Genomic DNA, 57,671 nt, shown 5'->3' on the forward strand with positions numbered 1-57,671 from the left:
ACACGCGCTGACCGCGCACCCCGCGGTCGCCCAGGCGGCCGTCGTCGTGCGCGAGGACCAGAAGGGCGAACAGCGCCTGGTCGCCTACGTGGCACCCGATCCGGACGCCGCGGTGGCCGACGCCGACACCCTCGTGGACGAGTGGCGCCAGGTCTACGACGAGAGCTACGCCGACGCCGCCGAGAAGGCCTGGGGCGAGGACTTCCACGGCTGGAAGTCGGTCTACGACGGGGAGCCGATCCCCATCGAGCAGATGCACGAATGGCGTGAGGCGGCGGTGGCGCAGGTCCTGCGCTTCGCTCCCCGCCGGGTGCTGGAGGTCGGTGTCGGCTCCGGTCTGCTCCTGGCCGAGATCGTCGGCGAGGTCGACGAGTACTGGGGGACCGACATCTCGGCCACGGTCGTGGACCGGCTCCGGGCACAGGCCGAGCGGGCCGGCCACGCGGACCGGGTCCGGCTCGCCGCGCAGCCCGCCCACGACGTCTCCGGCCTGCCCCGCGGCGCGTTCGACACCGTCGTCCTCAACTCGGTGGTGCAGTACTTCCCGAGCGCCGCGTACCTGGACCGGGTGCTGGGCGAGCTGATGGAACTCCTCGCGCCGGGAGGCCGGCTGATCGTCGGTGACGTCCGCAACGCGGCCACGCTGCGGCTGCTGGCCACCGCGGAGAAGCGGGCCGCGCAGCCGCACGCCTCGCACGACGAGGTGCGGGCGCTGGTCGAGCAGGCGCTGCTGGCCGAGCGGGAACTGGTGGTGGCCCCGGAGTGGTTCACCGAATGGGCCGCGGACCGCTCGGCCGCGGTCGACATCCGGCTCAAGGAGGGGCGCGCCCACAACGAGCTGACCCGGCACCGCTACGAGGTCGTCCTGCACAAGCGGCCGGCCGCCGTCCTCGACCTGGCCGATGTGCCCGCCCTCGCCTGGGGCCGGGACGTGTCCGACCCGGCGGAGCTGGCCGGACGGGTGGGCGGCGGCCCGCTCCGGGTGACCGGGATACCCAACGCGCGGCTGGTCGAGGAGGCCGCCGCCGCCTCGGCGTCCGGTGTTCTGACCTCGAACGCCGCGCGGGGCGTCCCGGTGGATCCGCAGGCCCTCGTCGAGGGTGCTCGCCGGCAGGGCGGGGAGGCCGTCCTCACCTGGTCCGCCGAGGCCGCCCACTGCTTCGACGCGGTGCTGCTGCCGGAACCGAGGGCCGTCGGCGGAGGGTTCGTCCCGGGCCCTGCCACCGGGCGGACGCGGATCAACGCCCCCGCCCTGGCCAAGTCGATCGGTCCGCTCCTGGCCGAGCTGCCCGAGTACCTGCGTGGGCGCCTTCCCGGCTACATGGTCCCGGCCGCCGTGGTGCCGCTCGCGGAGATCCCGCTGAACCCCGCCGGCAAGCTCGACCGGCGCGCGCTGCCCGCGGAGCACACCACCGCCGGGGGCGGCGGCGCGCCGCGCAACTCCCACGAGGAGAAGCTGTGCGCCATGTTCGGCGAGCTGCTGGGCCTGGAGAGGGTCGGCATCGACGACGACTTCTTCGTGCTCGGCGGGCACTCGCTGCTGGCCACCCGGCTCAGCGCCCGCATCCGCAAGCAGTTCGGCCTCGACGTGCCGCTGCGGACGATCATCCAGTACCCGACCGTGGCCGAGCTGGCGGCGCTGATGCTCATCGGCGGCATCCCCGACGACCACACCGGCTCGTTCGACGTCGTGCTGCCACTCAACAGGGACCCCGGCACGGGCAAGCCGCCGGTGTGGTTCCTGCACGGCGGAGGCGGCCTCGGCTGGGCGTACTTCACCTTCGGCCCCCACATTCCGGACCGTCCGGCCTACGCGCTGCAGTCCCGTGGCTCCAACGGCACCGACCCGCTCGCCGGTTCCGTCCAGGAGATGATCGACGACTACCTCGCCGAGATGCTCCGCGTCCAGCCGGAGGGCCCCTTCCACCTCGTCGGCTGGTCCTACGGCGGCCCGCTCGCGCACGCCCTCGCGGTGGAACTGGACCGGCTCGGGCACCGGGTCGGCCTCGTCGCCGTTCTGGACTCCCAGCCCGCCACCACCCGTCCGGAGAGCGGGTTCAAGCAGGTCTCCGGCCGGACTCCGGACCTGTACCGGGCGGACGTCGAGGAGATCTTCGGCCAGTTCATGAACACCCGCGGCATGGACAGCTTCCTGGACACCATGTCGAAGGTGGGTGCCAACAACCTCAACAAGATGGGTGACTTCGAATCGCCGGTCTACCGCGGCGACCTGCTGTACTTCAACGCCAAGCTGGACAAGACCGAGGAGGTCTCCTCCTGGGGGCCGGACTGGCGGCCGCACGTCCTCGGCACCATCGAGGAGCACCCGGTGGACGCCACCCACCACGACCTGCACATGCCCGGCCCAGCGGGCCAGATCATGCGGGTCATCGCCGAGAAGCTGGCGCGGTGACCGGCCCGGCGAACCGCCCCGGGGGGCGAGGGGAGAAGACCGTGAGCACAGGACACGGGACGACCGCGGCCGAACGGGACCGGACCGTCCTGATGTGCGCACCGTTCGCCGGAGCGGGGCCGTCGTTCTTCCATCCGTGGCGGGCGCTGTCCGCCGGCCGGTGGCGCGTGGTCCCGGTCGAACTGCCCGGTCGTGAACGGCTGATCCTGCACACGCCGTACCGCAACGTCGTGGAGGCGGCCCGCAACGTGGTCGACGCCCTCGTCGCGGAGGCGGGCGAGGGCGCGCGGGTCGTGCTGTTCGGGCACAGCCTGGGCGCGGTGCTCGCCTACGAGCTGACGCATCTGCTGACCGCGCGCGGAGTCGCCGTCGAGCGGCTCGTCGTGAGCGGCTCGCCGGGGCCCTGGACCCAGCGGGCCAGACGCGCTACCGGGCTTCCGGACGACGAGTTCCTCGCCCGTGTCGAGGAGTTCGCGGGCTTCCGGCACGAGGCCCTCGACCACCCGGAGATGCGGGAACTGATCCTGCCCGTCCTCCAGGCCGACTGCGAGATGCACGAGAACTACGTGCCGAGCACCGACGAACCGGTCGCCGTGCCGATCTGCTCGGTCCGGGGCGCCGGCGACGGCCTGGTCAGCGCGGACCAGGCACACCAGTGGCAGAAGGCGACCACGGCCGGTTTCAGCTACGTGGAACTCCCCGGCGACCACATGTACCTGGTGGACCGGGGACGCGAGGTGCTGGACCTGATCGAGGCCGAGTCGGCCGCGGGCCGCTAGGTGTATCGGTCAGGAGCGTTGTCGACGGTCCTTCCTTGCGGCAGCGGCCCCGCCAGGGCCGCACCGGAACCCGGCGGACATGTCGTACGCGCGGGGCCGGGGACAGCGGGCCGGGCCCCGGCTCGTCCGGGGCCCCGTTTCCAGGCGCACCCGTGCCTGTCCCGTCAGCGGGACAAACGCTTCGTGCCCGGGGACCGGCATCCCGCGCGGACCACGCGCGAGACCGGTTTCCCCGGCACCGCGAAGAAGGAAGAACCCGGCATTCGTGCCGGCGCCTCGCCGAACGCCCCGGACGGGCCCGGGAACATTGACACCCTCCCGCACGGCGGACAGAGTGTTGAACGGCCGGGGAACCGGCGTAAAGGGCGCGGGGAACGCCGCTGCGACCGGCCGGCGAATGCCGGTCCGACGGACCGCCGCCCGACCCGAGAACCGCTCCCGCACGCCGTGAAAGCGCCACGGGAGCCGCGTCCGCCGTCAAGAGGGCCCTGTCGCCCGGCGGTCGCCCCGTCGACCACGCCCGAGCTGCCGGCGACGATTTCCGGCATCCCGGCCCCACCACCTTTTCCACGTCCGGAGCCGCGCTACCCCGAAGCCCGCGAGCGGGAACGCTCGACGGTTCCGAGCACGTGTCCCGCAAGTCAGGCAGGCAGGACCTCACACCCGAGAAGGAATCGACGCATGAACACACTGGGCGAGGGCGTTCTTGAGAAAGCCAGGGCGGAATACGCCGAACAGGGCTTCTCCATCATCCGCGGTGTCGTGCCGCGGGATCTGCTGGACGAGGTGCGTGCCCACGTCGACTGGCTCACCGGCAAGTACCCGGATCTGCGCCCCGAGCACCTGCACCACCCGTTGATCCGCAACGACGCCTTCTGGGCCCGGCTGGTCTCCGACTCCCGTCTGGTGGACATCGCGGAGTTCTTCCTCGGGCCGAACCTCGCGTGCTTCACCGCCCACTACATCTGCAAGCCCCCGTACGACGGCCAGCCCGTGCTGTGGCACCAGGACGGCGCGTACTGGACGCTGAGCCCGATGGAGGCGCTGACGGTGTGGCTGGCCGTCGACGAGAGCACCACGGAGAACGGCTGCCTGCGGATGATCCCCGGGAGCCACGAACTGCCGCTGCACAAGCCGCAGGTGCGCACCGACGAGCCCAACATGCTGTTCTCCAGCTCCGACGAGGCCCTGGTGCGGGAGTGGGTGGACAAGCGCGGTGTGGTGGACATCGAGCTCCAGCCGGGCGACGTGTCGATCCACCACCCCCACCTGCTGCACTACTCGGAGGCGAACACCTCCGCCAAGCGGCGCTGCGGTCTGGACATCGGCTACATCTCGACGACCACGCGGATCCACAGCGAGGGCATCTACCTCGACCCGCTGCTGGTGCGCGGGGCCGACGCCGCCGGCCTCAACCGGTACCGTCCGTTCCCCGCCTACCAGGAGGGCGAGACGGTCCCCTTCGCCGGGCAGGAGGAGTGGGACGAGAGGGCGGCCGCACTCAACGGGGCGCTGCCGTCGGGCTCCTGGGACCTGTCGCAGGAGAGCCCGATCGAGACGACCCGGCACATGATCGACCGGCTGCGCGAAGGCACCGTGAAGAGCTGATCGCACACCGGCCGATGGCCCACCGCACAGGCGCGGTGGGCCATCGGCCGGTCGGCGGCGGCTGCGGCGCCGCGTTGCTCACCAGTCGAACTTCTCCCCGTCGCCCCGCTTCTCGACGCAGTACGTGCGGAAGGCCCGGGCCTTCGCCACCATGTCCTCGTCACCGGTCAGGCGGGCGGCCTCCACGTACCAGTCGAACGCCGCCGTGGCGTGGGCGCGCCGCTCGAAGTGCAGCTCGGCGAACCTGCGGAAGGCCGGCCGCATGGTCGCCGGGGTGAAGTCCCGCCCCGACTCGATGAGGTCGCGCAGCTCCGCGTCCGTCGGCTCGGGCCGCTCGACGATGCGGATCGGCTCGGTCGCGGGGACCTGGTTGCGGATCTCGATCGGCTCCTCGGCGTCCGCGAAGTCCAGGCACAGGGAGAGCCGGGCGGTCCGGGAGGTGCTGCGGGCGGAGTGCGGATCGGTCGAATGGATCTTCCAGACCTCACCGCGGCGGATGTGGTAGACGGACTCGTTCTCGGAATGGAGGGATTCCTCGCTGGTGCGCAGCGGGACCTGGAGCCGGGTTCCCGGCTCGGAGAACTCGAGGAAGTCCACGTGCGGGGAGATCAGCCCGTCGCGGAGGCTGAAGACCCGCACCCACTGCAGCCGTTCCAGGGGGAAGTTGTCGGTCACCAGCGCCATGATGTTCGGCAGCCGCTTGCCCAGGTCCGTCAGGGTCAGCCGGCCGTCGTGCGGGCGGAAGGCGGTGTCGGAGTCGGCGCCCGTGCCGTTGGCCAGGACGTGCGACGACCACGAGCCGAAGGTGAAGGCGTCATAGTCGCCGCCGTACTCGTGCTGGTCCACGACGGACAACTCGGAATCCAGGTCGTACGCGTCGATCGGCAGCACCGCAAGCCGTTGCGACTTGAGCAAGGAAATCCCCTCCCGTAGCTGGTTGTGTGATGCACGCGGAGGCTCCTGGACGCCCTCCGGGGCGTCACAGTAATTCTTGGAAAATGTGATGGCAATGACGTGGCCGCCGACGCTGCCGGGCAGGACCGGGGTCGGCCGAAAGCGTCGATTTCCCTGGCCAGGACGCGTCACGGATGGCACGATGGGGGCGCCGTGAACTCCCCCTGGGAGCCGCTGTCCAGGGGGTCGGGAAGGGTGTGGCCGGGCGCACGCGCGGGTGTCCCGTCGACGGGACACCCGGCCGCCGCCCGAAGATTCACGGCACTCGCTCCGCGCCTTCCGTAATTCAATTCCGCGCTTTAGCCTCGTCCCGTGGCCGCCATTCAGTGAACAACCCCGCCGGCGCGGCACGTAAATGTCCCCCCCGAAAAGGGTCCTTGTGTCCCTCGGAGAAAGGAAAAGGTGGCGATGGAATCGCGACCGCGGGCTCACGGGCAAGGTGGAGAACCCGAGGCTCCCGAGGCGTGCGCGGCCCCCGGCGACGTGCCGGCGCCGCTCGTACGGGAGGTCTGCGCGCTGTGGGCGGAACACCTCGCCGGCCGCGAGGTCGGGGCGGACGACGACTTCTTCTCCCTCGGCGGCAACTCGCTCATCGGGATCGCGATCATCGACCGGGTGAAGCGCGACCACGGCGTAGAACTGTCGGTGCGCGACTTCTACCTGGCCCAGACCCCGGCCCGGGTCGCCGCGCTGATCGAGCGGGCGAGGGCGCTGACATGAGGCTGACGCCCGGCTCGGCGCGCGACGTCGACCTCGACCGCGTCGACCTGTTCGACCTGGACCTCTACACCACCGGCGACCCGCACCCCGTCTGGGACGTCATGCGCGCCGAGGCCCCGCTGCACCACCAGGTCCTGGCCGACGGCCGTGAGTTCTGGTCCGTGACGCGCTACGAGGACGTCTGCCGGGTGCTCGGCTCCCACCAGGAGTTCACCTCCGAACGCGGCACGGTCGTCACCCACCTCGGCGTCGACGACGTCGCGGCGGGCAAGCTGATGACCTCCACCGACCCGCCCCGGCACACCGAGGTCCGCAGGGCGATCGGCTCCCGGCTCACCGCGCGCGCCGTGGCGCCCTGGGAGGACCGGATCCGGCAGGCGGTCGTGCGGTTCCTCGAACCCGCGCTCGACGGCGCGGCCTTCGACCTGGCCGAGCAGGCACTGCGCCTGCCGGCCATCGTCACCGGACCACTGCTCGGCATCCCGGAGCGCGACTGGGACGACCTCGTGCGGCTGACCGCGATGGTGACGGCCCCCTCGGACCCGCACTTCCGGCTCGGCGGCGAAGCCGCGACCCTGGCCATCTCGCACCACGAGCTGGTCGCCTACGTCACCGCGTGGGTCAAGGGACGCCGGGCGGCCGGAGGCGAGGACGGCAGCCTGCTCGACCACCTGATGAGCGTCCACGCGGGCGACGCCCCGCTGACCGACGAGGAGATCGCCCTCAACGGCTACAGCATCCTGCTCGGCGCCAACGTGACGACCCCCCACACCGTCTCGGGCACGGTGCTCGCCCTCGTCGAGCGGCCCGAACAGTACGAGAAGGCGCAGGCCGACCCGTCCCTCGTGCCGAACCTGGTGGAGGAGGGGCTGCGCTGGACCTCGGCCGCCTGCAACTTCATGCGGTACGCGGTCGGCGACACCCGGATCGGCGGCGGCACCGTCCCGGCCGGCGCAGCCGTCGTCGCGTGGATCGGGTCGGCCAACCGGGACGCCGCCCGGTTCACCGACCCCCACACCTTCGACATCACCCGCACCGGCGCCAAGCGCCAGGTCGCGTTCGGCTTCGGTTCGCACTTCTGCATCGGCGCCCCGCTGGCACGGATGACCCTGCGCGTCTTCTTCGAGGAACTGCTCCGGCGATGCGGATCGATCGAACTCGCCGGCGAACCCGAGCACCTGCGGTCCTGCTTCATCGCCGGGATGACCCACCTCCCCGTCGTCGTCCGGAAACGAAGGGCACCATGACCTCCGGCTCCACCACCTCACCGTGGTTCGTCCGGCCGCCGTCCGCGACCGACCACCCCGCCCGGATCTTCTGCTTCCCCTTCTCCGGGGCCGGCGCCTCGGCCTTCAGCGCCTGGCCGCCCGCGATCGACGGCGCCGAGGTCTGCCCGGTGCAGTTCCCCGGCCGGGAGAGCCGGATGGCCGAACCCCACTACGGCACCTACGAGGAACTCGCCGCCGGGCTCGCCGAGGCGCTGGTGCCGCTGCTCGACCGGCCGTTCGCGTTCTTCGGGCACTGCGCCGGGGCGCTGCCCGCCTTCGAGACCGTGCTCCGCCTCGCCGACCGGGGCCTGCCCGTGCCGGAGCGCCTGTTCGTGTCGGGACAGCCGGCACCGCACCACGCCTCGCGCGACCGCATGCTCGCCATGACCGAGGCCGAACTCCGCACCGAGCTGGAGTCCTTCCTGCGCGGCCGGGGACTCCAGCCGCGGCCGGACATGGTCGACATGGGCCTGACCGTGCTGCTCGGCGACCACGCCGCCGCGGGCGCCTACCGGCGCACACGCCCGGTGAGGCTCCCGTGCCCGGTCGTCGTCCTGCACTGGCGGGACGACCCCGACGTGACCCGGGACGACCTTCAGGGCTGGCTGCCGTACGCGGAGTCGGTCGACGTCCGGGTCGTCGACGGCGGCCACTACGACTTCATGCACGCGCCCCCCGCACTTCTGACGTCGCTGACCGACTGGCGCTGAGGGCGGCCCCGTGCGCCCCGCGGGGCTGAGGAACCGGAAGGGAATCGTATGAGTGGCCGAGCCACCGGTATCGCCGTCGTCGGGATGTCGTGCCGCTTCCCCGGAGTGAGCGGCCCTGAGGAGTTCTGGCGCCTGCTGCTCGACGGGCGGTCGACCGTCGGAACGTTCCCCGAGCAGCGGCCGGCCGGCCCCGCGCGTCCGGACCACCCGGACGCCGCCACCCTGCGGACGGGGTCGTTCTTCGACGCCGTCGACGGGTTCGACGCGGAGTTCTTCGGCCTCGGCGCGGCGGAGGCGGCCGCCATGGACCCCGTGCAGCGGCTGGGGCTGGAACTCGCCTGGGAGGCCGTCGAGGACGCCCGCATCCCCGCGGGCGCGCTCGCGGGCCGTGAGATCGACGTCGTGGTCGGCAGCGCGCCCTCCGGATACGACCGGCTGCGCACCCTGGCCGGCAGCGACCGGGACGACCACCACGCCGCGCTCGGCTCCGCCGGCGCGCTGATCGCCAACCGGGTCTCCGCCCTGTTCGACCTCCGCGGCATGAGCTACTGCGCGGACTCCGGCCAGTCCTCCTCCCTCGTCGCCCTGGCGCTGAGCTGCGACCGGATCCTCGACGGCGCGGTCGACACGGCCCTGGTGGGCGGCGTCGAGCTGATCGCCGACCCGGAGACGGGACTGGGCCTGGCCAACCTGGGCGCGCTGTCGCCCGACGGCCGCTGCTTCGCCTTCGACTCCCGCGCCAGCGGCTTCGTGCGCGGGGAGGGCGGGGCGTTCGTCCTGCTGAAGCGGCTCGACCTGGCCGTCGCCGACGGCGACCACGTCTACGCGGTGGTGCGGGGCTGGAGCGTGGGCAGCGGGGGCGCCTCCACGCGGATGCCCGACCCCAGCCCCGGCGCGCAGGCGGCGACCGTGCTGTCCGCCCTGGCACGCGCGGGCGTCCCCTTCGACAGCGTCGACTACGTGGAGGCCCACGGCACCGGCACGCGCCTCGGCGACCCCGCCGAGGCGTCCGGCCTGCGCGAGGTGTTCCGCGCGACCGGCCGCGGCCGCCCCCTGACGATCGGCTCGGTGAAGACCAACGTCGGGCACCTGGAGCCCGCCGCGGGGCTCGCCGGCCTCGTGAAGACGGCCCTGTGCCTGGACCGCGGCCTGCTGGTGCCGAGCCTGAACTTCGCGTCGCCGAACCCCGCCATCCCCGACTTCCACCGCGACTTCGAGGTCCTGCGAGCGCCCCGGCCCTGGCCGGGCACGCCCGGGCGGCCGCGACGGGCGGGCGTGTCGGCGTTCGGCATGGGCGGGACCAACGCCCACGCCGTCCTCGAACAGGCCCCCCGGACACCGGCGACCCGTGCCGCGGACCCGGAGCCGGACCCGGGCGGCTCCGGGGTGCTGCCGTGGCCGCTGTCGGCCCGGTCGGAGGCGGCGCTGCGCGAACAGGCGCTGCGGCTGCGGGACTTCGTCGCCGCGGACCCGACCCTGACCGCAGCCGACGTGGGCCACTCACTGGTGGCGACCCGGACCCTCTTCGAGCACCGGGCCGTACTGCTCGCCGGCGACCGCGACGAGGCGCTGGCCGGTCTCGAACGGGTGGCGGCCGGCGCGGACACGGCGCGGGCGGTGCGCGGAACGGCCCCCGGTCCGGCCGGACCGGTCGTCTTCGTCTTCCCCGGGCAGGGCTCCCAGTGGCTCGGCATGGGCCGCCGGCTGTACACGGAGTCGCGGGAGTTCGCGCGCGGCATCGACGCCTGCGCGCGGGCGCTGGCGCCGTGGGTGGACTGGTCGCTGGTGGACGTGGTGACCGGCGCCGAGCCGGCCGCGACGCTGGACCGGGTCGACGTGGTCCAGCCCGCGCTGTTCGCGATGATGGTGTCGCTGGCCCGGGTGTGGCGCTCGCTCGGAGTGGTCCCCGACGCGGTGGTGGGGCACTCTCAGGGCGAGATCGCCGCCGCCTGCGTGGCGGGCGCGCTGTCCCTGGAGGACGCGGCGAGGCTCGTCGCCCTGCGCAGCCGCGAACTGACCGCGCTGGCCGGCACCGGCGGGATGAGCGCGGTCGCCGCGTCCCCGCAGTGGGTGCGCGAACGGCTGCGGCAGTGGCCCGGCCGGCTGTCCACGGCCGCGGTCAACGGACCGGCGTCGGTGGTGGTCTCCGGGGACGACGAGGCGCTGGACCGGTTCGCCGCCCGGGCCGCGGCGGAGGGCGTGCGGGTGCGGCGCGTCAAGGTGGACTACGCCTCGCACTCGCACCACGTCGAACGCATCCGGGAGCGGCTCCTGTCGGCCGCCTCGGGCCTCTCGCCGGCCCGGCCGGACGTGGAGTTCCGGTCCACGGTCACCGGGCGGCCGCTCGGCGACCGGCCGCTGGACGGCGCGTACTGGTACGACAACCTGCGCTCGACGGTGCGCTTCGGCGCGGTCGTCGAAGCCCTGATGCGCGAGGGCGCCGGGGCGTTCGTGGAGGTCAGCCCCCATCCGGTCCTGGAGGTGGCGATGGCGGAGACCGCCGACGCGCTCGCCGCCTCCCCGGCCGTGGTCGGCACCCTGCACAAGGACGACGGCGGCGAGGCCGGGCTGCTGGCCTCGCTGGGCGAACTCCACGTGCGCGGCGTACCGGTGGACCTCACGGCGCTGTTCGCCCCGCACCGGCCACGCCGGGTCGCCCTGCCGACCTACGCGTTCCAGCGGCGGTCGTACTGGCTGACGGCGTCCGACGACCCGGGCCCCGCCGGCCCGGACGGCGCCGCGGACACCCGGGCGGCGGTGCCGGACTCGGAACCGGCGGCCCTCGGCCTCGTGTGCGCCGAGGCGGCGGCCGCGTGGGGCGCCGGCGGCCCGCGCCCGACGCCCGGCGAGCTAGCGGCCCGCCCGGACAGCACCTTCAAGGACCTGGGATTCGAATCCTCGACGGCGGTGCGGCTGCGCAACCGGCTCACCGCGGCGACCGGAGTACGGCTGCCGGCCACCGTCGCCTTCAGCCACCCCACGCCGCGGCGGCTGGCCCGCCACCTCCTCTCACTCCTCGCGCCCCCGGAAGCCGCGCAACCGGCCCGGCGGGAGGAGACGAGCCAGCAGGACCGCAGCGACGACGAGCTGTACGCGCTCATCGAGCGCGGCTACGTGTAGCACCCGCCCGTTCACCCCGTCATCGGTGAAGGAGACCCAGTGGACGATGTCGACAAGCTCCGGTCCTACCTGCGGCGCGCCGTCGGCGACGCACAGGAGCTGCGCGAGCGGGTGCGCGCGTGGGAGGAGTCGGCTCGTGAGCCCGTCGCCGTCGTGGGCGCCGGATGCCGCTTCCCGGGCGGGGCGGTGTCCCCCGAGCACCTGTGGGACCTGGTGTCCGCCGGAGTGGACGCGACGGGGGAGTTCCCGCGGGACCGCGGCTGGGACGTGGAGGCGCTCTACGATCCCGACCCCGAGGCGGCCGGGAGGACGTACACGCGCCGGGGCGCGTTCCTCGACTCGCTCGCGGAGTTCGACGCGCCGTTCTTCGGCATCAGCCCGCGCGAGGCACTGGCGATGGACCCCCAGCAGCGCCTGATGCTGGAGATCACGTGGGAGGCGCTGGAGCGGGCCGGAATCGACCCCGCGGGGCTGCGGGGCTCGGCCACCGGCGTGTTCACCGGGATCTACGGGGTGGACTACGGGCCCCGGATCGGCGGCGGGACGGCCGCCGGGGTGGAGGGCTTCGGGATCGCCGGGACGTACACCAGCGTGGCCTCGGGCCGGGTGGCGTACGTACTGGGCCTGGAAGGACCGGCGGTGTCCGTCGACACGGCCTGCTCGTCGTCACTGGTCGCCGTCCACCAGGCCGTGCGCTCCCTGCGGTCCGGCGAGTGCGCACTGGCGCTGGCCGGCGGGGTGTCGGTGCTGCCGAGCCCGGGTCTGTTCGTGGAGGTCTCCCGGCAAAGGGGCCTGTCCGCCGACGGGCGGTGCAAGTCGTTCGCGGAAGCGGCCGACGGAACCGCCTGGGGCGAGGGCGCGGGCGTGCTGGTCCTGGAGCGGCTGTCGGACGCGCTGCGCAACGGGCGGCGGATCCGGGCGGTGATCAGGGGCTCGGCCGTCAACCAGGACGGCGCGTCCAACGGGCTGACCGCGCCGAACGGAAGCGCCCAGCAGCGGGTCGTGCGAGCGGCCCTGGCCGACGCGGGCCTCGCCCCCGGCGAGGTGGACGCGGTGGAGGCCCACGGCACCGGCACCCGCCTGGGCGACCCGATCGAGGCGGAGGCGCTGCTGGCCGCCTACGGGCAGGACCGGGAGCCCGGCCGGCCGCTCTGGCTGGGCTCGCTGAAGTCGAACGTCGGCCACACGCAGGCGGCGGCGGGCGTCGGCGGCATCATCAAGATGATCATGGCGATGCGGCACGGGACCCTGCCCCGGACCCTGCACGTGAACCGCCCCACCCCGCACGTCGACTGGGCGGCCGGCTCGGTCGAGCTGCTGACCGAGGCCAGGGACTGGCCCGTCACTCCGGGGCGGCCCCGGCGCGCGGGCGTGTCGTCCTTCGGCGTCAGCGGCACCAACGCCCACCTCGTACTCGAAGAGGCTCCCGAGGCCGCGAACGGCACGGCCCGCCCGCCCGCGGCCCCCGGCCCCGGCCGGGTGTCCACCGGGGCGGCGCCGGTGCCCTGGATACTCTCCGCGAGGTCCCCCGAGGCGCTGCGGGAACAGGCCCTGCGGCTGCGGGACCACGTCGCGGCGGATGCCGGGCGGTCCGCGGCGGCGGTGGGGCACGCCCTGGTGGCGACCCGCTCGCTGTTCGAGCACCGCCAGGTGGTCATCGGTGCGGACCGCGACGAGCTGCTCGCCGGCCTGACCGCCGTGGCCGCGGGAGACAGGCACCCCCGCCACGTGGTGTCCGGCGCCGCGCGACCCGTGGGCGGGACGGTCTTCGTCTTCCCCGGCCAGGGCTGCCAGTGGGCCGGCATGGGACGCGAGCTGTGGGAGACGAGCCCGGTCTTCGCCGAACAGCTGCGGGCCTGCGCACAGGCGCTGCGGCCGTGGATCTCCTGGTCGCTGGTCGACACCGTGTGCGGCGGCCCCGAGGCCGCCGACCTGGACCGGATCGACGTCGTACAGCCCGCGCTCTTCGCGACGATGGTGTCCCTGGCCCGGGTCTGGCGCGCGCTGGGCGTCGCCCCGGACGCCGTGATCGGCCACTCGCAGGGCGAGATCGCCGCCGCCTGCGTCGCGGGGGCCCTCTGTCTGCCGGACGCGGCCAGGATCGTCGCCGTGCGCTCCCGGCTCCTGGCCACCGCCGCCCAGGACGGCGGCATGGCCGGCATCGTCGCGACCGAGGACCGGGTACGGCGGCTGATGGAGCCGTGGGGCTCCCGCGTCGCGGTCGCCGCGGTCAACGGGCCCTATTCGACGACCGTGTCGGGCGAGGCCGACGCGGTCGGGGAACTGGTGGCGGCCTGCGAGGCGCAGGGCGTGCGCGCCCGCCCCATCCCGGCCGGTGTCCCCGGGCACTCGCCGCTGATGGACCGGTTCGAGCGGCCGCTGCTGGACGAGCTGGGAGCGATCCGGCCCGTGTCCTCGCCGGTGGCGTTCTACTCGACCGTGACCGGCGGCCCGGTCGACGGCGCGGACCTCGACGCGGCCTACTGGTTCCGCAACATGCGGGAACCGGTCCGCTTCGACGCCACCACGAAGAGCCTGCTCGAAGCCGGCCACGGCGCGTTCATCGAGGTCAGCCCGCATCCGCTGCTCATGGTCAACATCCAGCAGATGCTCGACGACCTGCCGGGAACCGCCCGGGTGGCGACCGGTACGCTGCGCCGCGGCCAGGGCGGCCTCGCGCGGCTGTACCGCTCGGCGGCCGAGGCCTTCGTGGCGGGCACGGCGGTGTCCTGGCGGACGGCGTTGCCCGAACCGGACGGCGCCTGGGCGGAGTTGCCCACCTACCCGTTCCAGCGGCAGCGCTACTGGCTGGACACCCCGCGCGAGACCACCACCGGGCCCCGGTCGGGCCATCCGCTCCTCGACACCGTGCTCGACCTGCCGGACGACGCGGGCGGCGGCGTGGCGGCCCGGGGCTTCCTGTCCGCCGAGCGCCATCCGTGGCTCGCCGGGCGCCTCGTCGACGGCGCCGCCCTGGTGCCGGGCACGGTGCTGCTGGAGATGGCGGTGTGGGCGGCGCACCGGACGGGCCGCGACGTCGTCGACGAACTCGTCCTGGACGCACCGCTGGTGCTGACCGGCGGCGCGGAACGTGAGGTCCGCGTGGTCGTGGACGGCAACGGCGTCATCGGTGTGCACTCGCGGGGCGACGGCGACGCCGGATGGACCCGCAACGCCTCGGGCTTCGCCGGGTCCGACACCGGCGGGAGCCCACGGGCGGACGGCCTCGCCGTCTGGCCCCCCGCGGACGCGGCCGGCGTGCCCGGCGAGGAGGCGTACGCCCGGCTGTCCGCCCTCGGCCTCACGCCGGGGCCCCCGCTCCGGGGCCTCAAGGAGGTGTGGCACCTGGACGGCACGCTCCTCGCGCGGGCGGAGCTGCCCGCGGGCGGCGGAGCGGAGCAGGACGGCGGGTTCCTGGTCCACCCGGCGCTGCTCGATGCCGCGTTGCAGGCCACCGGCCTGGGGCCGGTCGCCGGCGACTCCCCGCAGGGGCGGCTGCCCTACCGGTTCCGGGGCGTCCGCCTGCGGCCCGCCCGTCCGGGCGAACTGCGCGTCCGCCTCACGCCCGCCGGGCCCGACGCGGTGTCCGTGACCCTCGCGGACCGGACCGGAGCACCGGCCGGCGGGATCGAGTCGCTGACCCTGCGGCCCGTGGACACCGCGCGGCTGACCGAACTCGCCTCCGGCCACCACGACGCCCTGTTCCGGGTGGACTGGGTGCCCGCGCCGGTCCCGTCGCGCGACGCCGCCGCCCGGTACGCGGTGCTGGGCGAGCCGGACGCGCTCACCGCCTTCCTGGCAGAGGGCGGTCCGGTCTTCCCCGGCCCGGCCGAACTCGCCGCATCCGGCGCAAAGACCCCGCCCGTGGTCCTCGCCGTCCTGGACGGCGGGACGGCCGACGGCGACGCTCCGGCCGACGGCAGCGCTCCGGCCGAGGCGGCCGAGCGCAACCTCCACCGCGTGCTGCGGTGGGCGCGCGAGTGGCTCCTGGACGACCGGTTCGCCGCCTCCCGCCTGGTCGTCGTCACCCGCGGGGCGACGGGGGACCGCCAGGCGCCCCGCACCGACCCGGCGGCCGCCGCGGTCTGGGGCTTCCTGCGCAGCGCCCAGACGGAGCACCCGGGCCGGTTCACACTCCTCGACACCGACGACCGGACCGAGTCCTGGGCCCGCGTCCCGGCCGCGGCGGCAGCCGGGGAGGACCAGCTCAGGATCAGCGCGGGCACGCTGACCACACCCCGGCTCACCCGCCTCCCCACCCCCACCGGCGCTGCCCGGTCCCGCGCCGCCGAACAGGGCCGTCCCGCCCTCGGCTCCGGCACGGTGCTGATCACCGGTGGCGTCGGCGGCCTGGGAGCCATGCTGGCCCGTCACCTCGTGGAGCGGCACGGGGTGCGCCGTCTGCTGCTCACCAGCAGACGGGGACCGGCGGCCCCGGCGGCGGCCGGCCTGCGCGCCGCGCTGACCGGGGCGGGCGCCCACGTCGAGATCACCGGCTGCGACGTCACCGACCGGGCGTCGGTGACCGCGCTGGTCGACGCCGTCCCCGAGGAGCACCCGCTGACCGCGGTGATCCACTGCGCGGCCGTCCTGGACGACGGCGTCGTCGAGTCGCTCACCGGCGACCGCGTCGACGCGGTGCTCGCGCCGAAGACGCACGGGGCCTGGAACCTGCACGAGGCCACCCGCCACCTGGACCTGTCCGCGTTCGTCCTGTTCTCCTCCGTCGCCGGCGTGCTCGGGACGGCCGGACAGGCCGGTTACGCGGCTGCCAACGCCTTCCTCGACGCCCTCGCCGAGACCCGCAGGGCCCAGGGTCTGCCCGCCACCGCCCTGTGCTGGGGCTACTGGGCGGAGCGCAGCGAACTGGGCGCCGCTCTGAACGAGACGGACCTCGTGCGCCTGCGACGGCAGGGCGTGCTGCCGCTGCCCACCCACGAGGGCCTCGCGCTCTTCGACGCGGCGGTCGCACGGGACGAGCCGGTGCTGGTGCCCGCCCGGCTCCACCTGCCCCGAGACGGCGCGCCCACCGGCCGAGCGGCCTCGCCGCTCCTGCGCGAGCTGCTCGCACCCCCCGCCGGACCCGGCCGTCCGGGCCGGGAGGAGCCCGCCGGCGTCGAACTCGCCGACCTCGTGCTGTCGAAGCCGGCGGCCGAGGCGGAGGCCGTGGTCCGCGACCTCGTGCGGGCGCAGACCGCCCTGGTCCTCGGCCACGACGACGGCGAACGGATCGGCCCCGCCGTCGCGTTCCGGGACCTGGGCATCGACTCGCTCACCGCGCTGGAACTGCGCAACAAGCTGTCGGCCGTGACCGGCCTGAAGCTGCCCGCCACGCTCGCCTTCGACCACCCGAACCCCGACGCCCTCACCCGGTTCCTGATCGACACCGTCACGCCGGCCCCCGGCGGCCCGGGGCAGACACCGGCCGACCGGCTGGCCGAGGAGATCGAGCAGCTGGGCGCCCGGCTGGAGGAAGCGTTCCCCGCCCTCGCGGACGAGGACAAGGTCGCCCTGTCCGCCCTGGTCGGCCACGTGCGGGGCCGGGTCCGCTCGATGGCGGGCGAGAAACCGGCGGCCGTCATCACCGACCGGATCAGTACCGCCTCAGCCGGCGAGCTTCTCTCGCTGCTGGACCAAGAACTCGGCCAGGGAGAGCGATGAGTGACGACAACAACGCCGAGGTCCTCGACTACCTCAAGCGGACCTCGATCGAGCTGATCGAGACCCGCCGGCGGCTGGAGGAACTGACGGAGGCCGCCGCCGAGCCCATCGCGGTCGTCGGCGCCGCCTGCCGCTTCCCGGGCGGGGCGGCGTCCCCGGAGGAACTGTGGGACCTGGTGCGCTCGGGCCGCGACGCGGTGGCCGGCCTCCCCGAGGACCGCGGCTGGGACCTGGAGGCCCTGTACGACCCCGACCCGGACCGGCCCAACACGTCCTACGCGCGCTCCGGCGGGTTCCTGCCCGACGCGGGCGACTTCGACGCCGAGTTCTTCGGCATCAACCCCCGCGAGGCGCTGGCCGCCGACCCCCAGCAGCGGCTGCTCCTGGAGACCTCCTGGGAGTCCCTGGAACGCGCCGGCATCGACCCCGGGACCCTGCGCGGCAGCGCCACGGGAGTCTTCGCGGGACTCGCCTACTTCGGCTACGGCGACCACCACACCACACCCGAGGTCATCTCCGGCTACGGCCAGACCGGCTCCCTGCTGAGCGTGGCGTCCGGACGCGTCGCCTACGTCCTGGGCCTGGAGGGACCGGCCGTGTCGACCGACACCGCGTGCTCGTCGTCCCTGGTGGCGATCCACCAGGCGGTGCGGTCGCTGCGGCAGGGCGAGTGCGGGCTCGCCCTGGCCGGGGGAGTGACCGTCATGGCGACGACGCAGGTCCTGCGCGAGATGTCCCGGCAGCGGGGCCTGGCGGCCGACGGCCGGTGCAAGGCGTTCTCCGACACGGCCGACGGCGCCGGGTTCTCCGAGGGCGCCGGGGTCCTGGTCCTGGAGCGGCTGTCGGACGCGCGGCGCAACGGACACCGCGTCTGGGCGCTGATCCGCGGCTCGGCGATCAACCAGGACGGCGCGTCCAACGGACTGACCGCGCCGAACGGCCCGGCGCAGCAGCGGGTGATCCGGGCCGCGCTCGCCGACGCCCGGGTGCGGGCGTGCGACGTGGACGTGGTGGAGGCGCACGGCACCGGGACGAAGCTGGGCGACCCGATCGAGGCGCAGGCGCTGCTCGCCACCTACGGGCAGGACCGGGACGGCGACCGTCCGCTGTGGCTGGGATCGCTGAAGTCCAACATCGGTCACGCGCAGGCGGCCGCGGGCGTCGGCGGGGTCATCAAAATGATCATGGCGCTGCGGCACCGGACGATGCCCAAGACCCTGCACGTGGACCGCCCCACGACGCACGTCGACTGGTCGGCCGGGGCGGTGGAACTGCTGACCGGCACGATGCGGTGGCCCAGCGCCCCGGGCCGGCCCCGGCGGGCGGGTGTGTCGGCCTTCGGGGCCAGCGGCACCAACGCGCACCTGATCCTGGAGGAGGCCCCTGCCGAGGACCCGCCCGCCGCGGACCTCCCCGCGGCGGGCCGCCCGGCGGGCGGGGCCGCGCGGGTGATGCCGTGGATCGTCTCCGCCCGGTCCGCCCGCGCGCTGCGGGCGCAGGCGCGCAAGCTGCACGGCTTCACCGCCGCCGACCCGCGGGCCGACCTCGCGGCTGCCGGGCGGTCGCTGGCGTCGACCCGGACCCGGTTCGAGCACCGCGCGGTGGTGCTCGGCCGCGATCGGGACGAACTGCTGCGCGGCCTGGAGGCGCTGGGCGAGGGCGCCGAGTCCGCCGCAGTGGTGCACGGGATCGCCGCGGAGCCCGGCGGCACCGTCTTCCTGTTCCCCGGGCAGGGCTCCCGGTGGGCCGGCGCGGCGGCACCGCTGTACGACGCCTTCCCGGTCTTCGCACGGAGCCTGGACGAGGTCTGCGCCCGCTTCGACGCGCACCTGCCTTTCGCCCTCAAGCCCCTGCTGCTGTCCGGCCGGCCCGCGGACGACCTCGCCGACCGCACGGACATCGCCCAGCCGGCCCTGTTCGCCCTCCAGATCGCCCTCTACCGGCTGATCACCCGGTACTGTCCGCCGCCGGGCCGGCTGATCGGGCACTCGGTCGGCGAGATCGCCGCGGCCCACGTCTGCGGCACCCTCGCCCTGGACGACGCCACCCGCCTCGTGGCCGCCCGCGGCCGGATCATGCAGACCGTCGAGGAGCCCGGCGCCATGCTGGCCGTACGGGCCCCGGAGGACGAGGTGCGCGCCCTGCTCGCCGGGTACGGCCGCGTCGGCGTCGCCGCCGTCAACGGTCCCGCGTCGGTCGTCGTCTCCGGCGCACGCGACCAGGTCCACGCGCTCCGCGACCGCCTGGTCGCCGACGGGATCTCCGCGAAACCGCTCGCCGTCGGGCACGCGTTCCACTCCCCGCTCATGGCCCCCGTCCTGGACGAGTTCGCCGCGTCCCTCGGCGAACTCGGCGGCGGCGCCGCCCAGATCCCCGTCGTGTCGTCCCTGTTGGGCCGCGAGGCCACGGCCCGCGAGCTGACGTCCGTCGCGCACTGGGTGCGCCACCTGCGCGAACCCGTCCGCTTCCACGACGCCGTGCGGCGCGCCCGCGAGTCCGGCGCGGACGTCTTCCTCGACGTGGGCCCCGGCTCGACCCTCACGGGCCTCACCAAGGAGGCCTTCGCCCACGAGGGTGTCGACGACGCGCTGGTCGTCCCCGTGTCACGGCGGGACCGCGAGCCCGAGGAGGCGCTCGTCGGCGCGCTGGCCCGGCTGCACGTGCGCGGCGTGAGCGTGGACCTGGGCGCCCTGTTCCCGCCGGGGCCGCCGGTGGACCTCCCGACCTACGCGTTCCAGCGGCAGCGGTACTGGCTGGACTTCCGGGCGGCCACGGGACGGGCGGACGTGGCCCGCGCCGGGCTCACCACCGCGGACCATCCGCTGCTCGGCGCCGTGGTCGACCACCCCGGCACCGGCGAGGCCGTCCTCACCGGCCTGTGGTCGCTGCGCACCCACCCCTGGCTGGCCGATCACACCGTGTTCGGCACGGTCGTCGTACCGGCGACGGCCCACCTGGACCTCGCCCTGTCCGCGGGCCGCCACGTCGGAGCCACCGCCGTCGAGGAACTGTCCCTGGAAGTACCCCTGGTCCTTCCCGAGTCCGGGGAGGTGCGGGTGCGGGTCGTCGCCGGCGCCGCCGACGGGACGGGACGCCGCCGTCTGGAGGTGTTCTCGCACTCCGGCGAGGACGACCGGACGGACAGCGGCTGGACCCGGCATGTGACGGGCCGTCTGGCACCCGGCGCCCCGCTGACGCCCGTGCTCCCCGCGACCGCGCCGCCGCTCGCCGTGTGGCCGCCGACCGGGGCCCGGCAGCTCGACATCACGGATCTGTACGACTCCTTCGCGGACGGGGGCTTCGACTACGGCCCCGCCTTCCGCGGGCTGCGCGAGGTGTGGCGACGGGGCGCGGACCTCTTCGCGAGCGCCGTGCTGCCGGAGACCGCCGGCACGTCGGACGGCGGCGGTTTCACCCTGCACCCCGCGTTGCTCGACTCCGTGCTGCACGCGGTGGTGGCCGGCGGGGTCATCGAGGTGGACGGCGGCCGGGGCTGGATGCCCTTCTCGTGGTCCGGTGTCGACCCGGTCGGGCAGTGCGGTCCGGCCGTGCGGGTGCGGATCACCCCGGCCGGCGACGGGGTCGTGTCCGTGGAGGTCGCCGACGAGCAGGGGCGGCCGGTCGCCCGCATCGGGGCGCTGACGTTCCGGCCGGCCTCCCCCGAGCAGGTGCGCGCGACGCGCGGCGGGCACGAGCCTGCCCTGTTCGAGGTGGAGTGGCGGCCGGTCCCGCTCGGCGCGGGCACGGCCGCGGGCGGGACGCGGATCGTCGTCGGGGCGCGCGACGGCCTGGCCGCCAGGGCCGCCGGTGCGGGCGGCTCGTCCGCCGTCCACGTCACGTCCCTGGAGGAAGCCCTGACGGACGGCGTCCTGCGGGACGCGGACCCCGCGCAGATCGTCCTCTGCCTGGACGACGCCGACGCTGACGCCACCGCCACCGCCACCGCCACCGACGGCACCGGTACGCTCGCCGCGGTCCGCGGCGCCGGCCTGCGCGTCCTCGGCTGGGTCCAGCGCTTCCTCGCGGAGGAGCGTCGCACCGGGGCCACCCTGGTCCTGCTCACCCGCCTGGCGCAGGACACCGGCGGCGGGCAGACCCCCGAGAGCCTCCCGGGAGCGTCGGCATGGGGCCTGCTGCGCTCCGCCCAGACCGAGCACCCCGGCCGGCTGCGCCTGCTGGACATCGACGACGCGGAGGCCTCCTTCGAACGCCTCCCGCACGCGCTCGCCCTCGACGCCGACCAACTGGCCCTGCGCGACGGCGAATGCCTCACCCCCCGCCTGGCACCGGCGTCCCCCGCACACCGGCAGATCGAGCCGCCCCCCGCCGGACCGTACCGCCTCGGTATCCCCGACAAGGGAACGCTGGAGAACCTGACGTGGGTCCCCTGCCCCGAGGTCGAGGAGCCCCTCACCAGCGGACAGGTCCGGGTCGCCGTGCACACGGCGGGGCTCAACTTCCGCGACGTCACCATCGCCCTCGGCCTGGTGGAACGGACCGCGATCGACGCGGGGCTCGGCAGCGAGGGCTCCGGCACCGTCCTGGAGGTGGCGGACGACGTGACACGCCTGGCCCCGGGCGACCGGGTGACCGGCATCTTCACCGGTGCCTTCGGCCGCGTGGCCGTGGCCGACCACCGTCTGCTCACGCCCGTCCCCGACGGCTGGAGCCACGCGCAGGCGGCGTCCGTACCGGGCGCCTTCCTCACCGCCTACTACGCGCTCGTCCACCTGAGCCGGCTGGAGAAGGGACAGCGCATCCTCATCCACTCCGCGGCCGGCGGCGTCGGCATGGCCGCCGTCCAGCTGGCACGGCACATCGGCGCCGAGACGTACGCCACCGCGAGCCCCGCCAAATGGCCCGCCCTGCGCGCCATGGGACTGGACGACGAGCACCTCGCCTCCTCACGCGACCACGCGTTCGCGACCACGTTCCTGGACGCCACCGGCGGCCGCGGCGTGGACGTCGTGCTCAACTCCCTGGCGCACGGCTTCGTCGACAGCTCGCTGACCCTGCTCCCCGGCGGCGGCAGCTTCATCGAGATGGGCAAGACCGACATCCGCGATCCCCGCCGGGTGGCGGCCGATCACCCAGGCGTCGACTACCGGGCCTTCGACCTCTACGAGGCGGGACCGGACCTGCTGCACGACATGTTCCGGGCCGTCATGGACCTGTTCGCCGAGGACCGGCTCCGTCCGAACCCGGTCTCCGTCCGGCCCGTCCGCGAGGCGCGCGCCGCGTTCCGCGAGATGAGCCAGGGACGGCACACCGGCAAGCTCGTCCTCGACCTGGAGGACGACTTCGGCGGCGGGACCGTCCTGGTGACCGGCGGGACCGGGGGAGTGGGATCGCTGGTGGCACGGCACCTCGTCCGGGAGCACGGGGTGCGCGGCCTGGTGCTGGCGAGCCGGCGGGGCCCGTCCGCCGACGGAGCCGCCGAGCTGGTGTCGGAGCTGGCCGACGCGGGCGCGACGGTCACGGTCGTGGAGTGCGACGTCGCGGACCGCGCCGCCGTCGCGGACCTGCTCGCCGACCTCCCCGGACCGCACCCGCTGACGGCGGTCGTGCACGCGGCGGGAGAGCTCGCCGACGGCACCGTGGCCGCGCTCACCGCCGACGACCTCGACCGGGCCCTGCGTGCCAAGGCGGGCGGCGCGGTCCATCTCGACGAACTGACCCGCGGGCACACCCTGAGCGCGTTCGTCCTGTTCTCCGCCCTCGCCGGAACGCTCGGCACCGCGGGACAGGCCGCCTACGCCGCGGCCAACGGCTTCCTGGACGCCCTGGCGGTGCGCCGCCGGGCGTCCGGACTGCCCGGCACCTCACTGTGCTGGGGCTGGTGGGAGCAGCGCAGCGGCATGACCGGGCACCTGGACGGCGCCGACCTGGCGCGGGTACGGCGGATGGGAGTCGCCGCGATGCCGACCGCCGAGGCACTGGATCTGTTCGACACGGCGTGCGCGCTCGGCAGACCGGTCCTCGCCCCGGCCCGGCTGGACCTCACCGCGTTGCGCGCCACGCCGCGCGGGGAGCGGCCGCCGCTCCTGCGCGACCTGGCCGACGGCGACCGCGCCCGCCGCACGCGGACGGCCGCCCCCGAGCGGGCCGCCGCCTCCGGCCTGCCCGCCGGCCTGGCCGCGCTCCCGGCCCACGAGGCGGAAGCCGCCGTGCTCGACTTCGTCCGCGACCAGGTCGCCCTGGTGCTGGGACACCCGTCCGGCACGGCCGTCGACGCGGACCAGGCGTTCACGCCCATGGGCTTCGACTCGCTGACGTCGGTCGAGCTGTGCAACCGCCTGGGCTCCGCGACCGGACTGCGCCTGCCGTCCACCCTGGTCTTCAGCTACCCCACGCCCCGCGAACTGGGACGGCACCTGTCCGGCCTGGTGCGCCCGGCGGAACGGACGGAGCCGGACGACGACGCCGGGATCCGGGAGCTGCTGCGGACCGTGTCGATCGAGCGGCTGCGCGAGGCCGGGCTGTTGGATCCGGTGCTGGCCTGCGCCGCCTCCGCCCCGCCCGACACCGCCGTGCCGGACGCCGCCGTGCCGGACGCCGCCGTGCCGGACGCCGCCGGCGCGAAGGACGGCCCGGCCACGCCGGAACTGGCGGGCCTGGACCTCGACGCACTGGTCGACCTGGCCCTGGACGAGAGGGGGAAGTGACATGGAGGACTCCGCGGACCGCGCCGCGACCGCCGCGACCGGCGTGGCGGGACCGGACGGCGCCGACCGGGTGCAGCGCGCGCTGCGCTCGCTGCTGGAGGAACGCGACCGCCTCCGCCAGGAGAACGAGGCGCTGAAGGCCCGGCACGCCGAGCCGATCGCCGTGGTCGCGATGGCGTGCCGTTACCCGGGAGGCGTCTCCTCGCCCGAAGACCTGTGGGACCTGGTGCGGAACGGTGTCGACGCCGTGGACGAGTTCCCGGACGACCGGGGCTGGCGCGACGTCTACGACCCGGACCCCGCCGCCGTCGGCCGCTCCTGCACGCGCCAGGGGGGATTCCTCGACGACGTGGCGGACTTCGACGCGGGGTTCTTCGGCATCAGCCCGCGCGAGGCGCTGACCGTCGACCCGCACCACCGGCTGCTGCTGCAGACCTCCTGGGAGGCCTTCGAACGGGCCGGTATCGTCCCCGCCGACGTGCGCGGCACCGACGTCGGCGTCTTCACCGGCGTCAGCTCCTCCGAGTACGGATGGCGCTTCCTGGAGGCGCACCACGGCGAGCTGGAGGGCCACCTGCTGTACGGCAGCGCGCTGAGCGTCGCCTCCGGCCGGGTCGCGTACCAGCTGGGCCTGACCGGCCCGGCGGTGTCCCTCGACACGGCGTGCTCCTCGTCGCTGGTGGCCCTGCACATGGCCGCGCAGTCGCTGCGTTCGGGGGAGTGCTCGCTCGCGCTGGCGGGCGGGGCGTCCATGATGCCGACCCCGGCGCTGTTCGTGGAGTTCTCCCGACAGCGGGCGCTGTCCCCCACCGGGCGGTGCCGGGCCTTCGCGGACGGGGCCGACGGCACCGGCTGGGCGGAGGGGGCCGGCGTGCTGCTGCTGGAGCGGCTGTCCGACGCCCGGCGCAACGGCCGTACCGTGCTGGCCGTCCTGCGCGGCAGCGCGGTGAACCAGGACGGTGCCAGCAACGGGCTGACCGCCCCCAACGGCCGCGCCCAGGAGCAGGTGATCCGCACGGCCCTGGCGAACGCGCGGGTCTCCGCCGCGCAGGTCGACCTGGTCGAGGCGCACGGCACCGGGACCGTCCTGGGCGACCCCATCGAGGCGGGCGCCCTGCTGGCGACCTACGGGCAGGACCGGGAGGACGACCGGCCGCTGTGGCTCGGCTCCCTGAAGTCCAACATCGGGCACGCCCAGGCGGCCGCCGGGGTCGGCGGCGTCATCAAGGCCGTGCTGGCCATGCGGCACGGCTGGCTGCCCAAGACCCTGCACGTGGACACGCCCTCGCGGCACGTGGACTGGTCGTCCGGGGCGGTCCGGCTGTTGGAGGAGGGACGCGCGTGGCCCCGGCCGGACGGCCCGCGGCGGGCCGGCGTGTCGTCGTTCGGCGTCAGCGGCACCAACGCCCACGTCGTGCTGGAGGAGCCGCAGGAGCTCTCGCCGGAGCCGCCGCGGCGAGGCGGTCCGGTCCCGGTCGTGGCCGGCGGCCTCGTGCCGTGGATCGTCTCCGGCCGGGACGCGGCCGCCCTGGCACGGCAGGCGGGCCGGCTGCACGACTTCGCCGCCGCCCGTCCGGACCCGGACCTCGCCGACACCGCCTGGTCGCTGGCGACCGGCAGGTCGCGCTTCGGGCACCGCGCGGTCGTCCTCGGCCGCGACCGGGAGGAGCTGCTGAGCGGCCTGGCCTCGCTGCGCGACGGCACGGACCGCGCCGGCGTGGTGCGCGGTGTGGCCGCGGCGGACCTCGGCGGCATCGCCTTCATGTTCCCCGGCCAGGGCTCGCAGTGGGCCGGGATGGGCCGTCAGCTGTACGGCACCTTCCCGGCGTTCGCGCACGCCCTCGACGCGTGCGCCGGCGCCCTGGCCGAATGGACCGACTGGTCGCTGCTCGACGTGGTGCACGGCGCCGAAGGGGCGCCCACGCTGGACCGGGTGGACGTGGTGCAGCCGGCGCTGTTCTCGGTGATGGTGTCCCTGGCCGCCCTGTGGCGGTCCTGGGGCGTCGAACCGGCCGCGGTGGTCGGACACAGCCAGGGCGAGATCGCCGCCGCCCACGTCTGCGGTGCGCTGTCGCTGCGCGACGCCGCCCGGGTCGTGGCCCTGCGCAGCCGCGCCCTGACCGGTCTCGTGGGCCACGGCGGCATGGCGTCCGTCACGGAGTCCGCGGAGCTCGTCCAGGCACGCCTGGCCCCCTGGGGCGACCGGGTGAGCGTCGCCGTCGTCAACGGGCCCCGCTCGGTGGTGGTCTCCGGCGAACCGGACGCCCTCGACGAATTCGTCGAGAAGATGACCGCCGAAGGCGTCCAGGCCCGGCGCATAGCGGTGGACTACGCCTCCCACTCGCCCCAGGTGGCCCGGGTCCGCGACCAGGTGCTCGGCCGGCTCGCCGGCGTGCGCCCGAAGTCGTCGGCGCTGCCCTTCTACTCCACCCTGCACGGCCGGAGGACCGACACCGCGGAGCTGAACGCCGCCTACTGGTACGCCAACCTGCGCGAGCGCGTCCGCTTCGAGACGTCCGTGCGGCAGCTGGCCGAGGACGGGTTCCGGGTGTTCGTCGAGATGAGCCCGCACCCCGTGCTGACGTATCCGGTGCAGGAGATGGTCGAGGACCTGGACGGCGCGGTGGTCCTGTCCTCCTCCCGGCGGGACCGGTCGGAGACCGACGCGGTCCTGGACTCGCTGGCCCAACTGCACACCCGCGGCGGCTCCGTGGACTGGGAGGCCCTGCTCGGAACGCGGCAGCGTGTGGACCTCCCGACCTACGCCTTCGAGCGGCAGCGGTACTGGCTGAGCTCCTCGCACACGGCCGTGGCGGTGGAGCTGCCGACGGATCCCGCCCCCGACGACGGCAGTCCGGTCTCCCTGCCGGACCTGCTCGCCGGCCGGCCCGGGGCCGAAGCGGAGGCGATCGTCCTCGGGCACGTCCTCGACCGGGCCGCCGCCGTCCTCGGGCACGCCTCGGCCGACGCCCTGGACCCCGACGCGGAGTTCCGGCAGGTCGGGTTCGACTCGCTGCTCTCGGTCGAACTGAGCAAGCGCCTCGCCGCGACGACGGGGCTCAGACTGAGGGCGAACCTGCTGCTGCGGTACCCGTCCCCGAGACTCGTCGCCCGGCACATCGTGTCCGCGATGGCCGAAGGCGGCCCCGCGTGAATCCGGCCGGGCGGCGGGCGCGTCGCCCGCCCGCGGACCACCGCGAGCCCGGCCGCGTCCCCGTTCCATCCGTTCCAGGGCAGTAGCCGAGGGGTTGATCCGAGTGCGTTCGTTCGGTGCGTCTTCCGCGCACAAAGGCATGTGGCTGGCGCAGAAGATGTCGCCCGACATGCTCAATCACGCGCTGTCCATGTGGGAGGTGGACGGTGAACTCGACGCCGCGGTCATGGAAGCGGCGATGCTGCGCGTGCTGGACGAGGCGGAGGTCCTGCGCGTCACCTTCGTGGACGACGACGGCGGCGGCCTGCGCATGGTGCCCCGGGAGCTGGGCGACTGGCGCCCGTTCCACCTCGACCTGAGCGGCGAGCCCGACCCCGAGCAGGCCGCGCGCGAAGCACTGGCCCGGATGGTGAGCCGGCCCTACGACCTGGAGCGGGACCTGCTGCTCCGCCTGGGCGTGGTCGTCCTCGCCCCGGCCCGCTCCCTGGTGGTGATCTCCTACCACCACCTCGTCTCGGACGGCTACGGCGCCGGCGGCCTGCTGTCGCGCCGCATCGCCGAGGTGTACACCGCGCTGCTGGCCGGCGCGCCGGTGCCGCAGCCCCCGCAGCCGTGGGACGCCGCCTCCTACGCGGCCCTGGCCGAGGAGTACACCGCCTCCGGCAAGGCCGCCGAGGACGCCGAGTTCTGGCGCGACCACCTGGCGGACGCGCCCCCACCCGCACAGGTGCCCGGCGTGGCCCTGTCCGACGCGCGGCGCGCCCTGCTCTCCGAGCCGCTGAGCGGGGCCGACCGCTGGTCGGAGGTGGCCGGGGCCATCGGCATGGTGAGCCGGACCCTGACCGTCCCGCGGGCCGAGGCGGACACATGGACGCAGACCGCCAAGTCCCTGGGCGTATGGATGTCCTCGCTGCTGACCGCGGCCGCCGCGGTCTACCTCCGCCACCGCTGCGAGCGCCCCGAGTTCCTGCTGTCGCTGGCCGTGGGCAACCGGACCGGGGCGGCGGGCCGGACGCCCGGTCTGGCGGTCAACGTGGTGCCGTTGCGGATGAGCGTCCCGCTGGGCGCGCCGTTCGCCCGCGTCGCCGACGCGGTGGTCGACGAGACGTACGAGGTCTTCGGGCAGACCGGCTGCCACTACTCCGACATCCAGCGCGCGTGCGGCACCGTCCTGACCGGACGGGGCAGCTTCGGGGCGGTGCTGAACGTCGTCGACTTCGTGGAGCGGCTGCGCTTCGGCGGCCACCCGGCGCGGTACTTCTCCGCGACCACCGGGACCTTCGACGAACTGTCGATCGGCTTCTGCACCGACGGCACCCCCGACGGCGACCTGTTCCTGCGGCTCGACGCCCCGGCGGGCCTGTACTCCCGCGCCGAGCTGCGCGCCGTCGGCGAGGACCTGCTCGACCACGTCCGGGCCGTGCTGGCCGCCCCCGCGCAGACGCCGGTCGGCGCCCTGGACCTGTTGCGCGGCGCCGAACGGCACCGGGCGGCGGCGACGGAGGACACCGGCGCGCCGCTGCCGGGCCTGACGGTTCCCGAACTGTTCGCCCGCCGGGCCGCCGACGCCCCCGACGCCGTCGCGCTGGTGTCCGGGGAGACCGCGGTGTCGTACGGCGAACTCGCCGAACGGTCCGGCCGTCTGGCCCGGGCGCTGCGCCGCCGGCACGTCGGACCCGAGACGGTCGTGGCGGTGGCGGTCCCTCGGTCGGTGGAGCTGGTGGTCGCCCTGCTCGGCGTGGTGCGGGCCGGCGGCGCCTACCTGCCGACCGGCCCTGCGACCCCGCTCCGGGGGAGCACCGGGGCCGTGCCGGGCTTCCTGCTCACCGACGCCGCGACCGCCGCGGCCCTGCCCGCGGACCCGGACGTTCCGGTCCTGATCGTGGAGGAGCTGTGCGCCGAGGCGGACGACGCCGGGACGGACACTCCTTCGCCGCCGCCGCGTGCGGACCAGCTGCTGGCCGTGCTGCCCGGCCCGGGGCCCGACGGTGCGGTGACCGACGTCGCCGTGACGCACCGGAACATGGAGCGGTTCGTCATGGACCGCCACTGGCGCGAGGGCGCCGACGGGACCGTGCTGTGGCACGCCCCGCCCACCGCCGGCGCGCTCGCCCTCGACGTCTGGGTGCCGCTGCTGGGCGGAGGCCGGATCGTCCTGGCCCCGCCGGGGGACCTGGACGCCGACACCCTGCCCGCGCTGCGGGAGACCTTCGGGATCACCACCGTCCGTCTGAGTGCCGACGAGTTCTCGGCGGTCGCGGCCGACCGTCCCGAACGTCTCGCCGGGCTGCGCGAGGTGTGGACCGGAGGGGAGCGCGTCTTCCCCGCCGCGGTGCGGCGCGTGCGGGAGGCCTGCCCCGGGCTGACGGTCGTCGACGTGCACGGGCCGACGGAGGCGACCGCGTTCGCCGTGCGCCACCGCCCGGCCGGGGACGCCTCCGACGGCCCGGCGGGCCTCCTCGGCCGTCCGGTGGACCACACCGCACTGCACGTCCTCGGACCGGGGCTGGTGCCGGTTCCGCCCGGCGTCACGGGGGAGCTGTACCTGGCCGGACCCGGTGTGGCGCGCGGCCGTCCGGGACGGCCGGGGCTCACGGCCACGCAGTTCGTGCCCTGCCCGTTCGGCCCGCCCGGCACGCGCATGTACCGGACGGGGGCGCGGGTGCGCCGGGACGAGGAGGGGCGGGTGGGATACGTCGGACGGGCCGGCGCCCCGGCGGACGTGCGCGGTTTCCGGATCGAACCGGCCGAGGTCGAGGAGGCCCTGTCCGAGTACCCCGGGGTCGCCGCGGTCGTCGCGCAGGTCACGCGGGACGAGGCGGGGCAGCAAAGGCTGGTGGCGTACGTCGCCCCTGGCGGTTCGGCCGTACTGTCGGTCGGGGAGCTCCGGGCGTTCGCCACCGGGCGGCTGCCGGAGGCGATGGTGCCGTCGGTGTTCGTGGTGCTGGATCGCCTGCCGGTCACGGCGGACGGGCGACCGGACCGGGCGGCCCTGCCGGACCCGGTGCCCGACGACGACTCCTACCGGGCGCCGCGCAACGACACCGAGCGGATCCTGGCCGGCGCGTTCGCCGACGTGCTGGAGGTGGAACGGGTCGGGATCGACGACGACTTCTTCGACATCGGCGGCAACTCGCTGCGGGCGATCCGGCTGGTCGGCCTGATCCGTGCCGAGCTGAACCAGGAGGTGTCGATCCGCAAGCTGTTCGCGGCCCGCACCATCGCCGGCCTGTCGGACCTGTGGGGGGACGTGGCTCCGTCGAGCCGGCCCGCACTGCGCAGGCGGACCCGGGACGGCCGGGTCCTGTGAGTGCGCGGGTGGTTCGCCGGCGGCCCGGCCGCCCGCCGCGGCGGTGGGCGCACGGGTGCGGCGGGCCGCCGGCCATTCCCCATCCCCGTCCGGCCCGGGACAATGGGGGCGGACGACCTCGGTGTCCCGCCGACGGGACACACGCCGGCCGAGTCCGGCGCACGTGAAGGACCCCTCATGCCGTTTCGGGTCGGCGGCGCGACCGAGGGACACCACAGCCCGCCCCCGTGCCGGTCCTTCTGGGGCGGAAGATCACCCGTCGACGATGCGGACGGCGCATCGCGCAGCCATGCCAGCGGGAGAATCCTCTATGAGTCAGCGTGAACCGGATATCTACGACGTGGTCGGCATCGGGTTCGGCCCGTCCAACCTGTCGCTCGCCATCGCCCTGCGGGAACACTGGACGAGTGGTCGGGAGGGGGAGGTCAGCGCCCTGTTCCTGGAGCGGCAGTCCTCCTTCGGCTGGCACCGCAACATGCTGCTGCCGTCGGCGACCATGCAGATCTCCTTCCTGAAGGACCTGGTCACCTTCCGCAACCCGACGTCGAGTTACTCCTTCATCGCGTTCCTGCACGCGTCGGGGCGGCTTCCGCAGTTCGTCAACAACCAGGACTTCTTCCCCACCCGGGAGGAGTTCCACCAGTACCTGGAGTGGGCGCAGGCCCGGGTCGCCGACCGTGTCCTGTACGGCTCGGAGGTGACGTCGCTGCGGCTCGTCACGGGTGACGTCCCGGAGGGGGACCGCCTGCGGCTGGAGATCGCGGGCGGGGCTCACCGGGGCGGGCGCGTGGTCGAGGCACGGAACGTGGTGGTCTCCACCGGCCTGGTCCCGAGCATGCCCGAGGGCACCGAGCGCGACGAACGGGTATGGCACAGCTCCGAGTTCCTGGAGAAGTACCGCCGGATGGACCCGTCGGCGCTGCGGCGGGTGGCGGTTGTCGGGGCGGGGCAGAGCGCCGCCGAGATCACCCGGTTCCTCTACGACGAGCTGCCGCAGGCCGAGGTGTACTCGGTGATCCCCTCCTACGGGTACTCCGTCGCGGACGACACGCCCTTCGCCAACCAGATCTTCGACCCCGGCGCCGTCGACGACTACTACTTCGGCACCGACCAGACCCGCGAGGCGTTCTGGCGCTACCACCGCAACACCAACTACTCGGTCGTCGACGACGAGGTGATCCGGGACCTGTACCGCAGGGCCTACGACGACGAGGTCCGCGGCACCAGGCGGCTGCAGTTCATGAACCTGACGCGCGTCACCGGCGTCAAGCGGGTGGGTGCCGAGACCCGCGTCTCGCTCCAGGTGGGCCCCGACGCCGAGGTGCGCGAACTCGACTGCGACGCGCTGGTCTGCGCGACGGGCTACAACGGCATGGAACCCACCGGCCTGCTGGGCGAACTCGACCGGTACTGCCTGCGCGACGGCGCGGGCCGCTACCGCGTCGAGCGGGACTACCGTGTCGTGACCGGGCCGGAGCTGCGCTGCGGGATCTATCTCCAGGGCGGCACCGAGCACAGCCACGGTCTGACCTCCTCGCTGTTGTCGAACATCGCCGTCCGCAGCGGGGAGATCGCCGATTCGATCGTCGCCGGCAGGGCCGGGCGGATCACCGGAAGGCCGGTCGCCGTCCCCGCCGAGGTCGGTGGCGACCTCCACTGAACGCCCGTCCGACGAGGGGAACACGATGAGCGGCCTGGCCGAAGAGCGGTGGATACGCCGCTTCCACGACGACGACGGGTGTGCGACGAAGCTCGTCTGCTTCCCGCACGCCGGCGGGTGGGCGAGTGCGTACGGCGGCTGGCCCGCCCGGTTGCCGTCGGACGTCGGTGTGCTGGCCGTCCGGTACCCGGGCCGTGAGGACCGGCTCGGCGATCCCTTCCCGCCGGGGCTGGAAGCCCTCGCGGACGAGATCGCCGAGGCACTCGACGGCCTGTCGCGGCATCGGCTGGTGCTGTTCGGCCACAGCATGGGCGCCTCGGTGGCCCACGAGGTGGCGGTGCGCCTCGACAAGCGGGGGCGCCCGCCGGCCGCCCTGTGCGTGTCCGGCCGGCGCCCGCCGCACCTGCTGGACGGCAGACGCCGCTTGTCCGGCACGGACGAGGAGATCATCGAAGGGATCGTGCGCTTCGACGAGAGCCGGGCCGCGATCTTCGCGGAGCCGGAGCTGCGGGAGATCCTGCTCCCCGCGGTCCGCGCGGACTACCGGATGGTGGACGAGTACGCCGGCGGCCACCGCCCCGCGCTGGACTGCCCGGTGTACGCCTACACCGGCGACGCCGACTCCGAAGTGACCCCGCGGCAGATGCGCGGCTGGGCGGACGTCACCGACGGCGCGTTCCGGCTCCAGGTGCTGCCCGGCGGGCACTTCTATCTCCGGGCCCAGGAGCCCGCGCTGCTGGCGGGTCTGAGAGACGCGCTGCGGCCTGTCAGGAACGTCGTGGAGGACGCCTGAGACGCGGGCCCCGGAGACCGGGGGATTTTCTCCCCGGGGCCCGCGAGCGGGGCGCCACCGGCCGTGCGTACGACGATGGCGATGGCGTCATAGTGGCATCTGTTTGGCTCCACGGCAAGCCGCGCCGACGTGCACGAGGGCGCTCTGCCGGGTGTCGGCCTGTCGGAGGTGTCGAGGTCCCCCGTTCTTCCGGCGGTCGTAGCCGTGCTACCGGCACATCCTGCTGGCGTCTCGATACTGCCTGACGGGTGTCATGATGGCGCAATATGGCGCTGGAAACGGCGGCACATGACGTCATCATGGTGTTGGTCGCCGCCACCGCCTCTCCGTTCATCTCGTACGACGCCGGCGAGGACGGCACCACCGGCGGCTCGGTCGTCAAGACGAGGGGTGGCGCCGCACCCGGGACCGGCGCCCGGGGTGACCGGGCGACGGCCCAGGTGCCGCTACGGCAGCCGCAGCGCCGGGCCGCGGTGCTGCGGTGCGACGGCACCGTGCAGACTGCGGAAGGTGTAGGCGGCGGAGATCAGGGCCATGTGGTGGTACCAGCCGGGAAAGGAGCGCCCCGCGAAGTCCAGCAGCCCGAAGTCCTCTCGCAGCGCGTCGACCACGGCCGTCGTGCCACCGGTCAGCGCGGTCATGGCGGCGACCGCGCCCGGGGAGTCGTGCACGAGACTGGTGAGCCACAGCCGGCCCGGCGCACCGGCGGCGCCCCCGTCCGTGAAGAGCCGGTAGGGAGGGCCGGGCGAGTGTCCCGGGAAGCTGCCCGGCAGGTGGACCAGCGCGCAGTGCGGGACGGCCGAGCGCTGCTGCCCGTCGGCCTGTGCGGTGACGTCGCCCTCCGCCTGCTGCGCGTGGACCAGGCTCCGCGCACTGACCGGTGCCGGGGAGGCCTCCCCGACGGGGAGCACGGCCAGCTGCGGCGGCACCGCGACGACGACGTCCCGGCGCCGCATGGCCAGCCCGCGCACCAGGTACCCCACGTCGGGATCGTGGCTCATGTCGGCGAGGACGACGGAGGACGGGGAGCCCAGGCGGGCCGACAGCCGGTCGACCAGCCGGAGCGCGTGCGCCCACATCGGCAGGTACTGCTCGGAGTCCGGGATGCGCGCGTCCCTGCGCCGGGCGGAGTCCTGCGTCCAGGCCCTCGGCAGGTACAGGCACCAGTCGACGGGGACCTGCGCCGCGTCCACGTGGAGGAAGGAGCCGAGCCCCAGCTGGCAGTTGAGCGTACGGCTGGAATGCAGGTCGAAGCGGCGATGGACGCCCACCGACTTGTCACCCCGTTTGGGCAGCACCACCCGGCCGATGGACCACACGGTCCTGGGGCGCCGGTGCGCCACCCAGCGGGTGATCTCCTCCATCACGTCGTCGAAGCCCCATGGGCTGAGGCTGACGAACTGGCGCAGCGACTGCACCACGGACGGATCGCGGGAAATTCCGGCGGCAATCCTGCGTAACGTCTTCTTGCCCGGTGTGGCGAGTAATCCGCTCAGATACGCGTGGGCGCACTTGCGTTGATCGATCCGGCGTAAGCTCTTGAAGATCGTCCCGCTGAAGTGCTCCAACGCTGAAGGTGAATCCAACGCTGAATGTGAATCGGCGGTGTCCGTCGCGTGGCGCGAAAGCGACGACGACTGCGGTGGGGCCGTTTCCATTCCGCGACAACTCCCCCCGAGTTCTCCTGACCGTGTGGAGGTTGAGTGTAGGACGCGCTTCACAGTGACGCCACTGTTGAGTCAGGTGGCTTGATCTGGCGCCTCGGGTGGCGCAGAGTGCCGTCACCGAGGTGGCGTGAACCGGTGCGTCCGCGCGTCGTGCGGTCGGTCCCGCGCCGGCACACCCGCCCACGGCCCGCCGGGCACAGGCGGCGGGGAGCGGACGCGGAGCACCCGGCCCGTGGCCCCCGAATCAGACGATTTACGATGAAACTCCTTTGTAAACCAGGGTGTTGGCCGCCCCTCGGCGTGCCGCCTGTCCCGGTACCACCCATCGCAGGCCCGCGCTGCGGTGTCAAGTGAGCGTTCGAACTCCGCAAAGTAGTACTCGATGGCGCCAAGATCCTTGAAGTGGTGCCGCCGCTGGGATCTACTCAAGGCCGCAGCAGGTGGCCCACCCGCCGGCACTGAATACCGGTCAATTCTCGATTTGTTCAGGTCGTCACCGTTCAATGGCGGGACGCGGGCCGAGGTTCTTCGTAAACGTGCCACGAACCACGTGATTGCCTCTGTGCCGAGGAGGCAATGGCGCGAGATCAGTCTGTGTACCAGCACGTCGACACGGGGGCATCATGACCAATCAAGTCGAAGAATGCTCAGAACCCAAGACGGTTATCTTCGGTAGACCCGCGGGACCCGCGGGACCCGCGCCGCGCGCCCGCAGAAGCAGGGGGACGGAGAACCGGCGCGAGCAGGTACTCACCACGAAGGTGGGGCTGCACATCCCCGTCGGACTCGCCTTCGAGGAGTGGGAACACGCCGGACGCCAGCTCTCCGGGCTGCTCAACTCCTCGTCCTGGTGGCTCGGTGACTGGCTCGTGTACGGGAAGGCCCACTACGCCGACCGCTACGAGCGCGGCATCCGCGCCGCCGGCCTCCAGTACCAGACGCTGCGCAACTACGCCTGGGTCTCCCGGCGGTTCGAGCTGGACCGGCGGCGCCCCGCCCTCAGTTTCCAGCACCACGCGGAGCTGGCCTCGCTGCCCGTAGAGGAGCAGGAGTCCTGGCTGGACCGCGCCGAGCGAATGCGGTGGAGCACCAAGCAGCTCCGCAACGCCATCCGCAGCGAACGCGAGAGCGGCTCGGCGCAGCCGGACGTCGCGGCGGCGACACGTCGGCTCGCCGTGCCCGACAACCGGCTCCAGTGGTGGCACAGGGCGGCGGCGCAGGCGGGCACCGAGCTGGAGGAATGGGTGATGGCCACGCTCGACGCCGCCGCCAGCCGTCTCCTGGAGGACCCCGGCCGGAGCCTGTCCCTGGACTGAGCGGACCCGGGCCCCCGGACCGGACCCCCGCGCTGTCCCGTCGGCGGGACAGCGGAATTCCCGCCCGGTGCGCCTGCCGTCCCGCGATGTGCGCGACCCCGCCCCGTCCTCCCGCGGACGGGGCGGAGGTGTTTCCCGGAGAAAGGGACACACACGGAGAACACAGAAGTGAGTGGCACGTCCGAGCGTGTTCATCAGGCGTCACCGCATTCGATGGCGATCGTGCACCTCACGCCCGTCCGGTACTGCTTCACTATGTCAGCCATTGCTGCAGGAAAGACGGGAGCGAAATGTCGCACAGGCCTCCGAAGATCTCCGCCGGCAGCGTCCCTGCCGCGTCGCCGCGCCGTTATCTGATGTGCCGCCCCACGCACTTCGACGTCACGTACTCGATCAATCCGTGGATGGATCCCGGCAGACCCACGTCGACCGAGACCGGCCTCGGTCAGTGGAAACGGCTGCACGACACGTTCGTCGGCCTCGGCCACCAGGTGGAACTCATCGACCCGGTGCCCGGACTGCCCGACATGGTGTTCGCGGCGAACGGCGCCACGGTCGTCGACGGCAAGGTCCTCGTCGCCCGGTTCCGGCACCCGCAGCGCACCGACGAGGCCCAGGCGTACCTGGACTGGTTCGGCCGCGGCGACTGGTCCGAGGTCCGTCAGGCCGAGCACGTCAACGAGGGGGAAGGGGACTTCCTCTTCGCAGGGGACGAGATCCTGGCGGGGACCGGCTTCCGGTCCGACCCCCGGGCGCACGACGAGGTGCGCGAGTTCTTCGGCCGTCCCGTGGTGAGCCTGACCCTGGTCGACCCCCGCTGGTATCACCTCGACACGGCACTCGCCGTGCTCGGCGACGGGCAGGTCATGTACTACCCGGCGGCGTTCTCCGCCGAGAGCCGTGCACTGCTGGCCGAGCGCTTCCCCGACGCGGTCCTGGCCGGCGAGGCCGACGCCGCCGTGTTCGGCCTCAACGCGCTGTCGGACGGCCGCAACGTCGTGCTGCCGCGCCAGGCCGCCGGGCTCGCGGCGCAGTTGCGCGAGCGCGGCTACACGCCGGTCGGAGCCGACCTGAGCGAGATGCTGAAGGCGGGCGGCAGCGTCAAGTGCTGCACGCTCGAGCTGCGCACCCGCTAGCGCGGCGGAAGCGGCCGGGGGGGGCGGGCTCCGACCGGAGCGGCCCCCGGGCGCGGCGGGACGCGGGGCACCCGCCGGGTGTCCCGCGTCCCCGCCCGGGGTGCCTCAGGTCGCGGAGCGGGGCAGCCTGCTCATCAGCTCGGCCGTCTCCCGGTGCCGGGTGCACGCGCGTCCGCCGAAGGACTCCCGTACGCGCTCCCGCACCTCGGCGGGCTGCTCCTGACTCAGTTTGAACATGCCCTGGGCGCCCGTCACCGAGATCCGGAACGCGCCGACCCCGGAGACGATGCTCCGGAAGTAGTCGATCGACTCCGACTGGTCCCAGCCGGCCCCGAAGCGCTCCTCGAAGGACAGCGCCGTGGCGCGCACGACGCCGAGCGTCTCCTCCACGGAGCCGATCTTCTCCACCACGCCCCGCACATGGGCCGAGGTGAAGTTCCAGGTCGGCGCGGCCGGTGACGTCCCGTACACCGTCGGGGAGACGTACGCGTGCGGACCCGTGAAGGCCAGCAGCACGACGTCCCCGGTGTTCAGCGCCCGCCAGTGCGGGTTGGCCCGGTTCATGTGTCCGAGCAGCGTGGCGCCCACCAGGTCGTCGGGCCACTCGCCGGTGGTCCCGGGGTCCGGGATCACGGGGAGGTGCGTGGCGAAGGGGCCCTCCTGCGGACTCCCGTTGGTCACCGCCAGTGCCAGGGGGTTCCGGCGGATCAGGTCGGCTATCCAGGAACCGTCCGGTTCGCGATAGTGACTGGGAACGAACACCCGGACATCACACTCCTCCGTGTCGGTTTTCCGAAACAGGTCCGCTGCTTACGGATATGCGCGCACATGACGCGGGCGGCGCATTTCCGAGGTCGTCTTCGATGAGTCCCACCGGAGAAAGGCGAGACGGAACCGCAATTCCCGCCGCTCACGGGAGCGGCGGGAACGGCCCGGTGCGGTCGCGGAGGTCCTAGCAGTACTCGGCCTCCAGGATCGGCAGCACCGTCTCGGCTCCCCAACTGCTGTTGTAGTTGACGGTGATCTGGTGGCTGCCGTCCTGGGTGGTGGCCGCCAGGGTGATCCACCCCGGCATGCCGCCGTCGTGGTACCAGAACGGGGTGCCGCAGCTCGTCGTGAACCGTTCGATGCCGAGCCCGTAGGACGAGCCGGGGAAGTCCGGGTTGTCGACGGTGGTCCGCATCTCCTTCAGCTGCCGCGGCGGCAGCAGCCTGCCGCTCATCAGGGCCCGGAAGAACCGGTTCACGTCACGGGCACTGGAGATGATGTCGCCGTCGCCCCAGCCCTGGGAGCCGTTCATCTCGGTGACGTCGTCGACCCGGTCCGGAGCCGAGGGGAAGAGCCGGGCGTAGCCGCGGCTGCTCGGCCGTGGCAGGCCCACACCGTCGCCGGCGTGGGACGTCGCCCTCAGACCCAGCGGACGGATGATCCGCGCGCGCACCTCCTCCTCGTACGGCCTGCCGCCGACCTTCTCGACGATCAGCGCGGCCAGGACGTCGTTGGTGTGCGAGAACCAGTGCCGCTCACCGGGCTGGAACGGCGGCCGGTGGGCGAGCGCCACCCGCACCCGCTGCTCAGGGGTCACGGTGTCGTAGCGGTGCCGGAGGAACCCCTCACCCGTCATGTACGTCGCGACGTACTCCTCGTCGGCGAGGTAGTCGAACAGCCCGCTGGTGTGGTTGAGGAGCTGCCGCACGGTGATGCGGCGGCCGTCGTTGCCGTTGCCCCGCACCAGACCGGGCAGGTGGCGCTCGACGGCGTCGTCGAGACGGAGCCGTTTCTCCGCCTCCATCTGCAGCAGGACGGTCGCCACGAACGTGTCGGTGATGCTGCCGACGCGGAACCGGTCGTTCCTCCTGCGCGGGGCACCTGTGCGCAGGTCGCCGACGCCCGCTGCCGAGGACCACACGCGGCCGTCGCGCCGCGCCTGGGCGGTGACGCCGGGGACACCGGCCGCCACAGCCGCGTCCATCGCTCGTTGCGTGGCCTCGTGGCCCGCCACCGGAGCGGGGGTCTTCTGCGAGGCCCCGGCGGGCGCCGTGAAGGCGGTGGCCAGCAGCGCGGTGGCCGCCGCCAGAGCGACCGCGCCGGTCTTCAGGCGGTTGCGGATCGTCATGCGTGCTCCTGGGAGTCGTTCGTGATCGGCTGTGCGGTGCTCGTGCGCCGCATCCCCGGGCGGGCTCCGGACGGGGCAGGCGCCGCGGGCGGGGTGGGGAAACGAGCGGTGTGCGCCGGCGTCCGGCCGGCCTCGGCGGCGTCGGGCCCCGTGCTCGCCGTCCCGTCCGGAGGGGACTGGACGCTGTCCCGGGTGTGGCCGGAAGGCGGTGGGGCGCCGGGTGACGCGGTGCGCGGCCGGGACGCGTCGGCCGACGGCCAAGCAGCCCTGTGCGCTCGGACCTGGCCGCGGGCCCGGTGCTTCCGGCGGCGCGGACGCCCGACGGCGGAGGGGATACGGGTGGTTCGGCCGACCGTGGCGACCTTCCCTCCCGGTGAACGGCACCACGAGAACACACCTCACCCCACCCCGGCAACGCTCCCGCGGTCACCCCGGCCGTCGCGGTCCCGTCCCGCCGACGGGACAGCGGACGAGCCGGAGGCCGGGTCCGTGACGCGCAGCGGAAGGGGGAGGCGAACGTCCGGTGGCCGCGCACCCCGCGCGGCCCGGCATCGTCTTGACCGCCTGATCGGCTTCCGTGACCGTGGTGGTGCTCCGCGGACGTCGGAGGGCATGCGAGCGGCAGGGGGAGGCGGCGTGGGACACACCGGCAGGGACACGGACGTGGTGATCGCGGGCGCCGGGCCGACGGGCCTGATGCTCGCCTGCGAACTGCGCCTGGCGGGCGTCGACGTGACGGTGGTCGACCGGCTCGCGCGGCGCACCGGGGAGTCCCGGGCCGGCGGGATGCACTGCCGCACCCTGGAAGTGCTGGACCAGCGCGGCGTCCTGGACCGCTTCGAAGCGGCCGGCGACCTGACACCCGTCGGCCACTTCTCCGGGCTCATGCTGGACTTCGACGGCCTGGAATCCCGGCATCCGCTTCCGCTGATGATCCTTCAGTCCGCGGTCGAGCGGCTGCTGGAGGAGTGGGCCGCAGACCTCGGCGCACGGGTGCGCTGGTCGGCGGAGGTGGCCGAGATGCGCCAGGACGAGGACGGCGTCTCCGTCGGGCTGCGCACCCCCGGGGCGGATTCCGTACCGCTGCGCGCCCGCTATCTGGTGGGCTGCGACGGCGGCCGCAGCGCGGTGCGCAAGCTCGCGGGCATCGCCTTCCCCGGCACCCCGGCGACGATGACCGCGCTGATCGGCGACGTCGAACTCCCGGACCTGCCCGAGGAGTACGTGTGGGCGCGGCGCTGCGAGACGGGCGAGTACTCGGCGATCCCCTTCGAGCCGGGTTGGCACCGGGTCATCACGTCCGACTACGACCGTGTCGCGGACCGCGACGAACCCGCCACCTTCGAGCAGCTCCGGCAGTCCCTGATCAAGCTGGCGGGCACCGACTACGGGATGCGCAACCCGCGGTGGGTCTCCCGGTTCGGGGACGCCGCGCGGCAGGCGGCCCGCTACCGGGAAGGCCGGGTGCTGCTCGCGGGCGACGCGGCGCACATCCACTTCCCGGCCGGCGGGCAGGGCCTGAACACCGGGGTGCAGGACGCGGTCAACCTCGGCTGGAAACTCGCCTCGGTGGTGCACGGCCGGGCCCCGGCCGGCCTGCTGGACACCTACCACGCCGAGCGTCATCCCGTGGGGGAGCGGGTCCTGCAGAACACCCGGGCGCAGGCGGCCCTGACCCGCCCCGGCGCCCAGACCGACGCGCTGCGCGAGGTGTTCGCCTCGCTGCTGGTGTTCGACGACGTCAACCGGCGGCTGCGGAACATGCTCACCGCCCTGGACATCCGGTACCCGGTCGGTGGCCGTCACCCCCTGTCGGGCCGCCGGGTACCGGACGCCGGCCTCAAAGCCCTCGGCGGTGCCACCAGGGTGTACGAGCTGCTGCACGCCGCCCGTCCCGTCCTGCTCGACCTGCGCGGCGGCGGCGCCGGCCTGGCCGCTGCCGCCCAGGACTGGACCGACCGCGTCGACGTCGTCGAGGCGTGGTGCGAGGAGGAGCACTGGGCCGTCGCCTCCCACGGGGAGATCCCCGCACCCGCCGCCGTGCTCGTTCGCCCCGACGGCCATGTGGCCTGGGCGGCCGACGCGGACCGCGCGCCCGACACCGCCGCCCTCCGGACCGCCCTCACCACGTGGTTCGGCCCGCCCCGGCCCGGAGCGGGCGGGGGCGGACCCGAGGAGTGAGCCGGTCGCCGCGGCCTGTCCCGCGCACCTGAGCACTGGACGGCGCGGAACGCTCGGCCGGGACACCCCGGCCGAGCGCTGCACGGACCTACGGACGAACGACTCCGGCCGTCCTCGGCCGGCGACGGCGCGTCAGGTGCGGGTCCAGTGCTGGTTGCTGCCGTTCCAGCAGGAGTAGAGCTGGATCAGGGTGCCGTTGGCGGTGCCGGCCCCGGCGGCGTCGAGGCAGAGGCCCGACTGGACGCCGACGATGGAACCGTCGGAGTTGAGGCGCCACTTCTGGTTGTCGCCGCCCCAGCAGCTGTAGATCTGGACCTTGGCGCCGTTGCCGGTGCCGGCGGCGTCCAGGCACTTGTTGCCGTAGACCCTGAGCTCGCCCGCGTCGGTGTAGGTCCACTGCTGGTTGGTGCCGCTGTTGCAGTCCCACAGCTGGACCTGGGTGCCGTCGGCGGTGGAGGTCCCGGGGACGTCCAGGCAGCGGCCGGAACCGACCCCCTTGATCTGTCCGCCGTCCCCGGAGGGCGGGGGCGTGGTGGAGCCGCCGTTGAGAGCGTTGAGGACGGAGGTGTAGGCGGGCTTCTTGCTGCCGTTGCCGTTGAACAGCAGCGGGGTGTCCCCCGAGCGCCACGAGTCGGTGTCGCGCACGCCCCAGACGGTGATGCCCAGGCAGCGCGAGACGGCCAGGCAGTCGTTGGTCACGTTGGCGTAGGTCGTGGGCGAGGCGCCCTGGATGTCGAGTTCGGTGATGGCCACGTCGACGCCGAGGGCGGCGAAGTTCTGCAGGGTGGTGCGGAAGTTGCTGTTGTAGGGGCTGCCGCTGTTGAAGTGCGACTGGAAGCCGACGCAGTCGATCGGCACGCCGCGCTGCTTGAAGTCCCGGACCATGGAGTAGACGCCCTGCGTCTTGGCCCAGGTCCAGTTCTCGATGTTGTAGTCGTTGTAGCAGAGTTTGGCGGCCGGGTCGGCGGCGCGCGCGGTGCGGAAGGCGACCTCGATCCAGTCGTTGCCGGTGCGCTGCAGGTTGGAGTCGCGCCGGCCTCCCGAACCGCCGTCGGCGAAGGCCTCGTTCACGACGTCCCACTGGACGATCTTGCCGCGGTAGTGGGCCATCACGCCGTTGATGTGGTCGATCATCGCCTGGCGCAGCTGGCTGCCGCTGAGGTTCTGCATCCAGCCGGGCTGCTGGGAGTGCCAGGCCAGGGTGTGGCCGCGCACCTGCTTGCCGTTCTGCACCGCCCAGTTGTAGACGCGATCGGCGGAGCTGAAGTTGAACTGGCCCCGCTGGGGTTCGGTGGCGTCGATCTTCATCTCGTTCTCGGCCGTCACCATGTTGAACTCACGGGCCGCGATCGTCGTGTACGCCGAGTCGCCCAGCCTGCCCGAGGCGATGGCGGTGCCGAAGTAGCGGCCGCTCTGCGCCGCTGCTGCGCCGAGTGTGCTCTCCGCGGCGTGTGCTCTCGGCGGCGCCACCAGTACGGTGACCACGCCGAGGGCGCCGACGACCAGCGCCAGCAGCAGGCCGCGGATCTTCCGCCGGACAACGGGTCTGGCGAGGGCATACGAGCCCATCACTGTGCCTCCAAGGTAGAAATCACGGACGGACTCCGGCGCAGTGGACGGCGCAGGGGAGTGCGGCGTCCCACGGAATCCGCCGGGGGGCCGGGGTGCCGTGCAGTGCGGATTTCTCAGAGCCGAGGGGTTCGGAGTCTCGAACCACGGCCGGTTCCTCAGGCAGGAATGATTGAGGTGTTGATGATGCATCGTCAATACTTCCGCAGAAAAAGTTTCTGCCGATTGGTCGAAACATTCGGAGCCGCGAGGGCTTGTCGGGCTGGCCCTCGTGCCCTCAGTGGATGGTGTCGTCGCGCCGACCGGGAATCCTCGCCATATACCATGAGTTGGCGGACCGTTGCGGGTCGCATTGTCGAATGTTTCGAATTCACCGGCGACGCATGCGAGAGGTATTGACGCTGTCCACCCGTTCCCTATCATTCAGCTTGCTCGACACTTCGACTGTCGTTCGATATCCAGAACACGTCGAGTCGCCTCAGTGCCCCACGGGCGACCGTCGCACCGCCGGGACGCGGAGCCGTGAGGGGGTCGTGGCAGAGGTGAATGTCATGTTCTCGCCAATGTTGCCGTCGCGCTCTCGGGCCGCGCCGGTCCGGTGCGCGGGGCTCGCGGGCCGTCGCACGCCGCACCGCACCGACCGTCCGGACGACCTCTGACCAGGCCGGCCGGAACCGCCCACTCAAGGTTGAGGAAGTGCCCATGCACAGAGGAAGTTTCATCCGCAGGCGTCCGTCTGCGGTGCTCGCCGCCGCGGTCGCGGTCCTGTCCGCGCTGGCGGCGCTGCTCGCCGCCGCCCCGGCTCAGGCGGCGACCACCGGCGCCTTGCGCGCCGCCGGTTCGAACCGGTGTCTCGACGTGGTGGGTGCCGGCCAGAGCGACGGCACCCTCCTGCAGATCTACGACTGCTGGGGCGGCACCAACCAGCAGTGGACACTGACGGACGGCAACCAGCTCAGCGTGTACGGCAACAAGTGCCTGGATGTCCCGGGTCACACCACCACCCCGGGAACCCGGGTGCAGATCTGGACCTGCCACAGCGGCGCCAACCAGCAGTGGCGGGTCAACTCCGACGGCACGGTCGTCGGCGTGGAGTCCGGACTGTGCCTGGAGGTCGCGGGCGGCGGTACGGCCAACGGCACAGCGGTGCAGATCGGGACGTGCAACGGCGGCACCGGCCAGAAGTGGAGTGGCCTGTCCGCGGACCCGACCCCGCCGGACGGCACGTGCACCCTTCCTTCGACCTACCGGTGGACGTCCACGGGCGTGCTGGCGCGGCCGGCGAACGGGTGGGCCGCGGTGAAGGACTTCACCACCGTGACGCACAACGGCAAGCACCTGGTCTACGCGTCGAACGTCTCGGGCTCCTCGTACGGCTCGATGATGTTCAGCCCCTTCACGAACTGGTCGGACATGGCGTCGGCCGGCCAGACCGGGATGAACCAGGCCGCGGTGGCGCCCACGCTGTTCTACTTCGCCCCCAAGAACATCTGGGTGCTGGCGTACCAGTGGGGCGCGTGGCCCTTCATCTACCGCACGTCGAGCGACCCCACCAACCCCAACGGCTGGTCCTCCCCCCAGCCCCTGTTCACCGGGAGCATCTCCGGCTCCGGCACCGGCCCGATCGACCAGACCCTGATCGCCGACGGCCAGAACATGTACCTGTTCTTCGCCGGTGACAACGGCAAGATCTACCGGGCGAGCATGCCGATCGGGAACTTCCCGGGCAACTTCGGCTCCTCGTACACGACGGTCATGAGCGACACGACGAAGAACCTGTTCGAGGCGCCGCAGGTCTACAAGGTGAAGGGCCAGAACCAGTACCTCATGATCGTCGAGGCTCGGGGCGCGAACGAGCAACGCTACTTCCGCTCGTTCACGGCCTCCAGCCTGAGCGGTTCCTGGACCCCCCAGGCCGCCAGTGAGAACAACCCCTTCGCGGGCAAGGCCAACAGCGGTGCCACCTGGACCAACGACATCAGCCACGGTGACCTGGTCCGCGACAATCCCGACCAGACGATGACCATCGACCCCTGCAACCTGCAGCTCCTCTACCAGGGCAAGGACCCCAACGCGGGCGGCGACTACAACCAGCTGCCGTGGCGGCCGGGCGTCCTCACCCTGCGACGCTGACCCTTCCGGTGAGCGGTTGCGGCCGCTGACCGACAGGGACCGCTTCGGGGAACCCCGGCCGTGCGACCGCCGGGGTTCCCCGTACGTCCGGCGGCAGGCCGTTCGCTCGGCTGGTCCGCCCGGGCAGACCGACGCCGGCCGCCCGGCCGGCGGATCGTCAGCCCGGTCGGCCCGTGCCCCCGGTCCGTCTCGGACGCCGCGGAACCAACGCCACCGCCAGCGCCGGAACCATGGCGAGCACAAGCCAGGGAACGGCGGGCGGGAGGCCGAGGTCGAGCAGAGAGCCGGTGGCCGAGCCGCCGATGAGGACGATCAGGCCGGAGACGGAGGACAGCGCACCGGTGTACAGGCCGAGCCGGCCCTCGGGGGCCAGGTCGGGCACCCAGGCGCGGGCCGCGGGCACGACGAGCATCTGGCCGAGGGTGAGCAGGACGACGAAGCCGGCGGCGGGCAGCAGCCCGGCGACTCCGGTCCCGTCGGCCCGGCGTGCGACGGCCACGACCGCGAAGCCGGCGGCGACGAGCAGCAGCCCGGCCGTCATGGAACGTCGCGGGCCGAGCCGGTCGCCCGCCCAGCGGCTGACCGGAAGCTGCGCGAACACGACCAGCAGGGAGGAGAGGGCGAACAGCCAGGACACGGGCGCCTGGGAGCCCGCCGCGCGCTGCACCTCGTCCGGCAGGGCGAGGTACAGCTGGTTGTAGGCCAGCAAGTAGCCGCCGTAGGCGCCGCAGAGGGCGAGGAAGCGGCGGTCGCGCAGCAGCACCCGCGCACCGCCGCGCTCCTGGGCGGGAAGCCGGCCGGGGATGTGGCGCGGCAGCAACCGGACGTGCCCGGCCAGCACCACGACGAAGACCCCGGCTCCGGCGAGGCAGGCGGCGCGGAAGTCCACGGCGAGCAGCAGCCCGCCGAGCAGCGGGCCGACGAAGGCGCCCGCCTGGCCCGCCACGCTGAACAGGGCCAGGACCCGGGTCCGGGAGCCGTGCCCCTCCTTCTCCCGTGCGACGGCCTGGCGGGCCGCCTCGGACTCCACGGCCGGGGAGAACAGCGCGGCGGCGAAACCGATCACCAGCACCGCCCCGATCACCGCCCAGGTGGCCTGCGCGTACCCCAGCCAGGCGAACCCGGCGACGCGCAGGGCACAGCCGACGAGGACGACGGGGCGTACGCCGTACCGGTCGACGAGCCGGCCGCCGACCACGAACAGCCCCTGCTGGCTGAAGGTGCGCAGCCCGAGGACGAGACCGACCAGCCAGCCCGCCATGCCGAGCGCGGTGCCGAGGTGCCCGGCGAGGAACGGCAGGACGGCGTAGAAGCCGACGTTGAAGGCGAGCTGGCTCAGGATCAGCAGCCGCAGCAGCGGTGTGAGGTCCCTCCACAGCGTCCGGACGCGCTCGCGTGGGGCCTCGGGCGGCGCCCCGCCTTCGGGTGTCCTGCCGGCGGGTGCCCCCTCGTCGGGTGTCCCGCCGCCGGGTGTCTCGTCACCGAGGGAGTGGCCCGCCCGGCGGGCCGGGGGGCGGGGGGCGGGATCCGTCATGAGGTCACCCGGTGTGAGGCCGGAGCGGGGGCAGGGAGTGCGTCCGGGCGGTTCGGCGGCCGCAGCTGGGCGGGCACGGCCTCGCCGGCTGTGCCGGAGGGGCTCTGCCGCCGATTGGGCCGCCGGGGCAGCCGTATGCCGCCCGCGGCGGTCACCGCGAGAGCGCCCAGCAGGGCGAGCACCGCGGCCGGGAAGAGGACCGCCCAGGGGGCGCGTTCGGCGTACGGCTGGTTCTCGGCGAGCAGCAGCCCCCACTCGGGGGACGGCGGCTGCGCGCCCAGGCCGAGGAAGCCGAGCGCGGCCAGGGACAGGGCGACACCCGGCAGTCGCAGCAGGGCGTGCCGGGTGACCGGGGGCAGCACGGCGGGCAGCAGCTCGTGCCGGAGGAGGTACCGGCGTCCGGCGCCGAGCGCCCGGGTGGCGGCCAGGTGGGAGGTGGCTCGCTCCTGCCGCAGCAGGGCGGAGGTGTGGGTGGCCAGCGGGGTCCAGGCGACGACGGCCACGGCGAGCGCCGGGGTCCAGGGCCCCCTGCCCGTGATGCCGGTGACGAGGAGACCGGCCGTCACCGCCGGTACGGCGTTGACCGTGTCGGCCAGCGGGGCGGACAGCCGGGGCAGCAGGCCCAGCAGCACCCCGGCCACGAGTGCGGCCACACTCACCGCGAGGGCCAGGGCCAGGGTGTTCAGAGCCCCGTGCGCGACGCGGGCCAGCAGGTCCCGGCCGAGCGCGTCGGTGCCGAAGGGGTGGGCGGCGGACGGAGCCCGCAGCCTGTCGCCGGGGTGCAGGGCGAGCGGGTCGCGCGGCAGGCCGAGGCCGATGACCGCGAGGAGCAGCGCCCCGTACAGCAGGGGGAGGGGCCGGGCGGTGGGCGGGCCGGACCGGTGCAGGGAGTGCAGGGCGCCGCCGCGCAGCGCGGGCCCGATCAGCCACCGTGCCGTGAGCCGGGCGAGGAGTCCGGCGGCTGCCGCGAGGAGCACCAGGGCGAGCGTGCCGGTCTGGAGCACGGGCAGGTCCTGGGCGAGGGCGGCCCGCAGGGTGAGCCTGCCCAGGCCCGGGATGTCGAAGATCTGCTCGACGGCGACCGATCCGCCGGTCAGGCCGACCACGAACAGCCCCAGGTTGGGCAGCAGTCCGGGCACACACCGCCGGAGCGCCTGCCGGGCCACGGACGCCGGGCCGACCCCCCGTGCGGCGGCCGCCGGCGCCCACGGCTCGGCGAACGCGCCGGGCAGCAGATCGGCCAGCAGCCGCCCGAGGACCGCCCCGGCGGGCAGCCCGAGGGCGAGCGCGGGCAGTACCGTCCACCGCGGCCCGTACCAGCCGAGCGCCGGCAGCCAGCCCAACCGCACTCCGATCACCGAGGCCAGTACGGACGCGAGGAGGAACTCGGGCAGCGCGGCGAGCACGGCCGTCGCGGTTCCACCGGGCGCACGGTCGCCGAGGCGGCGCCGCGAGCCGAGCCACAGTGTGCGGGCGCTCACCGCGGCGGCCGTGGCCAGGGCGACGGCGAGGGCCCCGGCCATCAGCAGCAGGGAGACACCGAGGGCCTGCGCCGCGGCGGGCAGCACCTCGGTGCCGGAGACCCACGACGTGCCCGCGTCCGCGTGCAGCAGCCCGTCGAGCCACCGCCGCAGCAGCGGCAGCGGGCCGTCGTCCAGCCCGAGCTGGTCCCGGACGGCCCGCAGCGTCTCGGGCGTCGGGTCGCGTTCGGCCGACCGGGCCTTGAGTACGGTCAGCGCGGGGTCGGTGCGCGACAGCCACGGCAGCAGGCCGATCCCGCACACCAGGGCGGCCGTGAGGGCGGCCCGCCACAGCAGCGTGGGACCGCCGCCCCGCGCGAGGGCGCGCAGGGCGGCGGCGCCCCTGGTCAGGGGTGCGTCCGAGGTGTTCAGCGCCGGGTCCCCGTTCCCACGAGGGTCCGCTCGTACGGGTCGAGCGGCACGCCCCGCACGGACGTCCCGATGCCGGTGGCGACCTTCAGGTGCACCAGCGGAACGACCGCGTCGGTGCCGAGGACGGCGGCCTCCACCGCCATCGAGGCGTCCTGCCGTTCGGCGGTGTCGCTCTCGGTCCGGGCGGCGGCGACGAGCTCGCCGATGTCCTTGTCGCACAGGAACGACATGTTGTAGGAGCCGCCGCAGGTGTAGTCGCTGCCGAGGACGGTGACCGGGTCTCCGGTGTCGAGCAGCATGTTGCGCGAGACGATCGAAGCGTCGAACTTCCCGGCGAGCAGGTCGCTTTCGAGGCGCGCGTACGTGCGCACCTCCAGTTCCACCGTGAATCCGGCCTTCTGCAGCTGCTGCTGGAGCACCTGGGCGGCCTCCGGCAGCTCGGGCCGGTCGTTGTAGGTGGCGAGGGTGATGCTCCTGCCGCCGGGTGCGGTGGCCTTCGCCCGTCCGGGCGGCGCGACGCGCTTGTCCGACGCCCAGTTGAGGGCGGGGCCGTAGAGTCCCTCGGCCGGTTCGGCGTGTCCCTCGTACACGTCCTCGGCGATGACGGAGGTGTCGATCGCCTCGCGGGCGGCGGCCCGCAGGCCCGCGTCGGTGAAGGCGCCGGACGCGGTGTTCAGGTGCAGGCTGAGGTTGCGGGCGGTGTCGGCCTCCTTGACGGTGTCCTTGTCCAGGGAGGCGAGCTGGGCGACGGGCAGCGCCTCGGCGATGTCGACGTCTCCGGTACGCAGGGCGTTGGCGCGGGCGGTGCCGTCGGAGACGAACCTCGCGTCGATGCCGGATGCCTGGGCGCGTCCACCCCAGTAGGCGTCGAAGCGGTCGAGGCTCGCCGCTGTGTCCCCGGTGGTGCTGGTGAGTTCGAAGGGGCCGGTGGCGGTACCGACCACATCCACCGTGCCCTTCTTCGCGTACGCCTTCGGGGAGAACACCGCGAGGGACGGGTTGGACAGCCGCAGCGGCAGCGCGGGATCGGGTGCACCGGTGCTGACGCGGACCCGGTCAGTGCCCACGGCCTCGGCGGTGATCCGCACGCCGGATATCGCGGAGGGGGCCGGGTCGGCCCGGCCGGCGGCGTCGAGGGCGGTCGCGACGGCCTGCGCGGTGACGGCCCCGCCGTCCTGGAACTCCGCGTCCCGCAGGGTGAACACCCAGCTCCTGCCGTGGTTCTCACTGCTCCATGACTCCGCGAGCGCGGGGGCCGCGGTGCCGTTGGCGTCGAGTCGGGTCAGTCCCTCGGAGACGCCCAGCCGGGACAGGGTGAAGGCGTCCTGGCCGTACGGTGAGTAGTTCTCCGTCGGAGCGAAGGCGAGAGCGACTCGCAGACGTGCGCCGTCGGCGGAGCCTGCGGCGTCGGAGGACGACGCGTCGCCGCCGGAGGAGGCGAAGCAGCCGGACAGCAGAGGCGTGAGCAGCAGGCCGGCTGTCAGCCGACGGCGGAGAGTTCGCATGTTCCTCGTCGTTCCGTGTTCTGGTTCCGTGTGCGGCGTTCCGGGGTCCGCGACCCGGAGTATATGAACATGATTATCATTTAGGCAATGGGATCTCGAAGTGCACGACGCCGCTCCCGCCGCCCGGCACCTCCTCCCGCTCGTCGCAGACCACCTCGCCCAGTGCCCGCCACAGCCCCATCGCGCCGGGCGAGTGCGGATACGCGTGCAGGTACACGGACCGGTAGCCGCCGTCCGCCTCGGCGAAGTCCACCAGCCCCGCCACCAGCCGCCGGGCCAGGCCCCGCCGCCGGAACTCGGGGCGCACGTACACCCGCCGCAACTGCGCCGTCTCGCCCGAGGGATACCGCTCGGCCAGTCGCCGCGGGTTCGGCGGATGCGCGGGGCCCCGCGCATCCAGTGCCGCCGTGGCCGCCACCGTCCCGTCCCGCTCGTCGACGGCGACCAGCAGGGTGTGCCGCGGCGGTGCGAGATAGAAGGCGACCGGGTCGATGATGTCGGCGTGCCAGCGCGGCACGTACCCCGTGCCGAAGTCGCGGTACACGGCGTCGAGCATCACCGCCCGCGCCCCACCGAGGTCTGCCGCCGAGGCCTCCTTTATGCATACATCTTGCATTTGCACATCATATGCAAGAGGTGGCTCTTGTGGGTGTGGGTGCGGGTGTGGAGGTGCCTGGAAGGGCTGGTGATGTCACGTCAGGGTGGCGAGCAGGGCCGCGGCGGCCGCGCAGGCGAGCAGGGCGGCGGCCGCGGCGGGGCCCGCCGGTCGGCCGGCAGGCGGGTGAAGAGCCGGGAGAGCGTGCCGAGCACGGCGAGTGGGGGTGCGGCACGCCAGATGTCGCGCCCGGTCCTGCTGCCGGCGGCGGTGACGATGCCCGGGAGGTGCCCGACGGCACGGAGCAGGGGGCCCGCCATGGCGCGGCTGCGGCCGTGGACGCGAGACCCGGCCGCCGCCTGCTCGAGTGCCCGGCGCAGGGCCGGTTCGTCGTTCGCCCAGTGCGAGCGGAAGCGGATCGTGCCGTCCGTGTCGATGAGGTAGGCGGAGTTCGGCTTGGGCGTGAAGGCGCGGTGCAGGGTGCCGTCGATGTCGTCGACCGCGACCTCGAACGGGACGCCGTGGTGGTGACGCAGCCGTTCGGCGTGCCGGTGTTTCTCCTCGGCGGTGGTGGGCTGGCCGATCGTCTGACCCGGGTGCGCCTCGCGGGTGTTGACCAGTACGAAGCGGACGCGGTCACCGAACCGGGCGTGCAGGCGCTTGAGCACCGGCACGGCGCTCTCGGTGACGGGGCAGGTCCGTGACCCGAAGACCATGAGCACCGGCCGGCCGCCCAGCGTCCGGGAGGCGAACCGGTCTCCGTCGAGGGTGGGTAGGTCGAACTCCGGCAGTGGGCTGCCGGGGCCGAGGGCATTCCGGCCGAAGGTCATGTCCTCGATCAGGAGCCGTGTGCGGAAGCGTTCGAAGCGGTAGTCCGAGCCGGCGTCGCGGGTGGTCGGGCGGAGGTCCATGCGTGCTCCTCGGGGCGGGGGCGGAATCTGTTGACCGTTCGGTCAAGTGAAGGGGCAGGGGAAAGACAGGGAAGGGGGCGGTGTCGGGTGACGGGGCTGTGGGGCGGAGGCCGGGTGACGGGGTCGGGGATGGGGCCGGAGTGGCGGCAGGGGGTGGGCGCGGGCGGAGCGGGCCGGGGTTGAGTGGCCGGGTCCGAGGGCTGGGGTCAGGTGGCCGGGATCAGGTGACGGGGGTCTCCACCAGCGCGCGAACGGCGGTCCTGGCCTCCGCGACAAGGGCCGGCCGGTCGTACGCCTTGGCCATGAGGGTGATGCCCTGGAGGTACGCCAGTGCGCGCAGGGCGGCCGTGTCGGGGTCCACTCCTGCCGGGACGTCGCCCCGGAGCACGGCCTCCCTCATCGCCTCGCGGAAGTACCGCTGCCACGTGGTCAGGATCTCGGCGATCCTGTGCCGGGCCGCCCCCGGCCGTCCGGCGAGTTCGAGCGTGAGGTTGCCGATGGGGCAGCCGGGCACGGCGCCCATCGAGTCCCGCGCGGCGGTCAGCATGCCGGCGAATCCGACGACGAAGGCGTCGATGCGTTCCAGCGGCGGTGCCTCGCTCCCGAACGCCTCGTCCAGGAGGGCCTTGAGCAGTTCCCAGTTGGCGTCGATCACGGCCAGGCCGACGGCCTCCTTCGACGGGAAGAAGTGGTAGAGGCTGCCGCGGTGCACTCCCGCCTCGCGGCACAGGTCGCCGATGCCGACCTCGGCGAAGGACGAGCCGTGGATCAGCGCACGCGCCGTCTGTACGAGGCGGGTGCGGGTGTCGTCCGTCATCGGGCCTCCAGTTGACCGTTCGGTCAACCGTAAAGCCGCTTGACCGAACGGTCAAGTGAGCGTCCTGGCCGGTGCGCCCGGTACCAGCTGTGCGGCCCTTGGGCGGAAAGCCGTCGCAGTGTCGATCTCCCTGGCGAACGCGGGCGGTCGCCGTCCAACAGGCTGTGCCCTGCCCAGGCGCACGAGGAAGGGAGATGTACGCCTCCACTGGCCGGTCCGGCGGGGCCGGACCGTAGGGTCGGCCGGCGCTGCGGACCGCGCGGTGGAGGCGTACGGCCCCGCCCCCACGCGTACGTGGTCCGCGGCGGGGGTCAGTGACCGGCCGTGAGTTCGCCGCTTAGCTTGCCGTGGAGGTCGGCGCTCGGGTCGTTCAGCCCGATGATCTCGACGGTCTTGCCGCGCTGGGCGTACTTCGTCTCGATGGCGTCGAGGGCGGCCACGGAGGACGCGTCCCAGACGTGTGCCGCGCTGAGGTCGACGACGACCCTGTCCGGGTCGCCCGCGTAGTCGAACCTCCCGACCAGGTCGTTGGAGGAGGCGAAGAACAGCTCACCGCTGACCCGGTAGACCACCGCGGAGCCGTCGGGGTCGGTGACGGCGGTGACCTCGGCGAAGTGGGCGACCCGCTTGGCGAAGATCGCCATCGCGGTGACCGAGCCGACGACGACGCCGATCGCGAGGTTGTGGGTGGCGACCACGCAGACCACGGTCACGACCATGACGGTGATCTCGCCGACGGGCATCCGCCGCAGGGTCTTCGGGGCCACGGAGTGCCAGTCGAAGGTCGCGACCGAGACCATGATCATGACGGCGACGAGCGCGGCCATCGGGATGTCGGAGACGACCGGCCCGAAGACGATGCACAACACCATCAGGAACGCGCCGGCGAGGAAGGTGGACAGGCGGGTGCGGGCGCCGGAGACCTTCACGTTGATCATCGTCTGGCCGATCATGGCGCAGCCGCCCATGCCGCCGAAGAAGCCGGTGACGATGTTGGCGACACCCTGGCCGATGGACTCGCGGGTCTTGTCGGAACGGGTGTCGGTGATGTCGTCGACCAGCTTGGCGGTCATCAGCGACTCCATCAGGCCGACCAGCGCCATGGCGAAGGCGTACGGGGCGATGATCTTCAGCGTGTCCAGGGTGAAGGGCACGTCGGGCAGGCCCGGCACCGGCAGCGAGGACGGCAGGTCGCCCTTGTCACCCACCGTGGGAACGGCGATCGACGCGCCCACGGTGATCACGGTCAGGATGACGATGGACACGAGCGGCGCCGGAATCACGGTGGTGACCTTCGGGAAGAACACCATCAGCGCCAGGCCGGCGGCGATCAGCGGATAGACCGCCCACGGCACGTGCGTCATCTCCGGGACCTGGGCCATGAAGATCAGGATCGCGAGGGAGTTCACGAAGCCGACCATCACCGAGCGCGGTACGAACCGCATCAGCCTCGCCACCCCGAGCGCTCCGAGGATCACCTGGAAGACACCGGCGAGGATGACCGCGGCGACCAGGTACCCGAGGCCGTGTTCGCGGTTGAGCGGGGCGATGACCAGGGCCACCGCTCCGGTGGCGGCGGAGATCATCGCCCGCCGGCCGCCGACGATCGCGATCGTCACGGCCATGGTGAACGACGCGAACAGGCCGAGTGCCGGGTCGACACCGGCGATGACCGAGAACGAGATCGCCTCGGGGATCAGAGCCAGGGCGACGACCAGGCCGGCCAGCACCTCGGTGCGCCATACCTTCGGGTCGCCCAGCCAGTCGGGCTTCACACGGCGCAGGAGCGTGATCGGGGAGTCGGGGGAAGCACCGTTCGGGGAGTCAGGGGAAGCAACAGAGGACAAGGGGAAGGAAGACCTGTCGTGCTCGGGCACGCCCCACTTCGGCGGGCAGGGGCGGGCGGGAGGACGCGGAGCGGCCGGGGCGGCACCCCGCGGGCGGCTCCGTACGCACGGAACCGGAGGACGAACGGGAACGAGGCGCGCCGCCCGTGCGGGCGACGGACTCACATGCGGTGGCGACGCGTCACGGTGGGCAGGCGGCGGTGCCGGGCGTCATGGGCTCGCGCACACTTCTCTCCTGCGACGATCGTGGCTTCGCCGGGGGCGCCATCGGCCCCGACACGGCAACGGCGGCGCGGCGGAACGCCACGCGCCACCGGCAACTCTACCCTGACGTTAGGGTAGAGGCCGGCGGGCTGTCCGCCGCACCGAGACGGGTCGGAGAGCGACGGACGTGGACGGCGAGCACATGCAGATCGGCGAGGTCGCCGCGCGGACCGAGTTGTCCCTGCGCACCATCCGGCACTACGAGGACGCCGGCCTCGTCGTGCCCTCGGCCCGCTCGCAGGGTGGCTTCCGCCTCTACACCGAGCGGGATGTCGAGCGGCTGATGGTGATCCGCCGCATGAAGCCGCTCGGCTTCACCCTGGACCAGATGCGGGACCTCCTCGACGCGACCGACCGCCTCGACGGCGGCCCGCTGACGCACGGTGAACGAGCGGCACTCCTGGAGCGCGTCAGGGGATACGAGCGGGAGGCCGCCGAGCAGGTGGCCAGGTTGCGTGTCCAGCTCGCGCGGGCCGAGGAGTTCGCGCGCGCCCTGCGCGAGAGGGGGGGAGCGGAACACCGACGACGGCCACGAGCGGCTGGAGCCGACCGCTGACCGCTGACCGCTGACCGCTGAGCGCCGATTGCCGACCGCTGGCTGCCGATCGACGACCGCTTGCACCCGGGCGCCGCGCTCACGAGGGACGGGACGAAACCCAGTCCTCGTTGCTTCGATGGCGGTCGAGACCCACGGCCTCGAACTCGTCCTGGCCCAGGCTTCTGCCGGCGCCCAGCTGCCGAAGCGCCTGAATAGGGGGGCGGCGGCGGGGGTACGTCGTCCGGCGCCGGGGTCGCGGTTGTGAGGTCTGCGCTCGTGGGCAAGGATCGGTGCGCCGGGCGACTCGTCGTACTGCCGGGAGCGCCCCGGCGTGTGACCGCGTCCCTGACAGCCGAGCCGAAACGAGGAATCAGCTCATGCCGTTCATCACAGTGGGCCGGGAGAACTCCACCGACATCGACCTGTACTACGAGGACCACGGGTCCGGGCAGCCGGTCGTGCTCATCCACGGCTTCCCGCTCGACGGTCACTCGTGGGAGCGCCAGAGCGCCGCGCTGCTCGACGCCGGGTACCGGGTGATCACCTACGACCGCCGTGGTTTCGGGCAGTCCGGCCAGCCGACCACCGGCTACGACTACGACACCTTCGCGGACGACCTGAACACCGTGATGGAGCGGCTCGACCTGCGCGACGCCGTGCTCGTCGGCTTCTCGATGGGCACGGGCGAGGTCGCCCGGTACGTGTCCCGCCACGGCTCCGGACGGGTCGCGAAAGCGGCGTTCCTCGCCTCACTGGAGCCGTGCCTGCTGCAGAGCGACGACAACCCGGGCGGGGCCGCGCCCAAGGAGTTCTTCGACGGGATCGTCGCAGCCGTCAAGGCGGACCGGTACGCGTACTACACCAGCTTCTACCAGGACTTCTACAACCTGGACGAGAACCTCGGCAGCAGGATCAGCGAGGAGGCCGTGCGCAACAGCTGGAACGTCGCCGCGCGCGGCGGCTTCTACGCTGCGGCTGCCGCGCCCTCGACCTGGTACACCGACTTCCGTGACGACATCCCGGCCGTCGACGTGCCCGCGCTGATCCTGCACGGCACCGGCGACCGCATCCTGCCCATCGACAGCACGGGCCGGCTGTTCCACAAGGCCCTCCCGTCCGCCGACTACGTGGAGATCGAGGGCGCCCCGCACGGCCTGCTCTGGACCCACGCGGAGGAGGTCAACAAGGCGCTGCTCGCCTTCCTGGCGAAGTGACCCGCCAGTGACCCGCCAGTGACCCGCGGCAGCGGGTGGGCCGACCGCCCGTCCGGCCGCCCCCGGGAGCCTGCGCGCGGGCGCCCCGCTCACCCGCCCGCCGGTGAGCCGCGCCCGAGGCGGCGGTTCCGGTCGCTCCGGCGGCCACGGCGTCCCGTACGTGAGCCCCGGTACGCGGCGCTGCGGGCCCCGGCCAGTGCGGCGCCGGGAGCCAGGCGGGGCAGGCTGTGCGCGTACGGGTCGAAGCCGGGGCTCGCGGTCCGCTCCGCGGGCAGCGCGGTCCGCACCGTGAGCACGGCGAACGTGCGCCACGGCCGGGTGTGCCTCACGGCTGCTCCGTTCCGGAGCGCGCCGGGTACCCGGCCGGGTGCCGGGAGAACCGCACGCCCGCGCGATGGGCGGAGGGGCGAGACGGGCTCGGGGACATGACGCACGGGGCGTACGGCCCTGCTGGTGCCCGGGTGCCCGGGTGCCCGGGTGCCCGGGAGCCCGCCGGACACGGCCTCCGCGGCGCATCCGTATCCGCCGCACCGCCCGAAGACAGGGCGAGCCACACCGGCAGCGCCAGGCAACCGGAGAGAGAAGCTGAAGCCCATGTCCGTCTCGGTCGTCCTGTTCACCTCCGATCTGCGGGTGCACGACCACCCCCCGCTGCGTGCCGCCCTCGACTCGGCCGACTCGGTCGTCCCGCTGTTCGTGCGGGACGACGCCGTGGCGGCGGCCGGGTTCGCCACGCCCAACCGCAACGCGTTCCTCGCCGACTGCCTCGCCGACCTGGACGCCTCCTTGCGCGAGCGCGGCGGACGGCTGGTGGTCCGCTCCGGGGACCTGGCGACGGAGGTGTGCCGGGCGGTGACCGAGGCGGACGCCGACGAGGTGCACATGGCGGCGGCGCACAGCCGGTTCGCCGTCCGCCGGGAGGACCGGCTGCGCCGCGCCCTGGAGGGCGACGGCCGCCGGCTGTTCGTCCACGACGCGGTCACCGTCGCCGTCCCGCCCGGTGAGCTGACTCCCGCCTCGTCGGACCACTTCGCCGTCTTCACGCCGTACTACCGCCGCTGGGCGCAGACCCGGCTGCGGGGTGTCGCCGGTGCCCCGCGCCGGGTGGGCGTGCCCGAGCACGTCAAGGGGGAGCCGCTGCCCGCGCGGGCCGACGTCCCCGGCGTCTCGCCCGGTCTCCCGGCCGGCGGCGAGAGCGAGGGGCGCAAGCGGGTGACCGCCTACTGGGGGCGCGGTCTGGCCGCCTACGACGACACCCGCGACGACCTGGCCGCCGACGCCACCTCCCGGCTCTCCGCGCACCTGCACTTCGGCACGCTCTCCCCCGTGGAGCTGGTGCACCGGGCGCGCCGCCAGGACACCCCCGGTGCGGAGGCCTTCGTGCGGCAGGTCGCCTGGCGGGACTTCCACCGCCAGGTGCTGGCCGCCCGCCCCGCCGCCGCCCGCGACGACTACCGCACCAAGCGCGACCGCTGGCGCTCGGAGCGCACCGCGAGCGCCGACATCGAGGCCTGGCGGGAGGGCCGCACCGGATACCCGGTGATCGACGCGGCGATGCGGCAACTGCGCGAGGAGGGCTGGATGCACAACCGTGCCCGCCTCCTCACCGCGAGCTTCCTCG

32 protein-coding genes and 1 pseudogene (1 of these 33 running past the window's edge) are annotated in these 57,671 nt (G+C 73.7%); 20 read left to right on the forward strand and 13 right to left on the reverse strand.

The annotated features are described in order from the left end of the window. From ACSLTV_RS27990 to ACSLTV_RS28000, 3 genes are all read left to right on the forward strand, one after another. The coding region (locus tag ACSLTV_RS27990) for an alpha/beta fold hydrolase (protein ID WP_435613089.1) at positions 1–2,413 on the forward strand (2,413 nt) is incomplete at its 5' end. Positions 2,414–2,505: 92 nt separating this feature from the next. Further along, positions 2,506–3,192 carry a thioesterase II family protein gene (locus tag ACSLTV_RS27995; RefSeq protein ID WP_432137822.1) on the forward strand — a complete coding sequence of 229 codons (687 nt, stop codon included), beginning with the start codon at positions 2,506–2,508 and terminating at the stop codon, positions 3,190–3,192. Between the two features lie 681 nt (positions 3,193–3,873). After that, entirely contained in the window at positions 3,874–4,800 is a 927-nt protein-coding gene (locus ACSLTV_RS28000) for a phytanoyl-CoA dioxygenase family protein (protein ID WP_435613090.1), read from the forward strand. Between the two features lie 78 nt (positions 4,801–4,878). Here the strand turns inward: ACSLTV_RS28000 and ACSLTV_RS28005 are convergent, their stop codons facing one another. Next, positions 4,879–5,715, reverse strand: coding sequence for a putative nonproteinogenic amino acid hydroxylase (locus ACSLTV_RS28005; RefSeq protein ID WP_435613091.1), 837 nt, complete (start codon positions 5,713–5,715; stop codon positions 4,879–4,881). A gap of 447 nt (positions 5,716–6,162) precedes the next feature. Between ACSLTV_RS28005 and ACSLTV_RS28010 the strand changes: the two genes are divergently transcribed. The 10 genes and pseudogenes from ACSLTV_RS28010 (at position 6,163) to ACSLTV_RS28055 (ending at position 32,815) form a co-directional block, all read left to right on the forward strand. Further along, on the forward strand, positions 6,163–6,474 hold the full coding sequence (locus ACSLTV_RS28010) for an acyl carrier protein (protein WP_432158432.1): 312 nt from the start codon (positions 6,163–6,165) through the stop codon (positions 6,472–6,474). Then, entirely contained in the window at positions 6,471–7,721 is a 1,251-nt protein-coding gene (locus tag ACSLTV_RS28015) for a cytochrome P450 (RefSeq protein WP_435613092.1), read from the forward strand. Before ACSLTV_RS28010 ends, ACSLTV_RS28015 begins: the two co-directional genes overlap by 4 nt. After that, a complete protein-coding gene (locus ACSLTV_RS28020) occupies positions 7,718–8,452 on the forward strand; it encodes a thioesterase II family protein (protein WP_435613093.1) in 735 nt (244 codons plus the stop codon). Before ACSLTV_RS28015 ends, ACSLTV_RS28020 begins: the two co-directional genes overlap by 4 nt. Positions 8,453–8,500: 48 nt before the next feature. Continuing rightward, positions 8,501–11,572: a type I polyketide synthase gene (locus ACSLTV_RS28025; protein WP_435613094.1), complete on the forward strand. Its 3,072-nt coding sequence runs from the start codon at positions 8,501–8,503 to the stop codon at positions 11,570–11,572. A 54-nt stretch (positions 11,573–11,626) separates the two neighbouring features. Then, positions 11,627–17,233 (forward strand): annotated as a pseudogene (locus ACSLTV_RS28030) (SDR family NAD(P)-dependent oxidoreductase); the annotation flags it as partial. Positions 17,234–17,340: 107 nt separating this feature from the next. Further along, complete coding sequence (locus ACSLTV_RS28035) at positions 17,341–23,898, forward strand: type I polyketide synthase (RefSeq protein ID WP_435613107.1); 6,558 nt, start codon at positions 17,341–17,343, stop codon at positions 23,896–23,898. A gap of 70 nt (positions 23,899–23,968) precedes the next feature. Continuing rightward, complete coding sequence (locus ACSLTV_RS28040) at positions 23,969–27,052, forward strand: type I polyketide synthase (protein ID WP_435613108.1); 3,084 nt, start codon at positions 23,969–23,971, stop codon at positions 27,050–27,052. Between the two features lie 103 nt (positions 27,053–27,155). Next, complete coding sequence (locus ACSLTV_RS28045) at positions 27,156–30,362, forward strand: AMP-binding protein (protein WP_435613095.1); 3,207 nt, start codon at positions 27,156–27,158, stop codon at positions 30,360–30,362. A gap of 310 nt (positions 30,363–30,672) precedes the next feature. Further along, a complete protein-coding gene (locus ACSLTV_RS28050) occupies positions 30,673–32,022 on the forward strand; it encodes a lysine N(6)-hydroxylase/L-ornithine N(5)-oxygenase family protein (RefSeq protein WP_435613096.1) in 1,350 nt (449 codons plus the stop codon). A gap of 25 nt (positions 32,023–32,047) precedes the next feature. Then, positions 32,048–32,815, forward strand: a complete 768-nt coding sequence (locus ACSLTV_RS28055) for a thioesterase II family protein (protein WP_432137806.1) — start codon at positions 32,048–32,050, stop codon at positions 32,813–32,815. 446 nt (positions 32,816–33,261) lie between these two features. Here ACSLTV_RS28055 and ACSLTV_RS28060 read toward each other — a convergent pair whose 3' ends face one another. Further along, positions 33,262–34,473: an IS701 family transposase gene (locus ACSLTV_RS28060; RefSeq protein ID WP_432137805.1), complete on the reverse strand. Its 1,212-nt coding sequence runs from the start codon at positions 34,471–34,473 to the stop codon at positions 33,262–33,264. A gap of 770 nt (positions 34,474–35,243) precedes the next feature. Here ACSLTV_RS28060 and ACSLTV_RS28065 point away from each other — a divergent pair. Continuing rightward, positions 35,244–35,798: an LmbU family transcriptional regulator gene (locus ACSLTV_RS28065; protein ID WP_432137804.1), complete on the forward strand. Its 555-nt coding sequence runs from the start codon at positions 35,244–35,246 to the stop codon at positions 35,796–35,798. Positions 35,799–36,088: 290 nt separating this feature from the next. After that, positions 36,089–36,934, forward strand: a complete 846-nt coding sequence (gene ddaH, locus ACSLTV_RS28070) for a dimethylargininase (RefSeq protein WP_432137803.1) — start codon at positions 36,089–36,091, stop codon at positions 36,932–36,934. A 105-nt stretch (positions 36,935–37,039) separates the two neighbouring features. Here the strand turns inward: ddaH and ACSLTV_RS28075 are convergent, their stop codons facing one another. Both ACSLTV_RS28075 and ACSLTV_RS28080 read right to left on the reverse strand, forming a co-directional pair. Beyond that, on the reverse strand, positions 37,040–37,696 hold the full coding sequence (locus ACSLTV_RS28075; RefSeq protein WP_432137802.1) for an FMN-binding negative transcriptional regulator: 657 nt from the start codon (positions 37,694–37,696) through the stop codon (positions 37,040–37,042). Positions 37,697–37,886: 190 nt separating this feature from the next. After that, the gene (locus ACSLTV_RS28080) at positions 37,887–39,050 is read right to left on the reverse strand and encodes a serine hydrolase domain-containing protein (RefSeq protein WP_432137801.1); all 1,164 of its coding nucleotides are present in this window, start codon (positions 39,048–39,050) and stop codon (positions 37,887–37,889) included. Between the two features lie 612 nt (positions 39,051–39,662). Here ACSLTV_RS28080 and ACSLTV_RS28085 point away from each other — a divergent pair. Continuing rightward, positions 39,663–41,231 (forward strand): FAD-dependent monooxygenase, encoded by a 1,569-nt coding sequence (locus ACSLTV_RS28085; protein WP_432137821.1) that lies wholly within the window; start codon positions 39,663–39,665, stop codon positions 41,229–41,231. 132 nt (positions 41,232–41,363) lie between these two features. Here ACSLTV_RS28085 and ACSLTV_RS28090 read toward each other — a convergent pair whose 3' ends face one another. After that, a complete protein-coding gene (locus tag ACSLTV_RS28090) occupies positions 41,364–42,800 on the reverse strand; it encodes an endo-1,4-beta-xylanase (RefSeq protein WP_432137800.1) in 1,437 nt (478 codons plus the stop codon). Between the two features lie 702 nt (positions 42,801–43,502). Between ACSLTV_RS28090 and ACSLTV_RS28095 the strand changes: the two genes are divergently transcribed. Next, the gene (locus ACSLTV_RS28095; protein WP_432137799.1) at positions 43,503–44,933 is read left to right on the forward strand and encodes a non-reducing end alpha-L-arabinofuranosidase family hydrolase; all 1,431 of its coding nucleotides are present in this window, start codon (positions 43,503–43,505) and stop codon (positions 44,931–44,933) included. 157 nt (positions 44,934–45,090) lie between these two features. On the opposite strand, the gene ACSLTV_RS28100 is transcribed toward ACSLTV_RS28095, so the two are convergent. The 7 genes from ACSLTV_RS28100 to ACSLTV_RS28130 form a co-directional block, all read right to left on the reverse strand. Further along, positions 45,091–46,467 (reverse strand): MDR family MFS transporter, encoded by a 1,377-nt coding sequence (locus ACSLTV_RS28100; protein WP_435613097.1) that lies wholly within the window; start codon positions 46,465–46,467, stop codon positions 45,091–45,093. Continuing rightward, the gene (locus ACSLTV_RS28105) at positions 46,464–48,251 is read right to left on the reverse strand and encodes an ABC transporter permease subunit (protein ID WP_432137797.1); all 1,788 of its coding nucleotides are present in this window, start codon (positions 48,249–48,251) and stop codon (positions 46,464–46,466) included. The genes ACSLTV_RS28100 and ACSLTV_RS28105 overlap by 4 nt, the downstream gene beginning before the upstream one ends. Positions 48,252–48,355: 104 nt before the next feature. After that, positions 48,356–49,864, reverse strand: coding sequence for an ABC transporter substrate-binding protein (locus tag ACSLTV_RS28110; RefSeq protein WP_435613098.1), 1,509 nt, complete (start codon positions 49,862–49,864; stop codon positions 48,356–48,358). Between the two features lie 76 nt (positions 49,865–49,940). Then, positions 49,941–50,480 (reverse strand): GNAT family N-acetyltransferase, encoded by a 540-nt coding sequence (locus tag ACSLTV_RS28115; protein ID WP_435613099.1) that lies wholly within the window; start codon positions 50,478–50,480, stop codon positions 49,941–49,943. An 80-nt stretch (positions 50,481–50,560) separates the two neighbouring features. Next, the gene (locus ACSLTV_RS28120) at positions 50,561–51,370 is read right to left on the reverse strand and encodes a TlpA family protein disulfide reductase (RefSeq protein ID WP_435613100.1); all 810 of its coding nucleotides are present in this window, start codon (positions 51,368–51,370) and stop codon (positions 50,561–50,563) included. Positions 51,371–51,590: 220 nt separating this feature from the next. Further along, positions 51,591–52,187, reverse strand: coding sequence for a TetR/AcrR family transcriptional regulator (locus tag ACSLTV_RS28125; RefSeq protein ID WP_435613101.1), 597 nt, complete (start codon positions 52,185–52,187; stop codon positions 51,591–51,593). A gap of 311 nt (positions 52,188–52,498) precedes the next feature. Next, a complete protein-coding gene (locus tag ACSLTV_RS28130) occupies positions 52,499–53,971 on the reverse strand; it encodes a SulP family inorganic anion transporter (RefSeq protein WP_432158668.1) in 1,473 nt (490 codons plus the stop codon). Between the two features lie 454 nt (positions 53,972–54,425). On the opposite strand from ACSLTV_RS28130, the gene ACSLTV_RS28135 reads away from it, so the two are divergent. Then, positions 54,426–54,854, forward strand: coding sequence for a MerR family transcriptional regulator (locus tag ACSLTV_RS28135; RefSeq protein WP_435613102.1), 429 nt, complete (start codon positions 54,426–54,428; stop codon positions 54,852–54,854). A 359-nt stretch (positions 54,855–55,213) separates the two neighbouring features. Continuing rightward, complete coding sequence (locus ACSLTV_RS28140; protein ID WP_432137789.1) at positions 55,214–56,050, forward strand: alpha/beta fold hydrolase; 837 nt, start codon at positions 55,214–55,216, stop codon at positions 56,048–56,050. A gap of 89 nt (positions 56,051–56,139) precedes the next feature. Here ACSLTV_RS28140 and ACSLTV_RS28145 read toward each other — a convergent pair whose 3' ends face one another. Beyond that, the gene (locus tag ACSLTV_RS28145; protein ID WP_432158666.1) at positions 56,140–56,379 is read right to left on the reverse strand and encodes a hypothetical protein; all 240 of its coding nucleotides are present in this window, start codon (positions 56,377–56,379) and stop codon (positions 56,140–56,142) included. A gap of 265 nt (positions 56,380–56,644) precedes the next feature. On the opposite strand from ACSLTV_RS28145, the gene ACSLTV_RS28150 reads away from it, so the two are divergent. Continuing rightward, a protein-coding gene (locus tag ACSLTV_RS28150) for a cryptochrome/photolyase family protein (protein WP_435613103.1) crosses the window boundary here: on the forward strand, positions 56,645–57,671 show its 5' portion. The gene runs 350 nt beyond the window's last position; 1,027 of the gene's 1,377 nt are visible here — the first part of the coding sequence; the start codon lies at positions 56,645–56,647; its stop codon lies beyond the right edge, outside the window.

This window comes from Streptomyces sp. bgisy159 (assembly GCF_965341775.1).
In the GTDB taxonomy this organism is placed as follows: domain Bacteria; phylum Actinomycetota; class Actinomycetes; order Streptomycetales; family Streptomycetaceae; genus Streptomyces.

Excerpts from the sequence above, each read along its gene's own strand:
- ACSLTV_RS27995 (WP_432137822.1), top strand. The coding sequence starts at position 2,506 with ATGTGCGCACCGTTCGCCGGAGCGGGGCCGTCGTTCTTCCATCCGTGG.
- ACSLTV_RS28000 (WP_435613090.1), top strand. The coding sequence starts at position 3,874 with ATGAACACACTGGGCGAGGGCGTTCTTGAGAAAGCCAGGGCGGAATAC.
- ACSLTV_RS28010 (WP_432158432.1), top strand. The coding sequence starts at position 6,163 with ATGGAATCGCGACCGCGGGCTCACGGGCAAGGTGGAGAACCCGAGGCT.
- ACSLTV_RS28015 (WP_435613092.1), top strand. The coding sequence starts at position 6,471 with ATGAGGCTGACGCCCGGCTCGGCGCGCGACGTCGACCTCGACCGCGTC.
- ACSLTV_RS28020 (WP_435613093.1), top strand. The coding sequence starts at position 7,718 with ATGACCTCCGGCTCCACCACCTCACCGTGGTTCGTCCGGCCGCCGTCC.
- ACSLTV_RS28025 (WP_435613094.1), top strand. The coding sequence starts at position 8,501 with ATGAGTGGCCGAGCCACCGGTATCGCCGTCGTCGGGATGTCGTGCCGC.
- ACSLTV_RS28050 (WP_435613096.1), top strand. The coding sequence starts at position 30,673 with ATGAGTCAGCGTGAACCGGATATCTACGACGTGGTCGGCATCGGGTTC.
- ACSLTV_RS28055 (WP_432137806.1), top strand. The coding sequence starts at position 32,048 with ATGAGCGGCCTGGCCGAAGAGCGGTGGATACGCCGCTTCCACGACGAC.
- ACSLTV_RS28060 (WP_432137805.1), bottom strand. The coding sequence starts at position 34,473 with ATGGAAACGGCCCCACCGCAGTCGTCGTCGCTTTCGCGCCACGCGACG.
- ddaH (WP_432137803.1), top strand. The coding sequence starts at position 36,089 with ATGTCGCACAGGCCTCCGAAGATCTCCGCCGGCAGCGTCCCTGCCGCG.
- ACSLTV_RS28080 (WP_432137801.1), bottom strand. The coding sequence starts at position 39,050 with ATGACGATCCGCAACCGCCTGAAGACCGGCGCGGTCGCTCTGGCGGCG.
- ACSLTV_RS28085 (WP_432137821.1), top strand. The coding sequence starts at position 39,663 with ATGCGAGCGGCAGGGGGAGGCGGCGTGGGACACACCGGCAGGGACACG.
- ACSLTV_RS28090 (WP_432137800.1), bottom strand. The coding sequence starts at position 42,800 with ATGGGCTCGTATGCCCTCGCCAGACCCGTTGTCCGGCGGAAGATCCGC.
- ACSLTV_RS28095 (WP_432137799.1), top strand. The coding sequence starts at position 43,503 with ATGCACAGAGGAAGTTTCATCCGCAGGCGTCCGTCTGCGGTGCTCGCC.
- ACSLTV_RS28100 (WP_435613097.1), bottom strand. The coding sequence starts at position 46,467 with ATGACGGATCCCGCCCCCCGCCCCCCGGCCCGCCGGGCGGGCCACTCC.
- ACSLTV_RS28110 (WP_435613098.1), bottom strand. The coding sequence starts at position 49,864 with ATGCGAACTCTCCGCCGTCGGCTGACAGCCGGCCTGCTGCTCACGCCT.
- ACSLTV_RS28115 (WP_435613099.1), bottom strand. The coding sequence starts at position 50,480 with ATGCAAGATGTATGCATAAAGGAGGCCTCGGCGGCAGACCTCGGTGGG.
- ACSLTV_RS28120 (WP_435613100.1), bottom strand. The coding sequence starts at position 51,370 with ATGGACCTCCGCCCGACCACCCGCGACGCCGGCTCGGACTACCGCTTC.
- ACSLTV_RS28125 (WP_435613101.1), bottom strand. The coding sequence starts at position 52,187 with ATGACGGACGACACCCGCACCCGCCTCGTACAGACGGCGCGTGCGCTG.
- ACSLTV_RS28140 (WP_432137789.1), top strand. The coding sequence starts at position 55,214 with ATGCCGTTCATCACAGTGGGCCGGGAGAACTCCACCGACATCGACCTG.